The 40,501-nt window shown below is 37.6% G+C and carries 34 protein-coding genes; 18 read left to right on the top strand and 16 right to left on the bottom strand.

Annotated features, from left to right (window positions below):
* Positions 1–135: 135 nt before the first annotated feature.
* The 3 genes from FFR48_RS05020 to FFR48_RS05010 form a co-directional block, all read right to left on the bottom strand.
* Positions 136–441, bottom strand: coding sequence for a DUF7680 family protein (locus FFR48_RS05020; RefSeq protein WP_236103994.1), 306 nt, complete (start codon positions 439–441; stop codon positions 136–138).
* A gap of 726 nt (positions 442–1,167) precedes the next feature.
* Positions 1,168–2,430 (bottom strand): glycosyltransferase, encoded by a 1,263-nt coding sequence (locus FFR48_RS05015; protein ID WP_096572878.1) that lies wholly within the window; start codon positions 2,428–2,430, stop codon positions 1,168–1,170.
* Between the two features lie 150 nt (positions 2,431–2,580).
* The gene (locus FFR48_RS05010) at positions 2,581–3,840 is read right to left on the bottom strand and encodes a glycosyltransferase family 2 protein (protein WP_137666570.1); all 1,260 of its coding nucleotides are present in this window, start codon (positions 3,838–3,840) and stop codon (positions 2,581–2,583) included.
* A gap of 83 nt (positions 3,841–3,923) precedes the next feature.
* Between FFR48_RS05010 and FFR48_RS30000 the strand changes: the two genes are divergently transcribed.
* Positions 3,924–4,046: a hypothetical protein gene (locus FFR48_RS30000; RefSeq protein ID WP_268932407.1), complete on the top strand. Its 123-nt coding sequence runs from the start codon at positions 3,924–3,926 to the stop codon at positions 4,044–4,046.
* Here the strand turns inward: FFR48_RS30000 and FFR48_RS05005 are convergent.
* From FFR48_RS05005 to FFR48_RS04985, 5 genes are all read right to left on the bottom strand, one after another.
* Positions 4,018–4,485 carry a DUF2141 domain-containing protein gene (locus FFR48_RS05005; protein ID WP_137666569.1) on the bottom strand — a complete coding sequence of 156 codons (468 nt, stop codon included), beginning with the start codon at positions 4,483–4,485 and terminating at the stop codon, positions 4,018–4,020. The two genes, FFR48_RS30000 and FFR48_RS05005, sit on opposite strands and share 29 nt — an antisense overlap.
* Positions 4,486–4,509: 24 nt before the next feature.
* Complete coding sequence (locus tag FFR48_RS05000) at positions 4,510–5,505, bottom strand: glycosyltransferase family 2 protein (protein WP_137666568.1); 996 nt, start codon at positions 5,503–5,505, stop codon at positions 4,510–4,512.
* A 186-nt stretch (positions 5,506–5,691) separates the two neighbouring features.
* A complete protein-coding gene (locus FFR48_RS04995; RefSeq protein ID WP_096572235.1) occupies positions 5,692–6,696 on the bottom strand; it encodes an NAD-dependent epimerase/dehydratase family protein in 1,005 nt (334 codons plus the stop codon).
* A gap of 41 nt (positions 6,697–6,737) precedes the next feature.
* Entirely contained in the window at positions 6,738–7,916 is a 1,179-nt protein-coding gene (gene devC / locus FFR48_RS04990) for an ABC transporter permease DevC (protein WP_137666567.1), read from the bottom strand.
* Between the two features lie 106 nt (positions 7,917–8,022).
* A complete protein-coding gene (locus FFR48_RS04985; RefSeq protein WP_137666566.1) occupies positions 8,023–9,231 on the bottom strand; it encodes an ABC exporter membrane fusion protein in 1,209 nt (402 codons plus the stop codon).
* 1,790 nt (positions 9,232–11,021) lie between these two features.
* Here FFR48_RS04985 and FFR48_RS04980 point away from each other — a divergent pair.
* The 10 genes from FFR48_RS04980 (at position 11,022) to aroF (ending at position 30,052) form a co-directional block, all read left to right on the top strand.
* Positions 11,022–16,424 (top strand): type I polyketide synthase, encoded by a 5,403-nt coding sequence (locus FFR48_RS04980; RefSeq protein WP_137666573.1) that lies wholly within the window; start codon positions 11,022–11,024, stop codon positions 16,422–16,424.
* Positions 16,425–16,674: 250 nt separating this feature from the next.
* On the top strand, positions 16,675–18,405 hold the full coding sequence (locus FFR48_RS04975) for an SDR family NAD(P)-dependent oxidoreductase (RefSeq protein ID WP_137666565.1): 1,731 nt from the start codon (positions 16,675–16,677) through the stop codon (positions 18,403–18,405).
* Positions 18,406–18,656: 251 nt separating this feature from the next.
* Complete coding sequence (locus FFR48_RS04970) at positions 18,657–20,009, top strand: beta-ketoacyl [acyl carrier protein] synthase domain-containing protein (RefSeq protein ID WP_137666564.1); 1,353 nt, start codon at positions 18,657–18,659, stop codon at positions 20,007–20,009.
* A gap of 18 nt (positions 20,010–20,027) precedes the next feature.
* Positions 20,028–23,348: a PfaB family protein gene (locus tag FFR48_RS04965; RefSeq protein WP_236103993.1), complete on the top strand. Its 3,321-nt coding sequence runs from the start codon at positions 20,028–20,030 to the stop codon at positions 23,346–23,348.
* Positions 23,349–23,615: 267 nt separating this feature from the next.
* Positions 23,616–25,286 carry a PfaD family polyunsaturated fatty acid/polyketide biosynthesis protein gene (locus tag FFR48_RS04960; RefSeq protein ID WP_137666563.1) on the top strand — a complete coding sequence of 557 codons (1,671 nt, stop codon included), beginning with the start codon at positions 23,616–23,618 and terminating at the stop codon, positions 25,284–25,286.
* A 2-nt stretch (positions 25,287–25,288) separates the two neighbouring features.
* A complete protein-coding gene (locus FFR48_RS04955; RefSeq protein WP_137666562.1) occupies positions 25,289–26,806 on the top strand; it encodes a thioester reductase domain-containing protein in 1,518 nt (505 codons plus the stop codon).
* Between the two features lie 79 nt (positions 26,807–26,885).
* Positions 26,886–27,689 carry an SDR family NAD(P)-dependent oxidoreductase gene (locus FFR48_RS04950; RefSeq protein WP_137666561.1) on the top strand — a complete coding sequence of 268 codons (804 nt, stop codon included), beginning with the start codon at positions 26,886–26,888 and terminating at the stop codon, positions 27,687–27,689.
* A 202-nt stretch (positions 27,690–27,891) separates the two neighbouring features.
* Entirely contained in the window at positions 27,892–28,161 is a 270-nt protein-coding gene (gene rpsO / locus FFR48_RS04945; RefSeq protein ID WP_096572226.1) for a 30S ribosomal protein S15, read from the top strand.
* Positions 28,162–28,173: 12 nt separating this feature from the next.
* Positions 28,174–28,644 carry a PAM68 family protein gene (locus FFR48_RS04940; protein ID WP_137666560.1) on the top strand — a complete coding sequence of 157 codons (471 nt, stop codon included), beginning with the start codon at positions 28,174–28,176 and terminating at the stop codon, positions 28,642–28,644.
* A 349-nt stretch (positions 28,645–28,993) separates the two neighbouring features.
* Positions 28,994–30,052: a 3-deoxy-7-phosphoheptulonate synthase gene (gene aroF, locus FFR48_RS04935; protein WP_137666559.1), complete on the top strand. Its 1,059-nt coding sequence runs from the start codon at positions 28,994–28,996 to the stop codon at positions 30,050–30,052.
* A gap of 350 nt (positions 30,053–30,402) precedes the next feature.
* On the opposite strand, the gene FFR48_RS04930 is transcribed toward aroF, so the two are convergent.
* Both FFR48_RS04930 and FFR48_RS04925 read right to left on the bottom strand, forming a co-directional pair.
* A complete protein-coding gene (locus FFR48_RS04930) occupies positions 30,403–31,287 on the bottom strand; it encodes a hypothetical protein (RefSeq protein ID WP_137666558.1) in 885 nt (294 codons plus the stop codon).
* Between the two features lie 70 nt (positions 31,288–31,357).
* Positions 31,358–31,951 (bottom strand): DUF1517 domain-containing protein, encoded by a 594-nt coding sequence (locus FFR48_RS04925; RefSeq protein WP_137666557.1) that lies wholly within the window; start codon positions 31,949–31,951, stop codon positions 31,358–31,360.
* 84 nt (positions 31,952–32,035) lie between these two features.
* Between FFR48_RS04925 and FFR48_RS04920 the strand changes: the two genes are divergently transcribed.
* Complete coding sequence (locus FFR48_RS04920) at positions 32,036–32,875, top strand: prephenate/arogenate dehydrogenase (protein WP_137666556.1); 840 nt, start codon at positions 32,036–32,038, stop codon at positions 32,873–32,875.
* Between the two features lie 214 nt (positions 32,876–33,089).
* On the opposite strand, the gene FFR48_RS04915 is transcribed toward FFR48_RS04920, so the two are convergent.
* Both FFR48_RS04915 and FFR48_RS04910 read right to left on the bottom strand, forming a co-directional pair.
* Entirely contained in the window at positions 33,090–33,503 is a 414-nt protein-coding gene (locus tag FFR48_RS04915; protein WP_137666555.1) for a hypothetical protein, read from the bottom strand.
* A gap of 150 nt (positions 33,504–33,653) precedes the next feature.
* A complete protein-coding gene (locus FFR48_RS04910; protein WP_201277575.1) occupies positions 33,654–34,334 on the bottom strand; it encodes an NACHT domain-containing protein in 681 nt (226 codons plus the stop codon).
* Positions 34,335–34,614: 280 nt separating this feature from the next.
* Between FFR48_RS04910 and FFR48_RS29995 the strand changes: the two genes are divergently transcribed.
* The gene (locus FFR48_RS29995; RefSeq protein ID WP_268932406.1) at positions 34,615–34,737 is read left to right on the top strand and encodes a hypothetical protein; all 123 of its coding nucleotides are present in this window, start codon (positions 34,615–34,617) and stop codon (positions 34,735–34,737) included.
* A gap of 208 nt (positions 34,738–34,945) precedes the next feature.
* Here FFR48_RS29995 and FFR48_RS04905 read toward each other — a convergent pair whose 3' ends face one another.
* The 3 genes from FFR48_RS04905 to FFR48_RS04895 all read right to left on the bottom strand — a co-directional run bounded on the left by FFR48_RS04905 (position 34,946) and on the right by FFR48_RS04895 (position 36,786).
* Positions 34,946–35,251: a helix-turn-helix domain-containing protein gene (locus tag FFR48_RS04905; RefSeq protein ID WP_096572218.1), complete on the bottom strand. Its 306-nt coding sequence runs from the start codon at positions 35,249–35,251 to the stop codon at positions 34,946–34,948.
* Positions 35,238–35,627, bottom strand: coding sequence for a type II toxin-antitoxin system RelE/ParE family toxin (locus FFR48_RS04900; protein ID WP_137666553.1), 390 nt, complete (start codon positions 35,625–35,627; stop codon positions 35,238–35,240). Before FFR48_RS04900 ends, FFR48_RS04905 begins: the two co-directional genes overlap by 14 nt.
* A gap of 256 nt (positions 35,628–35,883) precedes the next feature.
* Positions 35,884–36,786 (bottom strand): metallophosphoesterase family protein, encoded by a 903-nt coding sequence (locus tag FFR48_RS04895; protein WP_199291035.1) that lies wholly within the window; start codon positions 36,784–36,786, stop codon positions 35,884–35,886.
* 39 nt (positions 36,787–36,825) lie between these two features.
* Here FFR48_RS04895 and FFR48_RS04890 point away from each other — a divergent pair, with 39 nt between their 5' ends.
* The 5 genes from FFR48_RS04890 (at position 36,826) to FFR48_RS04870 (ending at position 40,282) form a co-directional block, all read left to right on the top strand.
* Positions 36,826–37,707: a hypothetical protein gene (locus tag FFR48_RS04890; RefSeq protein ID WP_137666551.1), complete on the top strand. Its 882-nt coding sequence runs from the start codon at positions 36,826–36,828 to the stop codon at positions 37,705–37,707.
* A gap of 109 nt (positions 37,708–37,816) precedes the next feature.
* Entirely contained in the window at positions 37,817–38,134 is a 318-nt protein-coding gene (locus tag FFR48_RS04885) for a 2Fe-2S iron-sulfur cluster-binding protein (RefSeq protein WP_137666550.1), read from the top strand.
* A gap of 115 nt (positions 38,135–38,249) precedes the next feature.
* A complete protein-coding gene (locus FFR48_RS04880) occupies positions 38,250–38,432 on the top strand; it encodes a DUF8621 family protein (protein WP_137666549.1) in 183 nt (60 codons plus the stop codon).
* 139 nt (positions 38,433–38,571) lie between these two features.
* Positions 38,572–39,612, top strand: a complete 1,041-nt coding sequence (locus FFR48_RS04875; RefSeq protein WP_137666571.1) for a DUF3326 domain-containing protein — start codon at positions 38,572–38,574, stop codon at positions 39,610–39,612.
* Between the two features lie 88 nt (positions 39,613–39,700).
* Entirely contained in the window at positions 39,701–40,282 is a 582-nt protein-coding gene (locus tag FFR48_RS04870; protein WP_137666548.1) for a CPBP family intramembrane glutamic endopeptidase, read from the top strand.
* Here the strand turns inward: FFR48_RS04870 and FFR48_RS04865 are convergent.
* A partial coding sequence (locus FFR48_RS04865; protein ID WP_162501844.1) for a hypothetical protein occupies positions 40,251–40,501 on the bottom strand: 251 nt, incomplete at its 5' end. The two genes, FFR48_RS04870 and FFR48_RS04865, sit on opposite strands and share 32 nt — an antisense overlap.

Raw genomic sequence — 40,501 nt, 5'->3', positions numbered from 1 at the left:
ATTTAAAATTGCTATTTCTTGAGCTTTTTGTTGTTGTTCTAGTAAAAAATTTTTCATCTTTGTAAGCTGTATTCACCATAGTAGTATAATTATACCATTTATTCACAACTCAAATAGGATTGCTATATAAGTTTATTAATCTCCCAATAATACCTTAATCGCTTTTAACGCCTGACTATGCTTCCCGTTACTAATCTTAGCAAACCAATAATGGGATTCTTCATAACTTATAGCTTTTATTCCTTGGGCAATATTAGCAATTCTTTCTGGTTTAGAAAGTGGTTGAATCGTCTGAAATAAAAAAGCTAAATTTATGCCTGTTTCCTCAGTTAAAACATAAGGACTTTGGCGATTATGACTTAATGTTTTTGGATTATAATTATTTGCTTTTAAATAATCATAAGCTGTTGTGCATTTAATTTGTATAAGTGGAACAGGCATCTTGCCTGTTGCACAAGAGCTCATAATATTATGATTATACAATTTAGCTGTGTAACAGCTTATTTAAGTATAATTTTTATTACAACACAACTTTGCTGCAATTGGAGTATTGCAACAATTCTAAAAAAAAGTCCGCAGGTGCGGACTATGGACATTGGATAAGGTTAAGTTGTCACCAAGAGAGCCTACAAGATGTTAGACTTACTTTGTATTTTTGCTGCAAAAATATGAAAAATCAATACTCTAACTGTAAGTCTTGAGACATAATAGCAGTAATTATGTCTGAGAAATAACACATTTTCTAGTTTATGTAGTTGCTAAGAATTTAATCTTGACATAAGAGTGCATTTAAATATCAAAAACTTGAGACAAAATTCCTGTAATTTTGTCTGTAATTGTGTGGTCATTCAGGAGTGAAGATTGAGGAGTAAAGATGTTGAAAATATTGGTTTACTGAAAAAGCTGACTGCTGAGTAGTAAGATGATAAAAAACCCCATAAGTCATGACTTATGAGGTCTAAAGATTTTTAGGCACAGTTGAGGGCAATACCAGGATGATCATCAGTGAGAGTAGGTCATGTCTCTGCTGATAAAACCGTGGCAAAGTTTGCTCGTGTCTGCAACTTGTAACCTAAAAGCCCACAGGTCAATTACTGGAATACTCTACCAAACATAATCAAAGATATGTAGCCAAATTGGCTTTTTTTAACCTGTGGGTGCTAATAATTATGAGGAAGACTTAACTATTTGGGGTATACCAACTAACTGGTATAGCTTATCTTCAAATTTTTGGCTACATACTGACCAATCAAACTCTAAGATAGAAGGACGAGCTTGTGCAGATAATTGGGCTTTGAGTTCAGGATTTTGCAGTATTGCAATTATCTTCTCGGCGAAATCTTGGGCGTTGTTGGGTTGAGCTAGAAAACCATTATAACCAACTGTTACTTGTTCAGTGGTTGAGGGAGCCATAGCGGCGACTACAGGAGTTCCTGATGCTAAAGCTTCGTTATTTGTAGTGCAGAAGTTTTCCGTTACTGAAGGGTTAATAAAAACATCTGCTCTAGCAAACCATCCTAAAAGTTCAGTACCGTGGGACTCACCCCAAAGCGTTACACCGTGGAGGAATTTTTGAGCGCGACGACGAATTTCTTGATCTAATGGACCGCTACCAACGATGACTAAATGGACATCAGGAATTTGAGCAGCTATCAAGGGATAAGCATCTAAAAGTTGTGTGACATTTTTCTCGGCAGTGATGCGTCCTACAAATAAAATTGTAGGTCTTTTATCGTTAGGAATTGGATCATAACAGATGTTGCGGGGATGGAATTTTTCACAGTTAATTCCTTGATAGGGGACGTATTCACCGCGTAGACATTCTAGTTTTTGGTACTTGGAAAGTTGTTCCCTAGAAGAAAATATATTGAGGGTGTAAGCATTACTAAATTGCTTAACTAATAATGGAATTATGGGACGCATCAATCCGAATAGGAAATCACCTAAATAATATCGGATATAGGCAACGATATCGGTATGAAAAACGGAGATGATGGGTGTTTTAGTACGTTTCGCATAATCAACTCCTACAGGTCTGCCATAACCTTGCAGAAAAACTGAATATAGCCCTCTCATTTGGGCTGCTTCTTCAACTACAATGATATCAGGTTGAAACTTTTCTAGTAATTGAGTATCGCTCCAATGACGATAGTTTAGAGGTTGGGGCAGAGATTTATAGAATATTAGCGGTTCTGTGGGAAAAGCATAGGAGGAAAAGTTGGCAAAAGATTGTAGTTCTTCTAGTCCTGCCATTGGACGTTTCCCAACTTGTTTACTGAACTTATTATTGATTTGTGGGTGAATAAGAAAAACTTCGTGTCCTTGTTCAAGTAACCAATGGACGCGCTGATGTACAGCAACGGATACTCCTGTTAAGAAAGGAGAATATAAGCCAGTAAATAAGGCAATGCGGAGGGTTTGTTTTGTCATTTTTGTTTCAATGATTTTAGTGCTGGTTTCAGGATTTACGCAGCAACTATCATGAAACTTTTGGTTTTTGCGCTGATAATTAATAAAATTCCCAATTATAATTCCCAATCAAATTACAGACAAGCTTCTGAATTTCTATCAAGAGTATGACTAGAGAGAAATTTTCGGATCAATTGGTTGATCTAACCATTGATAAGGATGATATTCAACTAAGCGAATATGCCAGGGACTTTGAATTTTATAGGTAAGTCCTCGCCATGTCACTGTTGACATCCCCAGAGAAGATAACATTGCTAAACCATAAACCCATTGTGTTAAAGGAATAGCAATGAACATTTTGAGGATGTTGGTGAGTGAAATTTCTGGAATTGGTTGTCCTTGAGAGCGAATTATTTCTTGTACTCCTAGTTCCATGACTAGCATTAACAAGAGTAATCCAATTGTGTAGATGCTATAGGATTTAAATAAGGAAAATGCTGTATTCCATTCTGTGGCTAAAAACAATCCTAAAGCTAAGAACAGGGTGAGGGTAGGAAAGAGAATACTGGAAACTGCATCACTGACTAATGCTAACCAATTGGGGTGATAAAGTCGAGAACAAAGTATTAAGCGTTGGAGAGATGGAAATAAAGTAGATAAATTGCTTTCTTCTCGGTTTACCATTAACAAAGAAGGGACAAATTTAATTTTCCATCCGTGTTTTTTGATGACTTTGTGTAGGAGCATATCGTCACCAAATGCTTCTCCCCATTTTTCCAGTATTTCTGTTTGTTGGAGGAGTTGTTTTTTAATTGCTAAACTCCCACCCCACGGAACTTGAAAGAGGAACATTTGCACGACAGTAGAAACGTTACCAGCGTAGCGTATTAAAGAACCCCAATATTTTCCTGTGGGTACATACCAACGGTTTCCTGTTGTTATTCCCACTTTTTCATCGGTGAGGGGACTAACTAATTCTCTTAACCAATTTTTGTGGACGATGGTATCAGCATCTACTAAGGCAATTACTTGGTAAGAGTCATCTAAATCGGAAACTGCTTGTACTAAAGAACTGCATTTGAGACTACAATTATGACGTACTGTTCTGAGGGTGCTAATTTGGAAATTAGTGGCTTTAGTTTCAGCGATGACTTCTTTGGCAATTTTAAAAGCTGGATCTTCTGGACTATCAATGATCAGCTTTAAATCGTACTCTGGGTAGTTTTGATTTAAGAGCGATCGCACACAATTAGGTAAAAATGGATCAGCACCTCGTAAACAAAGAATTACTGCCGTTTTTGGTAGTTGGTTATCTGATAAGAATGGTTGTTTATAGGTTCGCAAATACCATAAAAATATTAGCATTAAACATACCTGAATTACCAGCCAACCTATCAAAGAATTAGACAGAAATGCGGTCAAATCTTTCATTAGTCATTAGTCATGGGGAATAGGGAATAGGGAATAAGGAATAGGTAATAGGTAATAGGTAATAGGTAATAGGTAATTGGTAATTGGTAATTGGTAATGGGGAGGTAAATAACCCAATCACCAGTCACCAGTCACCAGTCACCAGTCACCAGTCACCAGTCACAAATCACCAATTACTTATGGATCAAGGGAATATTTCATGTTGATGTTAATGGTGGTATTTTTAGTCATTTTAAAACTGGCTTGTTTAAATTTTGGTGTACCAGTTTGGATAGAGACAATGGGATTTCTGGAAATACCAAAACCTTCTGTGGGAATACCAAAAAAGTCTTTATTGAGTTTGCGATCGCCATTTTGATCATCAACTACTGCTACTGCATAAGTTCCTGGTTTTAAACCAGAAAATACTTTTTTTACAGAACTACCAGTAATTTTAGTGCAGCCACTTTGAACTTCACTAGAACTACTCATAGGAAAGCCTTTTTCAGAGTTATAAATTCGGAAACAAATTTCACCTGTTTTGTTACTTATTCCATTCACGACTACAGTTAATGCCGTGGTAGTTTGTGCATGGGCAGTGTTAGCACAACTGAAACTTAAAACAGTCGCCAGCAATAGATAAGAAAGGCGAGATATTTTCAACATAAGCTGTGAGATATAGCGTGTGGATTAATTGCTTAAATATTCATTGGACAAACTTAAATTACTGTTAGTTTTGGTTTTGTGGGAACGCAAAATTTTAGCAGCCATCCACAAATCTTTAAGCAATAAAGATTCTGTTCCAGATAGCTTTTTAACAATAATCAAATAACACAATATTTGCTCATATAAATTCAGTGAACTTTGACTGACTGAAAGTAAATATTCTTTGAGAATGCGCCAAGGGGGAAATAAAAGTTTGCCTTTGTTACCTGAATCAAACCAAATTGAATACTCATAGAAATCTGGTAACATATCTAATGAATATTGAGGATCTTTCTGAGTAAAAGACAGGTAACTTGGAAAAAACATACTCAAAGATTGTTGGGGATGAATCCTGGCAAAAAATAAGTATTCGGGAATTTCATAAAACTGGCCAACTGTACCAAGTCTTAATAATAAAATTCCATCTGCATTGCCATAACCACCCATAGGAGTGATTTTTTGTAAGGAACTTTTGCGAATGACTCCATACATTTGATAACAGAGATGTTTAGTGAGTAATTCTTCAAATCTGATCTGTGTTTTTTCTGAGTTAGTATTGAGTTTAATTTCATAGTTTTGGAAAAAATTACCCTGTTCATCAATCAGATATGTGTGGGAATGGCATAAGATATAATGTGGATTTTCCTCAAGTACCTGTATACATTTACTGAGAAAATCAGGAGCGTGTAAATCGTCGTAAGCTGCCCATTTAAAGTATTCACTATTCGATAATTCAAAAACGCGGTTAAAATTACAAGCGCAACCGATATTAGTAGGATTACGATAGTAACGAATGCGATGATCTTGTGCAGCGTAATTTCTACAAATTTCTTCAGTATTATCTGTGGAAGCGTTATCTGAAATAATTAACTCAAAATCACTAAATGTCTGATTTAGCAGAGAATCTAGAGACTGTTTTATAAATTTTTCGCCGTTGTATACAGGTAATCCAATACTTAATTTTGCTTGAGGTTTATACATACGCCATTCCCGACAAAAATATATTACTGAGTAAGCATTCAGCCGTCAGTTATCAGCTATGTAAATGAAAGATTGAAATAAAAAGAATCAAAAGAAATAGATGTAGATAACATTCCTGAACTAAAAACGCCTGAATCCTGGCTATGGGCTGATTACTGATAGCTGAATACTTACATTACTGATTACTTATTTCATCAATTTTTGGATGTCGGTTTTTTGTAACCATTGATGAGTACGTTTCATGCCTTCTTCTAAATCAACTTTGGGTTTATAGTTTAATAAACTTGTAGCTTTAGCAATAGAATAAGCATAAGGACGACTCATAAAGTCTACTGACTCTGGGAGGATATCAGCTTTTTTGCGAAATAGTTTTTGTCCTTGGTTACGCACTTTAAGAAACAATTTCATTTCTTCCTTAGGCAAGGACATGGGAGCAGGTAAACCTTCCATTGCTGCGAGGTGAATAAAATATTCTTTCCAAGAAGTTTTTTCACCATCTGTAATATTAAATATTTCGCCATAAGCTTCTTTTTCTATTGCTAAAAAGATGGCATCAATTAAGTTATCAACATAAAGATGATTCATCACACCTTTACCATCATTGGCATAGGCAAATAATTTTTGACGCATCATTAATACTGGGCGCACTATCCAAGGAATACTACCCGGACCATAAACATCTCCAGCGCGAATTATGATCACTCCAAAATCTGGGGATGAGTTAAGTTTTAAAACTTCTGTTTCTGCTTCAATTTTAGTTTGACAATAGGGGTTATTATCACTAGATAATGTTCCTATTTCGGCAATATTATCGCTATAGTTAAAGCCATAAACTAAGACAGTGGAAAGATGAACAAATGTTTTCACACCTGCTTGTTTAGCAGCTTTAGCTATGTTGACAGTACCTCCTACATTAATTTCTCGAAAACTTTTAATGTCTCCTGCTTCTTCTGCTAGTTGGGCAGTGTGTAAAATAATGTCTACTCCCTGACAAGCTTTTTGGGCTATTTTATCGTCAGTGATGCTACCAACAATAATTTCTACTCCTAAGTTTTGGAGGTTTTTATCCTGTACTTGAGAAGTTTGTAAACCTTTGACTTTCATGCCTTGAGATATTGCTAATTCTGCTGCACGAGAGCCAATAAATTCGTCAGTGCCGGTAATGAGAATGGTTTTGTTTTTGATGTCCATAGTATTGATTAGTGAATATTCTGAGTTAATTTATTGACGATTTAGAAAATATCTGCTGGATCTGCGGAGCGCAGTTTATTAATTGCTAATGCGCCGGAAGTGATGCAAATCAAAACTGTAGAGGTAAGAACAAGTATGGCATTATTAGAAGTCATCACGATGGGTAATTTAGTTGCTTCCATAGCAAAATCATATAAAGCAACTGAAATAATAAATCCTGGGAAATAAGCTAGTAAAGCTAGAATGAGTGCCTGTTGAAAAACTACATTTAATAAATAGCCATTGGCATAACCGATAGCTTTTAAGGTGGCGTAGGCAATAAATTGGGTAGCAATATTGCTATAAAGAATTTGATAAACAATGACTACGCCAACGACAGAAGCCATTGTCAACATTAAGTTTAAAATAAAGCCAATGGGTGTTCTAGAAGCCCAATATTCTTTTTCAAAATCAATGAATTGTTGACGGGTGAAAATCTGGACATCATTAGGTATATTGTCCCGCAAGTTTTTTAACACTTCTTTGGGATCAACACCTGGTTTCAGTTTAACAATACCTACATCTATTTTTTCTGATGGACGTACAAGGGGATTGATTTTTACAAAAGTTGAGTCACTGACAATTAAATTGCCATCGACACCAAAGGAGGGACCTAAACTAAATAAACCCCCTACTCTGACTCGATAACCTTGCAAGGCATCAAATGCGAAAATTTCTATTTTTTGTTCTGTATTTCCTCTCTCAAAATTTTTGGCTATGGGACCAAATTCAGGGCGTGAGGATCTGTCAAATAACATGACATCAGGAATTTTGAGTTTATCTAAATTCTCCTGCACTTCGGGAATATTCATCACTGGTCTACCGGGGTCAAAACCAATGACATAAATAGAATATTTCTCGCCTGTTTCTGGATTTTTTAGCTTTGCAAATTGCAAATACATCGGGCTAACTGATTCTACACCATTAAACCCTAATGTTTGATATAAACGATTGCGATTAAAACTTTGATTTGAGGTCAAAGATTTGTATTGAGAACTAACTAAAAATAAGTCTCCTTTGAGATTTTGATGTACTGCTGTAGCACTAGAATAAAGTGCATCTTGGAAACCAAGTTGAATAAACATCAGCAGCACAATAAAGGCTATTCCGGCTACAGCGACAACAAAACGGAGTTTTTGCTGGGCTAACTGTAGCCATGCTAAAGGTATTTTGATGGTCATATATTTTGTTTTTAGTTATTAGTCATTAGTCATTAGTCATTAGTCATTAGTTAATTCTACCCAATCACCAATCACCAGTCACCAGTCACCAATCACCTACTAATGACTAAATCTGAATAGCAACGTCTACCTGCAAGTTAGTTAAACGAGATACTTTTTGGCTGTCTGCTGGTTGATCAATGGCGATTTTTACTTCGACAATTCTGCGATCTGTATCTGAGTTGGGGTTAAGACTAAAGATGCTTTGTTTGTCAATTTGCCAGCCAATTTCTTTGACTGTTCCCTGTAGTTTTCCTGAAAATGCAGCACTGGTAAGATTAGCTTTTTGTCCAACTCTCACTTTTTGAATATCTGTTTGATAAACTTCAGCAATGACATTCATTTCTGAGGTTTTACCAAGTTCTGCAAAACCAGAAGTTGCTATTACTTCGCCATTTTTGGCATGAATTTTTAATACTCTGCCATCTATGGGGGATTTGATGTAAGTTAATTCGTGATCTGCTTTGGCTTGTTGAACGGCAGTTTCTGCACTTTTAACTTCACTTTCAGCTAATGCCACATCTACACTACGTACTTCTTTGATGCTGTTGAGTTTGGCAGTTGCTTCTTGAATTTGATCTTGTAAGGTGTTTTTGGTTCTTTGCAGTGTCGCTTTTGCTTCTGTTAATTGTTGTTGGGCTGTTTTTAGTTGTAAAGTTTTGGCATCAGCAATGGAAGCAGAAATTGCGCCATCTTTGTATAATTTCTGATAGCGATCGCTCTCTTTTTGAGCATTTTCTACTTCAGCTTGAATGCGGTTAATTGTCGCGTTTTGTACTGCAATTTCACCTTTTAATTGTGATTCTAACCGAGTAATTGTTGCTTTTTGAGCGTTAATATCTCCAGGTTTTGCTCCAGCTTTTACCTGTGCTAGTTTAGATTTAGCAACTAATAATTTATCAAAAGCTTGTTTGATTGCAGTTTTTGAACGTTCATAGTTTTCTAAATAAGCTAATGTTTGTCCTGCTGTTACTTCATCCCCTTCTGCTACTAATAGTTTTTCTACACGCACACCGTTGATGGAATTAGGAGCAGATAAATAAGTAATTTCCCCTTGGGGTTGTAGTCTTCCTAAAGCAGTGACAGCAAATTTTACAGGAGTGGGTTGAGGGGATGGGTTTTCAGTAGCGGGAAGTGGAGAATTAGATTTTCCCCTTAATTGAGAAAAACTGTAGAAAGATCCTAAACCAGCAGTTAACGCAGTTGCAACTACTAGAATAATTTTCCACTGCTTGGTAGCTTTTTTTAATAGTTGGCTTTCTTTATTTACTGCCATATTTTTATTCCCGTTATTTTTGCTCAGGTATAGTTTTAATAGCGAAAATTACCTAAAATAACTTATCCTTTATAATCTGACGTTTAGCTAATGGATAAGTCGCATTACTTGTGTGTATGAATTGTTGTGATAGTTTATAGCAATCTTTACAGGTAACAAGATAAACAGGAAAATCAACAGTGATTGAACTCGGTGATTTAGCTTGCAATTATCATCAGTTTTATCTTTAATTAGCCTTTGATAAAGTAGCGAGAAATACAAGATAGCTAACTAAAAATTTTGTGTTTCCGATAGAACGATTTTCCAGAGAAGTAAATCAAAAAATCTGTAAAAGTTCAATCTAATTCTGCCAAAAAAAATGAATTTTGTCAACAAAGTAAATGGACTTATTTGTTATTGTTACTGAAAATAACTCAAATAATATATTTTCTTGAAAACATGACATAAGAGGTTTATGAATCAACTGTGACATCTGTAGTTTTGTGATCAAATAACGATTGATGTTGTCAAAATATAAAGATTCCATCACAAGTTGCTCCTGTGGTCTTAATACGATTAATTACAGCTACTAAATTAAGATTTGCTTTATAAATAACCAATTTGAGTAACAAACTGAGTTATCTTATAAATTCATCAAATACCACAGCCTAATTATCATGTTTCTCTGAGAAAAAGATATTTATGTTCAAATCAATAATGTGTCTATTTAATGATTTGTTACTGACAAGACAGTTGCTCTAAAATTCATGATAATGCCAGCGTAAATGACAAGAACACACCTAAAACAAAACTTTTATTGTGCAAATTCAAGTAAGGTGCTATACTATGATACCGATAGAATATTGAAAAGTGAGTTCATGAGCCAAAAATATTTTTCAAAACTTACTTTCTGTGAACTATTCTATTTTTTCAAATTGTGTTATTCTTTGTATTAATTCAATAATGAAAAGCAGCAAGTCAATTATTCAATTAGTTGCAAGTAAAAAGGAAAAAATACCTTAACGAAGGCAGGAGGCAGTGGTTCGACACTTCGAGCGTGCTCAGTGCATCGCTTCGCTCTCCAACCGGAGGCAGGAGACCGTTTTTGTAACGGGGATTTATATCCCGCTCCAATAAATTTTCGCCTTAAAAAGCGAAGTTTTAGACCCGATTGTTTCGATAAACAAACTCTGTTCTTATCTCGATAAAACCGTTTAAGTATTTTTTCACATTGTATGGATTTAGAGTCAAGGTGATGTTATTTCTGTAACGAGTTTGGCAGCTTTTATTGGTTGAATGTCATAAAATATATTAACTTATTTTGCTAATCACTGGTAATTTAATGCTCACAAAGATGCTGACATCATATCTACTGTGATTAGACAATTAACCAATTTACTAACCAATTAGTAACCAAACAAGTTCAGAAAATTTTACCAGTTTCTACAATATCCTGAGTTCTTTGGATTGAGTTTTCTAAATCCTGCTGTCTTTTCTCACACACGCCAGTTTTTACTGATAATGTCTCTAAACAAACAAGAAAAGGAAAGACAATATTGTATAGTATCGTTTCAGGTTTATAGTGTTAGCCAATTACATCAAAACACCAAAGAATCCAATTATTAAAATGGGAAATCAAGGCAGTATTTACCGTGTGGTGTTAATGGATGAAAATGCCTGATTTCTTACACAGCTAAATTAACTAATACTGGTAAGAACAAATGGCTTAATTATTTATGTGTAAGCCACAGACGTTTCCGTAAATTCTGTTGCTCAACAATTAACAATCCTCAAAATTACTCTATGCCATGATGTCTGCTGATTCAATTAATACTGCCTTGGCAGAGTTAGAGAGCCTTATTAACAGTTGTGAAAAGGATTTGATTAGGTTTATAGAGGAAAGAAAAATGAAGTCAGAAAATCAAATGTCAACTCACAAAATTAACAGACAATTGCAACAAAATCCTATTGCTATTGTGGGGATGGCTTCTCTATTGCCACAAGCTAGAAACCTAAGACAATACTGGTCAAATATTGTTAATAAAGCTGACTGTATTACTGATGTTCCTGAAACCCATTGGAGCGTCAAAGATTACTACGATCCTAACCCCAGAACTCCAGAAGATAAAACCTATTGTAAACGTGGTGGTTTTCTTCCTGAAGTTGATTTTAACCCGATGGAATTTGGGATTCCTCCCAGCATTTTAGAAGTTACTGATGTCTCGCAACTATTAAGTTTAGTAGTTGCTAAAGAAGCAATGGAAGATGCTGGTTATGGTGAATCTCGTGATTTTAACCGGGAGAATGTGGGGGTTATTTTAGGTGTGGCAATGGCTAAACAATTGGGTATGCCATTATCAGCCAGATTAGAATATCCTGTGTGGGAAAAAGTTCTTAAAAGTAGCGGTTTATCTGACGAAGATACTCAGAAAATAGTCGAAAAAATTAAGAGTGCTTACGTTAAATGGGATGAAAACGCATTCCCTGGAATGTTAGCAAATGTTGTGGCTGGACGTATTGCCAACCGTCTCAATTTTGGCGGTATGAATTGTGTAGTTGATGCTGCTTGTGCTAGTTCCTTTGGTGCTTTAAAAATGTCCATTAGTGAACTGGTAGAACATCGCAGCGATATGATGTTAACCGGTGGTGTGGATACCGATAACACCATCATGGCTTACATTTCTTTTAGCAAAACTCCGGCGGTTTCTCCTAGCGAAAATGTCAAACCTTTTGATGCAAAATCAGATGGGATGATGTTAGGTGAAGGTATCGCTATGTTAGTTCTCAAACGCTTAGAAGATGCCCAAAGAGATGGCGATAAAATCTATGCTGTAATTAAAGGTATTGGTACTTCTAGCGATGGTCGCTACAAGAGTATTTATGCACCACGAAAAGAAGGACAAGTTAAAGCCTTAGAACGTGCTTATAATGATGCTGGTTTTTCGCCGGCAACTGTGGGTTTAATGGAAGCTCACGGTACGGGAACAATGGCGGGAGATCCTACAGAATTTGCCTCTTTACACAGTTTCTTTAGTCAATATGATAACAAGAAACAGCATATTGCTTTAGGTAGTGTAAAATCCCAAATTGGACATACAAAAGCCGCCGCAGGTGCAGCAAGTTTAGTGAAAACTGCCCTAGCTTTACACCACAAGATTTTACCACCAACTATCAATATTACTGAACCAAATCCGAAGCTTGATATTGAAAATTCTTCATTTTATTTAAACACTGAAACTAGACCTTGGATACGTGCAGCAGGTGAAGATCCAAGACGTGCGGGTGTCAGTTCCTTTGGTTTTGGTGGCACTAATTATCACGTAGTTTTGGAAGAATATCAAGGGGAGCAACAAGAGGCTTATCGTTTACATAATGTGGCAAGTGAAATGTTATTATTTGCTACCAATCCTAGTGAATTAATCAATAAGTTAGAAGCAACTTTTAATAACTTGCAATCTAGCGATGGTGATAGATATTATTCACAATTGGTTCTCGAATCTCAATCTCTAAGTATTCCTAAGACTGCGGCGAGAATTGGTTTTGTAGCTGAGAATAAAGCAGAGGCTTGTAAGTTACTCAAAGTTAGTATTGACTTACTGAAAAATAAACAATCTGCAACTTCTTGGGAACATCCACAGGGTATTTATTACCGTGCTTCTGGGATAGAATTAGCTGGAAAAGTTGTGGCTTTATTTTCTGGTCAAGGTTCTCAATACCTAGAAATGGGTAGAGAGGTGGTGATGAATTTCCCAACTTTAAGAAGGTTGTATGGGTTGATGGATGGGTTGTTAAATAAAGATAATTTGCAGCCTATTTCGGAAGTTGTTTTCCCTCATCCAACTTTTAATGAAGCGGAGAAAAACGAGCAAATTGCAGCTTTACAAAGAACAGAATATGCACAGCCGGCAATTGGTGTTTTTAGTGCTGGTTTGTATTCTATTTTCCAACAAGCTGGGTTTCAATCTGATTTTACCGCCGGTCATAGTTTTGGTGAATTAACCGCTTTGTGGGCTGCGGGAGTGTTGAGTGAAGAAGATTATTTGTACTTGGTTAAGTCTAGAGGTCAAGCGATGGCTGCACCGAAAGATCCTGATCATGATGCAGGTAGTATGTTAGCGGTGAAAGAAGATATCAGCAAAGTTGAAGCAGTGCTGAAGAACTTCCCGAAAATTGCGATCGCTAATTTCAATTCTCCCACTCAAATTGTTTTAGCTGGTCCTACTGCGGAAATTCAGAAAATTCACCAGAAGTTTCAAGAGTTAGGATATGGTGCTGTTCCTTTGCCAGTATCCGCCGCGTTCCACACACCTTTAATTGCCTTTGCTCAAAAATCCTTTGCCATTGCAACAAAATCTGTATCCTTCCAAAATCCCAAAGTTCCTGTTTTCAGTAACGTTACTGGTAAACAATATCCTCAAGAACCATCCGCCATTCAAAGAGTATTAGAAAGTCATCTTTCTAGCTCAGTTCACTTCAAACAAGAGATAGAAAATATCTATGCTGCCGGTGGTTATTGCTTCGTAGAATTTGGACCAAAACGCATTCTTACCAACTTGGTAAAAGATATTTTGCGTGAGCGTCCACATATTACTATATCTCTCAATCCTAGCACCCAGAAAAATAGCGATCGCTCTCTCAGAGAAGCAGCAGTACAACTGCGTGTAATTGGTATGACTTTAGGTAATCTTGACCCCTACCAACTACCAGAAACATTACCCACCAAAGAAACCAAAAAAGCCTTAAACGTTAAATTAAGAGGCATTAACTACGTTTCCGATAAAACCAAAAATGCCTTTACCGAAGCACTTAATGATGGTTTCAAAATTCAAGGAGTGCAAGAAATTAAAGAATCTCGGAATTTAGAAGAATCTAAGATTTTAGAAGTTAAAAATTCTGCAACTTCTATAACTCCTGTAACTTCTGTAACTTCTTTCAGCAACGGAAACGGAAATGGTAACGGTAACGGTAACGGCAACAAGAAAACACCAGTAATTACTTCTTTGCAAACAGTTTCTCAGATGAATCCTGCTACACCTGTAAATTTAAATCCAGCCACCAAAGAACAATTATCTAAAGTGCCTTATGCGCTGGCAGAGAGTCTAGGAGGGAATATGGAAACACCAGATAAAAACACCAACTTTCAACAGGTTTTGGAAAGTTTAGAAAACCTCCTCAACCAGTTTCAAAATAATCAAAGTGATAACTTAGAAATTCACGGCACATATTTAAATCATCAAATGGAATATGCGAAAACATTTTTCCAATTGATGCAGCAACAAAATGCCCTGTTAATGAACAGTCAAGCTGCTGAAACTGCCCAAATTAAACAATCAATCATGGAAAGTTTCGAGCGCAGCATGGTGCAATTTCACAACCAACAAGCCGAAACTCTCCGCATCCATGAACAATATTTGCGGGAACAAGTAGAATACACCAAAAACTTCTTCCAGCTTATTCAACAAGAATATTCATTACTAATTGACGGTACAGAAACCGCACCTGTCATTCCCCCACAATTTACCGAAACACACACCCAAAGTCTACGGGAATTTATCCCCCAAAACCCAGAACCAACTATTACAGAAACAGTTGTTACTCCTGTTAACAAAATAGTAGAAACTCCTGAACCAGTAATAGAACCTATAACTCAAACTGCACCTGTAATAGAACAAGTTCCCATTACAAAAATTGCTGAACCTGTAATAGAAAATAAACCCGAACCAGTTGCACCTGTAGCATTAATTTCTGAGCCAACAAAACCCGCAGTTAATATTGATGAACTAGGTAAAAATCTCCTAGCAATTACTAGCGAAAAAACAGGTTATCCCATCGAAATGTTAGAATTTGACATGGACATGGAAGCCGACCTGGGAATTGACTCCATCAAACGGGTAGAAATCTTAGGAGGATTGCAAGAATTATATCCTGATTTACCCAAACCAAACTTAGAAGAACTGGCAGAAAAACGCACCATCGGGCAAATAGTTGAATATCTAGGAAAACAGGTTACGGTTAACAGTTCAGAAGTAAAAAATGAGGTGAAAGGTGACAGTTTACAGGTGATAGAAGAGGTGACAGGTTACAGGTTACAGGTGACAGAAATAGAGGAAGTAAAACAAGATTTAGTCATTATTCCCCAGTCCCCAGTCCCCAGTACCAAACACCCGGATATAGCCGAAACCCTGTTAAGAATTACCAGTGAAAAAACAGGCTATCCAGTAGAAATGTTAGAACTAGACATGGACATGGAAGCTGACCTGGGAATTGACTCCATCAAACGGGTAGAAATATTAGGAGGAATGCAAGAAGCGTACCCCGATTTACCCAAACCAAACATCGAAGAATTAGGCGACCTGCGAACAATTGGACAGATAGTTAACTACCTCCAAAAACTGGTGGCAGGTGAAAAAAAAAAGCTTGATTCTTACCAGATAGAAACACAAACAGAAACAATAAAAAAAGTGGTGGACTTAACCCCACCACTACCAGCAGACCCAAATTTACCTCGTCGTCCAGCCAAACTCAAAACATTACCCAGACCTGATTTTTGGGAATATAAACTCCCAGAAGGACACATTGGATTAATCACAGATGACGGTTCTTTAACTACAACAAAATTAGCCCACGCGCTAATAGAAAAAGGTTGGAAAGTAGTAGTTTTGAGTTTCCCCCAATCAATAGTTCCAGAACAGTCACCATTACCAGTAGGAGTTACCCGCCTCACCTTAGCAAACATGAGTGAAGAACACCTACAACTACTACTGCAAAGTATAACTATTCAACATGGAAAGATTGGGGCATTTATTCACCTACATCCACAATTCACAACCGCAAATCTCGGCTATTCAGAAACAGAAAAAGCGATTGTCAAACACATCTTTTTAATGGCAAAACATCTCAAACAATCGCTGACCACAGCCGCCGAATTAGAAGGAAGAGTTAGCTTTTGTACAGTTGCCCATCTTGACGGTGCATTTGGATTAGACTACACAGAAAACTTCGGAATTATCGGCGCAGGATTATTTGGATTAACCAAGAGTTTGAGATGGGAATGGCCAAAAGTCTTCTTGAGAGCAATTGATTTACATCCCAACTTAGACCCACATCAATCAGCAGAATATATTGTGGGAGAATTGTACGATTCTAACCGATATATTGGTGAAGTTGGTTATAGCTCAAAGGGAAGAGTAACGCTTGTAGCTGAAGCCGAATAACCTGCAAGGTGGGCAATGCCCACCACACAAAGAAATTGTGTTTCGCGCAAAGATGCAAAGGAGCAAAGACGCAAAGGTAAATATTACTTATTTCCTAAGTACCTCTATTCTTCTTTCTCTTCTTCCTCTCTTCCTTCGTGTCCTTTGCGCCCTTCGTGGTTCAATAAATCTTCTCTTTGCGCCTTTGCGTCTTTGCGTGAGAAAAAAATAAATTTATTCATCAACACAGAATCAATTATAAAGTTGAATTATGACAGCAACACTTCAAGTTAGCCCATCATCTGTATTTGTTGTCAGTGGTGGAGCAAAGGGAATCACTGCACAATGCACAATTAAATTAGCCCAAAATCAACCTTGTAAATTCATTCTTTTAGGTCGTTCAGAAATTACAGAAGAACCAGATTATACCCGTGATTGTTTAGAAGAACCAGCTTTGAAAAAACGCATCATGGAAAATTTGATTTCTCAAGGTAAGAAACCAACACCCATGATGGTACAAAAGATATTTAATCAAATTACTTCCAGCAGAGAAATTAAAAAGACTTTAGCCGCAATTGAAGCAGCAGGGGGAAAGGCTGAATATATCAGCGTTGATGTGACTGATACAGTAGCATTACAAGAAAAACTTAATACTGTTGCTCAAAAGTTTGGGCAAATTACAGGTATTATTCACGGTGCTGGAAATTTAGCAGATAAGTTAATTGAAAAGAAAACATCTGAGGATTTTGAAAAAGTTTATACTGCCAAAGTTCAAGGTTTACAAAATTTACTCAATTGCATTCATCCTGAACAATTACAGCATTTAGTTTTGTTTTCTTCCGTGACTGGTTTTTATGGGAATATTGGTCAAAGTGATTATGCTATAGCTAACGAAATTCTCAACAAATCAGCCCACCAATTTAAAAAACATTATCCCCAAACTCATGTAGTCGCAATTAACTGGGGTGGTTGGGATAGTGGGATGGTGACACCACAATTGAAAAAAGCATTTGCTGAACGTGGAATTGATATTATTCCCGTAGAAATCGGTACACAAATGTTAGTTAATGAACTCCATCCCGCCTTTCAAAATCAATCCCAGGTGGTGATTGGTAGTCCCATGAATTTACCACCCACACCCCTAGAAAGCGAACTAAAAAGTTATCGTCTCCGCAGACGGATGACATTAGCAGAAAATCCCTTTTTATATGATCATACCATTGCCGGGGTGCAAGTATTACCAGCTACCTGTGCCATGTCTTGGATGATTCATGCTTGTGAAGAAATTTATCCAGGTTATCGCTACTTAAATTGCAAAGAATTTAAAGTCTTAAAGGGAATATCCTTTAATTCCACCCTCGCAGATGAATACATTTTAGAAATTCAAGAACTATCAAAAGCTGATGGTGAATTTATAGAATTTCAAACCAAAATATTGAGTAAAAATGCTCAAGGTAAAACCCATTTTCATTTCTCTGCTATCATCAGAGTAGTGGGTAAAATGCCAGAAGCGCCAATCTATGAAGCAATGAATCTCACAGAAGATAACATCATTACCACTATAGGTAAAGAATTTTATCAAAATGGCGATTCATCCTTATTTCATGGACCAGCTTTCCAGGAAATTACCAGGGTATTAAATGTTAACCCTAATAAAATTACCGTCGAGTGTTGCTGGCAAGAAATATCTGAACAAGCACAAGGACAATTTCCCGTTAAATGGCATAATCCCTATACCACAGATATCAGTACCCAATCACTTTGGATATGGTTAAACCACTTTCATCAAGAAGTATGTTTACCAGGACAATTAACGTATTCAGAACAATTTTTAGCAGTACCTTGTAATTTACCATTTTATGTTTCCTGCGAAGTAGAAAATAAAACAGATACAGGAGTAACAGCCAACTTTATCTTACACAGTCGAGAAGGAAAAATATACTCCCGCATTTTAGGAGCAAAAGCAGTCATTTGGCCGATGAAAATGTTAAGTAAGAAATAGATAGATAAAGAAATTGTAGGTTGGGTTAAGCGACAGCGCAACCCAACAACATCAACAAAATGTTGGTTTTTCTCATGTTGGGTTGACGTAAGGAAACCCAACCTACAATTAAAACTTTGAACCACGTTTGGGGGAATCGCGTAAATCCTTAGAAACTTGGGAAAAGAAGTAAAAATCTCTCTCTCTGCGCCTCTGCGCCTCTGCGTGAGAAACTTACTTCTTTCCCTCCTACCCCAACGAGGATTTCAACAGTGGAAAAAATAGCCATTATCGGATTATCCTGCCTCTTTCCAGACGCAAACAATCCTGAGCAATTTTGGCAGAATCTCAGCGCAGAAAAAGACTCAACTTCTGATATTAGCGTAACCGAATTAGGTTTAGATCCTAGCATATTCTACGATAAAACCAAAGGCAAACCGGAAAAATTCTACTTTTTAAAAGGTGGATTTATCCGTAACTTTGACTTTAACCCCAACGAATATAATTTACCTGGGGAATTTGTCCAAAGTCTGGACAATACTTTTAAATGGTCACTGTATGCAGCTAAACAAGCAATTATTAACAGTGGCTATTGGGGAAATCAATCTGCACTCTCTGAATGTGGCGTAATTTTAGGAACTCTCGCTTTACCAACTAAAGCATCAAATCAATTGTTTGCCCCTATTTATCAGCAAACAATAGAACCTGCAATTAGTGAACTTTTACAGGAAAAAGATTTCCGTTTAGGTGGTACATTAACCGCAGCTAAAGCATCACCCTATAATGCAATGGTTTCCGGTTTACCTGCTGCCATAATTTCCCGCGCTTTTAATCTTTCTGGAACTCATTTTTGTATAGATGCTGCCTGTTCATCATCATTTTATGCCATTAAATTAGCATCCCATTATCTGCAATCAAGTAAAGCAGATTTAATGTTAGCTGGTGCTATTAGTTGTTCAGATCCGTTGTTTTTAAGAATGTTATTTTCAGGTATTCAAGGATATCCAGAAAATGGCATTAGTCGCCCTCTTGATAAGTCATCACGGGGTTTAATTACCTCCGAAGGCATTGGGATGTTAATGTTAAAAAGATATGGTGATGCTGTCAGAGATGGGGACAAAATTTTAGCAACAATCTGCGGTAATGGTTTATCTAATGATGGCAAAGGTAAACATCTTTTAAGTCCTAATGCTCAAGGGCAAATGACAGCCTATCAAAGAGCTTATGACGAAGCAAAACTTAACCCCCAAGAAATAGATTATTTAGAGTGTCATGCAACCGGCACTCTCTTAGGAGATACCACCGAATCTAACTCTATTGAAGGATTTTTTGGCGCGAAAAATGCCAAACCCTTAGTAGGTTCAACTAAAAATAATATCGGTCATTTACTCGTTGCTGCCGGCATGGTGGGGATTACAAAAACGATTTTAGGAATGTCTAATAATGTCATCCCTGCAACTATTAATGTCAGTGAGCCGATGGGTTCTGAAAATAATGTGATATCGCCTCAAAACATTGTCAGAACCGCCACACCGTGTCCGAGTAAAGAAACTAAGCGTGTAGCTTTGAGTGCATTTGGATTTGGTGGAACAAACTCTCATTTAATTATTGAGCATAATTCTTGAGCAAGGGGAAGTCAGATAATGAATAATCAAGAAAGAATGAACGCGCAAATGGCTGCAAAAATGGCGATTGTGGGCATGGATGCCTTTTTTGGGGAATGTGATGGTTTAGATGCCTTTGAGGGCAGTATTTACGACGGAAAACAACATTTTATTCCCTTACCTGAAAAAAGATGGCATGGGATTAATGAACAAGAAAAATTATTGCAAGGTTACGGTTTAGAAGCAGGAACAGTACCCAACGGTGCATACATTAAAGATTTTGAAATTGACACATTAGCTTACAAAATTCCGCCCAACGAAGTTGAACAACTCAACCCGCAGCAAACTTTACTATTAAAAGTGTGCGATCGCGCCCTCAAAGATGGTAACATTCAACCTAATAGTAATGTCGCTGTCATTATCGCCGCTGATATAGAATTATCTGTACATCAATTACAACAACGGTGGAATTCTTCTTGGCAATTAAAAGATGGTTTGAATGCTGCGGAAATTGCCTTACCACCAGAAAAAATCACCCAACTAGAAAACATAGTAAAAGATAGCATTCACCATCAAGTTGATATTGGCGAATATCTCAGTTATGTCGGCAATATCATGGCCAGTCGAGTTTCTTCTTTGTGGAATTTCTCTGGTCCATCCTTCACTATTAACGCCGTAGAAACTGCCACTTTTAAAGCTTTAGAATTAGCAGAAATGCTATTAGCAACTCACGAAGTTGAAGCAGTAGTTGTAGGTGCTGTTGACTTAGCTGGGGGTGTAGAAAATGTCTTCCTGAGAAGTCAATTTGGTAAACTAAATACAGGCATAAATACCCTCAGTTTTGACCAAAATGCAGACGGTTGGAATGTGGGAGAAGGTGCAGGTGCGGTAGTTTTGCAGAGACATGATACCGCATTGCAAAACAATCAACGCATCTATGCAGTCATTGATGGTTTAAGTATTGGTCAATCTCCTGCAATGGCGATAAATGCAGATACCATCAATCAAGTCTGCAAACAAGCATTAAAACAAGCCTGCATCCAACCCCAAGAGGTCAATTACTTAGAAGTCTGCGGTAGTGGCATACCCCAAGAGGACGAAGCAGAAATTCAGGGTATGCTGCAAGCTTATCCTTCGGTGGGAGATGGTTTACACTGTGCCATTGGTAGCGTCAAAGCTAATATTGGTCATACTTTCGTGGCTTCTGGTATTGCCAGTTTAATCAAAACTGCCCTGAGTCTGTACTATAAATATATACCAGCAACCCCCAACTGGTCAGGTGTGAAAACACCGCAAGTATGGGAAGGAAGCCCCTTTTATGTTGCTACCGAGTCTCGACCTTGGTTTTTACAAAAAGAGGTCAAATGTCGAATTTCTGCTATTAACAGTATTGGTTGTGACGGTTCTTTTGCTCACGTTATTTTATCAGAAGAAACCCAACAGGAAGAACGCAATAGCAGATATTTAGAATCACGCCCCTATCATCTTTTTCCTATCAATGGAAATGATGAAACTAGCTTATTAACTGCGTTAAATAACCTAGAAAAAACCATTGAAACTGCTGAATGTTTGAAAACCACAGCCAGTCAAACATTTATCAATTTTCAACAACAACCTAACGCCAATTATACCTTATCTATCACCGGACGCAACCACAAAGAACTCCTCAAAGAAATCAATTCTGCCAAAAAAGGTGTAACCAATGCCTTTGTAAATGGCAAAGATTGGGTGACACCCATTGGTAGTTATTTTACACCCAAACCATTAGGAAAAAATGGCGAAATTGCCTTTGTTTATCCTGCGGCTGTTAACACTTATGTAGGAATTGGACGGACATTATTCCGACTATTTCCTAAAGCCTTTGATGACGTAATTGTTAAAAGTTTGTACAAACGGGCAGCCGATGTTGAAAAATTAGTATTTCCCAGAAGTCTGAAAAAACTAACTACCAGAGAACTAGAAACACTAGAAAAGAAATTGTTAGATGATTCTCTGGCTATGTTTGAAGCAGAAATGCTCTTTACGAGATTCATCACCACAATTATTAGCGATGACTTCCAAATTAAACCCAAATATATCTTTGGTTATAGCTTAGGTGAAACCAGTATGATGGTTGCCCAAGGAGTTTGGAGCAACTTCTATCAAGGAAGTAACACCTTCAACTCATCATCATTATTTGGTGATAGATTATCAGGACAAAAAAATGCAGTCAGAGAGTATTGGGGACTACCAAAAAATTCCGCAAATCATGATAATAATTTGTGGAGTAACTACGTTTTAATGTCTACACCTGACCAAGTTAGAGAAGTTTTAAAAGGTGAAAATCGTGTCTACCTCACCCAAATTAATACACGAGAAGAAGTATTAATTGCCGGTGAACCAGCAGCGTGTGAAAGAGTGATCAAAAAATTAGGATGTAACGCTTTTCCTGCACCTTTTGACCACGTTATTCACGCTCCAGCGATGCAGTCAGAATACCCAGAACTATTCCGACTCAACAACTTACCAGCACAAAAAATTTCCGGAGTTACCTGTTATTCTGCGGCAGAATATCAACCAATTACCTTAGAAAGTGAAGTAATTGCCCATAATATCGCCAAAGGATTATGTCAGGAATTAGACTTTCCTCGCTTAGTCAATCGAGTTTATCAAGACGGTGCAAAAGTATTTATTGAAGCTGGTGCTGGTGGTATTTGTTCACGGTGGATAGATAAAATTCTCAGCAACCAAGAACACATTAACGTATCCTTAAATCGTCGTGGCTTAGATGACCATACATCAATAGTCAAGGCATTAGCAAAACTGCTCAGTCATGGAGTTAAATTAGATATTTCTCCCCTGTATAACCTCTCCCTAGCAACCACCAAACAAAACAAAGCAACATTGAGAAAAGTAACACTAGGTGGCAACTCTATCACGGCCGAAATTTTAAAAGCAGAAAACCGCCAACTGTTCCAAAAAGATACACATCAAAAACCGGAATCAAACACCAATTATCGAGAGTATAAAATCATTAACTCTCTCAAACCATCTTACCAAATTCAACCCCAAGACATTTACCCAGAACCAGAAAAAACGGCCATAAAACCGCTCATGGATAACCGTTTTCAACCCCAAGAAGCATTAAACTTTTCAGAATTAACCTGCACTCAAAAACCCACACCTAAAAAATTACCTCGTAAAATTCACATGAACGATTTAAAAATAGCTCAGTATCAAAAACTGACCAATAACAACTCCAAATTAACAAAAGCACACACCAGCTTTTTAGAAGCTAGAAAAGACTTCAGCCAACAAATGAGCGAAATTATCAAACTGCAATTAGCTTGCGCTCAAAACTTACTGCAACAGGAAAAATAATAGTTAGCATTCAGCTATCAGTAAGATGGTAGAAATTAATCCTATCCTACTGTTAGAATACCTGAATTTTGAATAACTAACCGCAGAGGCGCAGAGAACGCAGAGAAAAAAATTAATGCTTTATTCTCTTCCTTTCTTCCTTTCTTCCTTTGCCTCTTTGCTCTTTAGCATCTTTGCGCGAAACAAAATCTTTGTAAGCAAAATGTTGGGTTTCCTTTCGTCAACCCAACCTACTAAAAACCTTGATAACTTGAGGAAATAACTACCGTGACAACATTTAATACGGTACTCAACAAACCCAACAACGGACTTACCTTCTCCCACATTTCCCAACATCAAACCCAAGCTTGGAGAGGTTCATTAGATTATATTGCCTTTGAACAAAACGCCATCAAACAAAAACTACTCACCCTAGAAAAACCCTGTCATATAGTCAAAATAGCAGGTAACATTGGCGTAACCAACGACGGATATTTAACACCTGCTAACAACGGTGCATCCGAACAAGCAGAACTATTAATATCATTACCAGCATTAGAACTGCAACAATTTGGCGATCGCTCTTTCCTCTCCACCTATAATGTAAAATATGCCTACATGACTGGTGCAATGGCTGGGGGAATAGCATCCGAAGAAATGGTCATTGCACTAGGAAAACAACAACTTTTAGGTTCATTTGGTGCAGGTGGTTTACCTCCAGAACGCCTAGAAACAGCCATTCAAAACATCCAAACTGCCCTACCCAATGGACCTTATGCTTTTAATTTAATTCACAGTCCCAACGAACCAGCAATAGAACGTCGCGCCGTAGAATTATACTTAAAATATGGCGTTACCACTGTCGAAGCATCAGCATTTTTAGACTTAACTCCTAACATTGTTTATTATCGCATTGCCGGATTAAGTTTAAATTCTAATCATCAAATTGAAATCAAAAATAAAGTCATTGCCAAAATTTCTCGGCGTGAAGTTGCTACCAAATTTATGCAGCCACCCCCAGAAAAAATGGTTAAAGAATTACTTGCCCAAGGATTAATTACCGAACTGCAAGCAAATTTAGCCAGCAAAGTTTCAATGGCTGATGATATTACCGTAGAAGCTGATTCTGGCGGTCATACAGATAATCGTCCCCTCGTATGTTTACTACCTTCAATTATTAGTTTGCGGGACGAAATTCAAGGTAAATATAATTACGAAAAACCGATTAGAGTGGGAGTAGCAGGAGGCATTGGTACACCAGAATCCGCCCTAGCTGCATTTATGATGGGTGCGGCTTATATAGTCACTGGTTCTATCAATCAATCTTGCATAGAATCGGGAGCTTGTGAATACACCAAAAAGTTATTAGCACAAGCAGAAATGGCAGATATGATGATGGCTCCTGCTGCTGATATGTTTGAAATGGGAGTCAAATTACAGGTCTTAAAACGGGGAACAATGTTTCCCATGCGGGCGCAAAAACTATATGAATTATACCGCAGTTATGACTCAATTGAAGATATTCCCCAAGCAGAAAGAGAGAAGTTAGAAAAACAAATCTTCCGTAAAACTATCGCCGAAGTTTGGGAAGGAACAGCCGCTTATTTATCACAGAAAAACCCGGAAAAATTAGGTAAAGCTGTTAATAACCCTAAATTAAAAATGGCTTTAATTTTTCGTTGGTATTTAGGTTTATCTTCTCGTTGGTCAAGTAGCGGTGAAAAAGGTCGAGAAGTAGATTATCAAATTTGGTGCGGTCCTGCAATGGGCAGTTTTAACGACTGGGTAAAAGGTTCTTATTTAGCAGCACCTCAAAACCGTCATGTTGTTGATGTCGCCAATCACATTATGTTAGGAACTGCCTTTTTATATCGTATTCAAAACCTAAAATTCCAAGGTTTGCAACTTCCCAGTTTTTACAGTCAATATCAACCTCTTAACTCTAAATTGGAGATGTAAACATGAGTTTAACAACTACTTATAGTGCTGCTCAAATTCAAGATTTTATGGTGTCTAACTTAGCAGAAGTGCTAGGGACAACACCAGAAGAAATTGACGTTCAAGAACATCTAGAAAATTATGGTTTGGATTCTGCCCAAGCTATGATTATTATTAGTAAATTAGAAAATTTACTAGGTTTTAAACCCTCTCCGGTTTTATTGTGGCATTATCCCACCATCGCTGCGCTTTCTCAACGTTTATCAGAAGAAAATCCCGAAAATGCCCAGTTAGAAAACTCCAGCAATGGTACTGTTAATAATGTCAATATTCCTGTACCATTTTTAGATTTAGGTGTGGAAGTGGTACTAGATCCCACTATTCAACCAGTGGGTAATAATGCGATTGCTGTTACCAATCCTAAAAACATCTTTTTAACAGGGGGGACTGGTTATTTAGGGGCGTTTATTATTAAGGAACTTCTAACAGAAACCCCAGCAACTATTTATTGTTTGGTACGTGCTGCTGATGTTGCCGAAGCTAAGAGCAAATTAATCAAAAATCTCCAACAGTATGCCATTTGGGATGATCAATATAGTGAGCGTTTAATACCTATTGTTGGTGATTTATCGTTACTACTTTTAGGCATTAGTGCAGAACAATTTGACAATTTAGCTGCCAATATTGACACCATTTATCATAGTGGTGCTTTGCTGAATTATGTTTATCCTTATTCGGCATTAAAAGCAGCAAACGTATTAGGAACTCAGGAAGTTTTAAGGTTAGCTTGCAAAACCAAAGTTAAACCTGTACATTACGTTTCTAGCGTTGCTGTTTTTGAATCTACCGCTTACGCTGGTAAGGTAGTTAAAGAACAAGATAGCTTTGATGATTGGCAAGGTATTTTCTTAGGTTATTCTCAAACAAAATGGGTAGCTGAGAAGTTAGTTAAAATTGCTGGTGACAGAGGATTACCGATTACAATCTACAGACCACCTTTAATTGCTGGAGATAGCCAAACTGGGATTTGTAACACCCATGATTTTATCAATTTAATGATTAAAGGTTGTCTACAAATGGGATGTTTTCCCGATGTAGATTATATGTTGGATATGTCCCCTGTAGACTATGTAAGTAAAGCAGTAGTTTACTTATCTAGACAGGAAAAATCCATTGGTCAAGCTTTCCATTTGCAACATCCCCAACCCGCTTCTTTAAAATCATTGGTGGAATGGATACGCACCTTTGGCTTTAAATTAGAAATGATTCCCTACGAACAATGGCAAAATGAATTAATCAATAATGTCACTGACCAAGAGAATCCATTATACACCCTGAAACCCTTTTTATTAGAGCGTTGGTCTGATGAACAAATCACCATTCCTGATTTGTATTTGCAAGCAAGAAGACCAATTATTAGCTGTGAAGAAACCCTGGAAGCATTGAAAGGAAGTTCTATTGTTTGTCCGCAAATTGACTCACAATTATTAATCACTTACACCTCCTATTTAATGCAAACAGGTTTCCTGACTCTCGCATAATTATAGTCTTAAAAAAGTAGGGTGGGCATTCCCCACCTTACAATCTAATAATTTTAGGTGAATAACACCAGTTTATAATATGAACATCAAAGGTCAATTACAGTGTAAAGAAACTGCTCTTATTACTGGAGCAGCAAGTGGAATTGGCTACCAATTAGCCTGTATATTTGCCTCTGAGAATTACAATCTAGTCCTAGTAGATAGAAACGAAATCAAACTTTTAGAAATCGCTATTGATTTCAAGGAGAAATTTAATATTCTTGTCAAAACTATTGTTAAAGATTTATCTATACATACTTCTCCCAACGAAATTTTTACAGAATTGCAACAAGATAATATTCAAGTTGATGTACTTGTGAATAATGCCGGATTTGGTACTTATGGTTTTTTTAATGAAACCAGCTTGAATCATGAATTAGAAATGTTGCAGGTTAACTTAGTTTGTTTGACTCATTTAACTAAGTTATTTCTCAAAAATATGGTTAAGCAAGGTAGGGGGAAAATATTAAATGTTGCTTCTGCTGCTGCTTTTCAACCTGGTCCTTTAATGGCGGTTTATTTTGCCACTAAAGCTTATGTTTTATCCTTTTCTGAAGCTATTGCTAATGAGTTAGAAGGTACAGGTGTAACAGTAACTGTTTTGTGTCCAGGTTCAACTGTATCTGCATTTCATGAACGCACAGGAATGGCAGATTCTAAATTGTTGAAAGGTCAAAAAATGATGGATGCTCAAACTGTGGCTTTAATGGGATATGATGCCTTAATGCGCGGTCAAACTATAGTTATTCCCGGACTTTTAAATCAAATTCTGGCGAAAAGTGTCAGATTTTTTCCTCGAAAGATGGTGACAAAAATTGTTAGAAGTATGCAAGAAAATAACTAATATTCAGTTCGATTAAATACTTCAGGACTTACGCAAAACAGAACGAAAGTCATGGATAGGGAACAGGGGGAAGATGGGGAGGTAAATAACCCTATCACCAATAACCAGTCACCAATCACCTAAAATTACCACAGACTTTGATTGCTGTGATATTATAAGAGACTGCTGCATACATTTAGCGAAAATCGAAGTTTAATCAATCATGGCTCTCACGCAACAGCGCAAACAAGAAATTCTCTCTGGCTTCCAAGTACACGAAACCGATACCGGATCTGCGGATGTCCAAATCGCTATGTTGACTGATCGTATTAACCGCCTCAGCCAACACCTGCAAGCTAACAAAAAAGATCACTCCTCCCGCCGAGGACTATTAAAGATGATCGGACAGCGCAAGCGTCTTTTAGCTTATGTTCTCAAAAACGACCGGGAAAAGTATCAGGCTTTGATTTCTCGCCTGGGCATTCGTGGTTAGGAATTATTGCTTATGTCTGCTGAAGGATCAGAACGCAGTAATTTACCTTTTGAGCCAAATAAAAAGCGTCAAAAACCTGTAAAAACTAAAACTCAACCGATAGTAAAAACACAGGAATCTAATCAAAAGTCGCCACAGCAACCACCTTACACGAAAGAGGAAATGGCGATTCCTGAAGTGGTCAGCCAGCGGATGATCCGCAGAGTCGCTGCATTTTGTGGGATACCTACGGCTTTAGGTATTACTACTCTGGTGGTCAGCTATTTGTTGGTCAGTTACGCTCATGTCCAATTACCTCCCATCGCAGTATTATTGGTGAATATGGGATTATTTGGGTTAGGGGTTTTAGGCATAACCTACGGTGTACTTTCCGCCTCTTGGGATGTAGAAAGACCTGGTACTTTACTAGGTTTTGGTGAATTTAGTACCAATTGGGGCAGAATGGTCGAAGGTTGGCGAGAAACACGCAAAAAGAACGTCTGATCAACGGCGCTCAGGTATCTTGAGATAACTGCCATATTGGGTAAATTAGGAAATGACTCTTATCTGATTTATACCCAATATGCAGACAAAGTACCTGGCGCTACATTTTTTGTTTATTTTTTTGTTTAATGATTAACATATTAGGTGACAGGATTCAGGAGTCGTAGGGGCGAAGCATTCGGAAAATAGCTTTTTCATAAAATTGATAATTGGTCGCCCGAATGCTGATGCTTCCAGCACGCTTCGCGAACGCCCGTACAGGAAGTCAGGAGTCAGGAGAAATATAAACAGCTAACAAATAACCAATGACTAATAACTGAAAATAGTTTAGAAATAAGGGGATTTAAAGATGATTGTTGTAATGAAAGTTGGCTCCCCAAAGGCAGAAATAGATCGTTTAACTCAAGAATTAGCTGACTGGGGTTTAACACCAGAAAAAATTATTGGCAAACATAAAGTAGTAATAGGTTTAGTAGGTGAAACGGCGGATTTAGATCCCCTGCAAATTCAAGAACTCAGTCAATGGATCGAACAAGTTTTACGGGTGGAAGTACCCTATAAACGCGCTAGTCGTCAGTTCCGCCACGGTGAAGCTTCTGAGGTGGTGGTAAATACTCCCGATGGTCCTGTAATTTTTGGTGAACATCATCCTTTAGTTGTGGTTGCTGGACCATGTTCGGTGGAAAATGAAACCATGATTGTGGAAACTGCACAGCGGGTTAAGGCGGCTGGTGCTAAGTTCCTGCGTGGTGGTGCATACAAACCCCGAACTTCACCCTATGCTTTCCAAGGTCACGGTGAAAGTGCTTTGGAGTTGTTAGCAAAGGCGCGGGAAGTCAGTGGACTGGGAATCATTACTGAGGTGATGGACGCTGGAGATTTGGAAAAAATCGCCGAAGTTGCTGATGTGATTCAGGTAGGGGCGAGAAATATGCAAAATTTCTCTCTCTTAAAACAAGTAGGGGCGCAATCTAAGCCAGTGCTTTTAAAACGGGGAATGGCAGCAACTATTGAAGATTGGTTAATGGCCGCTGAGTATATTTTGGCTGCTGGTAATCCGAATGTGATTTTGTGTGAACGGGGAATTAGAACTTTTGACCGTCAGTATACGCGCAATACTTTAGATTTGTCTGTTGTACCTGTATTAAGAAAACTGACTCACCTACCGATTATGATTGATCCTAGTCATGGTGTGGGTTGGGCTGAGTTTGTACCTGCAATGGCAATGGCAGCGATCGCAGCTGGTACAGATTCTTTAATGATTGAAGTTCACCCCAACCCAGCCAAGGCTTTATCCGATGGACCCCAATCTTTAACACCAGACAGCTTTGATCAACTCATGTCAGAATTAGCAGTTATTGGTAAAGCCGTCGGTCGTTGGCCACAACCTGCATTGGCAATTGTGTAATATAACAGGTGACAGGTGACAGGTGACAGTAGAGATGAGGAGATGGGGAGATGCTCACAGGGATAGGTTTTTAATATTATCTGTTGAGGCAGGACCTGGAAGACAAGGAGGTATTGTAGACAAGGAAGATTTTATACAAAAAATGTACTTCGGCTTTGCTCAGTACAAGGTCTGTTGAGCGTCAGTTTTTGTTACCAATTGTACATTCTTGTTACGTATTTCCTCCCTTGTCACCTTGTCTGCCTTGTCCTCCAAGTCTTGCCCTCACGACAATGTAAAATACCTACCCTTGTGAGGGGAGATGGGAAGAAATATTTACCTCCTGCCTCCTGCCTCCTGCCTCCTATAAATTATCTTCTTCTTCTGCTACCAAAACCGGCTGAACGGCTACCAGAAGAACGGCCACTGCCAAAACTACTACCAGAATTACGGCGAGTAGAACTGGAATTACCAGAAGGACGGAGATTACTGCTACCAAAACCTGAACCTGTTGCTCTATTACCTGTATTCGTGCGGGTTGTGGTAGAAGTAGAACCCCCTGTGTTTCTGATCGAACCTGTAGTGCGGAAAGCTGTACGATTTCTTACGGCTGCGGGTGGTTCATTATACCGAGAACGATAACTGGAAACGGCTGCATCATAGCTAGAACCATATCCACCATAACCGGTCATAATTCCACCGGGCTGATAAACGGGAGGTACATAATATTGAGGTCTAAATAACAGACTACCAATAGCTTGACCTGCTATGTTACCAGCTAAAGCTCCAGCAAAAGGTGTCCAGAAGTTAGATTCTTGACGTACAATTACGGTTTCTTGTTGTCCGGTTTGGGGATTGGTTTTGGTTTCGGTGACGTTGTGAACGTACTCAATTTTAAAGTCTTCTGTCAGATATAAGGCTGGCTGACTATTTTCTACTTTGAGATAGGTTTTTTTACCTGCTTTGAGTTCTTCATCTGTCAACCGAGCCATTTGTAACTTTTCTGTGCTAAAGGTAGGCGGCTGACTACCAAGTAAAAACAGCGTATACTCCCCATTAGCATCATTGTAAGTAGCCTGTTGTACGTCGTACCGTCCATCATTTAATTTGGTGGGGGTTGCACTTTGGCTACTACTTTGGCTACTACTTTGAGTAGAAGATGTAGTTTGGTTTCCTCCCCCACAGGCGACACTTGTCAAGCACAAACTTAGTGCTAAACAAAAAATTGTTAGTTTACGCATTATAGTCCTGATCATTAGATAATTGTCCTTATGTGTTAGTTATCATTGTCGATGTTAGGTGTGATAACTAAAGAGTAACAACAAGTTACAATGGGATCAATTCTGGAAAATACTGCAACAATTGATCGTTTGTGAGTTCGTCTCCTAGCTGGGCTGGTGAGAAATGCACTTGGATAGCTCGGAGTTTATGGTTGTAGTGTAAGTTGATGAAAGCTTTCAATCCTTCTTTTAAGGCTTGGATGTTGGAAAGGTCTGTTTCTAATTCTGGTACTTCTCCTTCATAAGCCACTGTCACCATGATGACTACGTTGCGCGTTACAGGAATAGATAAAGGTTGATCGAAACCAGAGGAAGAACTAATATCAAATTCAGCGCCGTATCTTTGGGCGCAGTCGGTAAATAATTCATTGACATAATCTCCCGCTTCTCCTTCATTCCAAAAAACATCTCCTTCATTAGCTGCTGAAAGCCAGTATTGATCGTATCTGAGCAAAGTTTCACAAATTTCTACTAATCCTTCGCCCAAAACTTCTAAATCACCGTCAGCTTCAATCGCTTCTCTTGCGGCGCGGTTTAAAACTCCTAAAATTGGTGCTACTTCACTGCCGGCTAAATGCACAAATAGACGACAAACTACATAGCGAGTTCTACCCATCATTTTATTAAAAAAATTGCTCATTTTTCTTCTCCATATAATTTTCTTAGTTATAGCAGGAGTCAGAAATACAGATAATATTTCAAAGTTTAGTTGTTAAAGGCAAAAATGAAAATTGGTATTTTAGGACTGGGACTGATAGGCGGTTCATTAGGTTTTGATTTACGTTCCCAAGGACATTATGTTTTAGGAGTTAGCCGTCGTGAATCAACCTGTCAAAAAGCTGTTGATATTGGCAGTGTCGATCAAGCATCAATTGATTTGAGTTTGTTAGCTAGTGCTGAAGTTGTGTTTATTTGTACTCCTATAGGACTGATTGTGCCTCAAGTTGAACAGTTGGTTGCTCATTTGCCTGAGACTACTATTGTAACTGATGTAGGTTCAGTAAAAGCACCTATAGTCAATGCAATTTCTCCTCTATGGAAGAATTTTATTGGCGGTCATCCTATGGCGGGAAATACAGATGTGGGTATAGAGGCCGCACAGCGCAATTTATTTGTGAATCGACCTTATGTACTCACACCAATAGAAACAACCCCAACTACTGCCATTACTGTTTTAGAGGAAATTGTGCGATCGCTTGGTTCTATTATCTATCATTGTCAGCCAGAAAAACACGACCGGGCTGTGAGTTGGATTTCCCATTTACCTGTGATGGTTAGCGCCTCTTTGATGGCTGCTTGTTTGGGTGAAACCGATCCAGAAATTTTTCAATTAGCCCAAAACCTTGCTAGTTCAGGATTTCGAGATACCAGCCGCGTTGGTGCTGGTAATCCAGAATTAGGGGTGATGATGGCGCAATATAATCGTCAAGCATTAATCAATTCACTACATCAATATCGTCAAAACCTCGACATATTTATTAACGTGATTGAACAGGAAAACTGGGAAGTTTTAGAGCAAAAGCTCAAGTTAAATCAACAAAATCGTCCTAAATTTGTGGAATAGATAATATCCTGAATTATGTACGGGTTTAGCATTACTAAACCCCTACTAACTCCTGACTACTATACGGGTTTTATAAACATCAAATTTATGTAATTTTGTTGCTTGTTGAGATAATTTGAATTTTGTCTGAATCAGAATGTCCAGGATTTGAGGGTTTTCAGGATACGAACGCAGATAAACGCAGATAATAAAATCTTTTCAATCAACCATAATATTAATTATTGAGATATATCCTGAATAAAGAATTTACCTTAAATTTCACCTTCTCTTCTATTAGCACCTTTTCCACCAAACACCGACGATTTAAAGACTGTAAAACTTTGATAAATCTAGCATTTGATAATTCCAAATCAGTAGGTTTTTGAGAAATATCTATCGCTTCATTTTGTCTTGCTAACCAATTAATTATATGATATTCAAATTCTGACAAATGTTCTAAATGATTTTCTAATAGTGATTCTATATCTCCTAAAAATACCTCATCTTCATCTATTAAACATTGGTAAACTTGACCATTAAATAATTCCTTAATAGCTAATGTGATAATATTTAACCAACCAGGATGACCTTGATAAAGTTTGATTAATTCTTCCCATTTTTCATCATCTTTTAAACCTTTTTCTTTCAAGATGTCTTTAGAGGATGTTTGAAAAGTCCCTCATGATGTATCAAAAATTTTAGATCCCCCTAAATCCCCCTTGAAAAGGGGGACTTTAATTCTATTTCCCCCCTTATTAAGGGGGGTTAGGGGGGATCTGCAAGTGTATAAAGTCACCATCTAAAACTTTTCAAACAACCTCTTAGCATCTTCTCCTAAACCTTGCAGATGTAATGTTTTTGTATGTTGGTTTTCATTTTCTAAGGTTTCGATATCTGCGGGTTTTTCCCAACTGATTAAAATTACACAACTTTGATGATATGAATTTGCAATTTGTTGGAAAAATTTACTATAATCTTTGTATTCTGTTAAATATTGACCTGCGAAGTTACCAAATTGAAAAATATTCTCTAGGTCATCCATGATCACTAAACAACGAGATGATTTAAAATAATCTAGGATTTCAGGTAATGGTTTTGATAGGGATTGACAAAGGAATTGTTTAAGTTCGTTTTTAACAGTTATCAGTTTAGGAAGATTATCAAGACTGCGATAAATAATATAATCAAATTGTGTGGTAATTTCTGAGATTAATTTCAGTGTTAAGGCGGTTTTACCAATTCCACTTAATCCGTAAATTGTGATTAGTCTAGTGTGATTTTCTAATATCCATTGTTTGAGAGTGGCAATTTCTGAAGTGCGTCCATATTTATAGTTTAATTCTGGTGCTTTTGTAAGGTCAATTATTGGGGTTTGGTTTTGCGAAGAAGATGATTGATTTTGTATATCTTCTAAAGATTGGGAGTTTTCTCTACAGATATTGATACGGCTTTTATTTATATTAGGCTTACTAATAATCAATGAAGAATTACCATAATTGTAGATAGTAGATGCAGCTTGATTTTCTAAAATAGAATGAACATTACTTTGTTTAATATCTTCTTTAAAAACCTCAGATAGAAGTTTCCATAATTTTGATGGACAAATACCAGAATCAGGTTATCATTCTTCTAATATTCAACTACCACAACAACAGTTTCCCCAAGGACAAATCAAACCTGCACCTTCAGCCAAAAATGATGTTGTCACACTTTTAAAGTTAGCTCAAAGTAAAGGTGGTAGTATATCACTCACTGATGCAGTGATTGAACTTGCTCAACCTACTTCAGAAGTGCGCTCAATTTTAGAAACTATTTGTACTGATGGACTCATGGAAATTACCAACGATAAATCCACAGGAGCAATAATTTACAAATTACTATAAGTATAGTAGGGTGGGTTAATGAGGGCGTAACCCACAACAGTAAATTCTTAAATCCTGGATATCCTGATTCAGACAAAATACTAGATCCCGGACTTCTTAAAGAAGTCCGGGATATGAAGTATGTGGGTATTAATAAATTCAACATCCTGAAAATCCTGAAATCCTGGATATCCTGATTCAGACAAATTGATAAAATGAATAATCAGATTTACAAACCTAGAGGAATACGATCATCACCTTTCTCTAAAACCAGACGAAACCCACAAGATTGAACTATTTGCAAAAACTTACTAAAGTTAATATCATTTTTCTTTCCAGAACAAATATCTTGAATAACAGCAGGAGAAAGATTAACTTCTTTAGCTAATTGTTCAATAGAAATATGATCATTTTCCATGATAGAAACTAAAAATTCAGATAGTAAAAACTCCTGATATCCTGATGCAAACTTAGCTTGAAAATCATCATCTTGCATCATTCTATCAAAAGTTGATAACTGTTCATTCTTCTTCATAATATTTTCCTTCCTCATGACGTTGAATAAAAGCATTCATATATTGAATAGCTTTCTCTTTTTGATTGTTGGGTAGTTTTTGTGTTTTTTTCTGAAAAGCATTAGTGACAATAATTTTTTTACCAGTAAAAAAGAAACATAAAAATCTATCTGGTTGTGGTTTAAAAGCGTAAATTTTATCTCCTTCATTACGAAATTGCTCTTTATTACTTATTTTGCCAAAATCACCAATTCTTTTCACTAAAAATAAAAATTTTAATTGTTGTTGTTCGGATAGTTGATTAAAATACTCCAGAGCTTCACTTTTACCATGTTCATCAAAATACCACTCCAACTGAAAAACTGAACCAACATAAATTATATATTCTTTATTCATATAGCTGTAGCCAGAATTATTATGAAATTATTAATCCTTAACAACTGATAATAGCAAGGGTTTCACTCTAGCCTTCTGCTATAGCTCATGATTATAGCATATCTGTTTACAAATTAATCAAAGCAACTCAAATAGCATTTTATCAAAAAACACATCCTAAAAATCCTTAAATCCTGGACATTATCTCGACTTCGCTCGATAACCACCTGATTCTGACAAAATCACATCCTGAAAATCCTAATTCAAACAATTATTATCAAACACCCTTCACCCTAATCAAACCCCGATCAAAAACACGATTATTAGTACCAATACCACTCACCTCAATTCTATCTGCATACACATCATAAGCAGCAAAACTCAAATTACTTGTAGAATATTCAGTCCACTCAGAACGACCCACAGAACGATTTCCCGCACCCGCACCACAAGTTAAATAAGTTGTACCATTAATAGAACGAGTGCGTTCATAATGATGTTCATGACCATTAATATAAAGTTGCACACCGTACTTTTGAAATAAAGGAGTAAACGTCTTAATAAAATTCGCATTACTCCCATAAACACCAGAAGCATAAATCTGATGATGACCAAATACAATCTTCCAAGCAGCTTTACTTAAACTCAATTCTTTATCTAACCAAATTAGCTGATTTTTCCAGTCAGCATTCCCATTAGTATCTAAACCAAAAAACTGTACATTATCCCTAATAAATGTATAGTACCTTCCCTGCATATTGAACCCAGGATAATTTACCTGTGGAACACCATTATCAGTTCTAATATCGTGATTACCTAAACAAGCATGAAATTTCACACCTTTTTTCAACAAAGGTTGATAAGGACGTTCAAAAACTGCCCCTATTTTCTCAATTTCCCCATTGTTATAAATATTATCACCAGCTAAAATAACTAAATTATAGGGATTTTTTTGATGATAAAAATTCATCGCCCTAGCAACAGCATACTGTCCTTTAGCACCTGTTCCCGTATCCGCAACCGACACAAACCGCAATAACAAATCTTTTTGGTTGGAATTTGCAGCTATAGCAGTTTCTAAAAAAGGATTTTTAAGATTTTTATTCACAAACTTACCAGCAAACAAACCCGAAAACAACCCACTCAGACCACCTAAAACTAAAAATTCCCGACGTTTCATATTTATAAATCAATAAATCAACAAATCAACATCAATTATATGTCACAAGATAGAAAACGCAAACCCAGAAAAGAACAAAAAACTCCACCTGCTCCACAACCTTACCAAAAAAATCAACCAATTTGGAAAACAGCAATAATTCAATTTCTCCGAGGAACAATAGGAATTTTAGAAAATACAGTAGTCAAACTAGAAACAGAACCACCTCCAACTACTGAAAAAAAACCTAATCTTTTAGCAAGGGTTTTATTAGCATGGGATAAATTTTTACAAACATTCCGCTTGTTTTTACCATCCAAAGTTGCTAATAATGTATCAGATTTTACCTTAAACGCAATTTTTGCTATTTTTGCAGTGGTGATAGTCGGGGTTACAGCAGCTTTCTTGACTCCCAAACCTACTCAAGTAGCAACCATTCCCCCAGATATTCCTTTAGTTGCAGAAGTTCCCACACCCAAACCTATCCCAGAACCTACACCAGAACCCACATCCGAACCAGAACCCACACCAGAACCTACACTAGAACCTACCCCCGAACCTACACCAGAACCCACACCAGAACCTACACCAGAACCAGAAGCAGTACAATTAACACCAGAACAAGCTTTAATAGCAGCAATAGAACAGCAACTTGCGGAAATTACCGTTATCTCCGTACAAACCAAAGAAGATGAAAATATTGCTATTAATCTGATAAAATCAATCCAAGCTAATTTTCGCACCAGCGACTTAACCATAAGAATTAGTGATGATTGGTACACCTTAGAACCATCACAACAGCAACAATTAGCAGCGGATATATTAAAACGCTCTCAAGAACTAGATTTTACACATTTACAACTTGTTGATGCTGAAAATAAATTAATTGCACGTAGTCCCGTTGTGGGTAATGAAATGATCATGTTTAGTAAACATTCATGAATCAGGATTCATGACTAGCAAAATTTGTAGTTAAAAGTAACCATTGTGAAATTTGCATCTTATGAGATAAAATAGGTAATTTATCAGTTGAAAGACTCCTCTTTTAAATATGACCAAAACTTACACCGTCGAAATTAACCACCAAGGCACAATTTATAATTTGCAAGTTCCTGACAATGAAACCATCTTAGCTGTTGCAGAAACAAAACTTTTAGAGTTACCAGCTTCCTGTCATGCTGGAGTTTGTACAACTTGTGCTGCTTTGATCACTGAAGGAAGCGTAGATCAATCTGAGGGAATGGGTGTAAGTCCAGAATTGCAAAAACAAGGTTATGCTTTACTTTGTGTAGCTAAACCTCTTTCTGATTTAAAAATCGAAACAGACAAAGAAGAAGTAGTTTATCAGAAGCAATTTGGTAAAAGTTAGTCAACCGTTTAATGGGTAATTAAGTAATCAATGTTTACCAATTACCAATTACCCATCACCAATCACCCAAAATAGCTGTATTCTAGAAATAATCAAAACCCTATATTTTACCATCATGACCACTCATTTTATTACTGCCGAAATCGATCTCCAAGAAACACCCACAGAATTACAAAAAGCTATTGAAGCGGAATTAAAAAAACAAGGTGAACCCCTGCGCTGGGCGGTTACTTCCGTAGATACAGAACAGGAAAAAGCCACAGTAGAAGCAGTTGTCACCACAGCAAACGCTGAATAATTAAGATTAAGGCGTTGCTGAATGAGCATGAAAAAACTGAGAAATTTACAACCAGCAACTTTGCGCCTTTGCTCCTGTGTGCCTACCCTGCGGTATCTTCTGACGGAGATTGCGCGGAAACATAATTCATAATGCCATGATGCAACGCCCATATACAGCAATTTTAATTATACCTACCGGCATAGGCGCGTCCATAGGTGGTTATGCAGGTGACGCATTACCAGTAGCTAGAGTTATATCACAGGTGTGCGATCGCCTGATTACTCATCCCAATGTCCTCAACGGTGCAAGTTTATACTGGAACATTCCCAACTCTTTCTATGTAGAAGGATATGGTTTAGATAAATTTGCCGCTGGAGAATGGGGTTTAAGACCCGTGCATAGTAACCGAGTAGGTTTACTTTTAGACCAAGGACTAGAACCAGAATTAATGCTGCGACACCTGCAAACAGCAGACGCAGCCAGAGCCACACTAGGACTAAATCTTACAAATCATGTAATTACAGATGCCCCATTAAACGTAGAATTACGTATATCCTCATCTGGATCCAGTTGGGGAACAATCGGCAACCCAGACAGTTTATTGCGGGCAGCAGAAAAATTGATTAAAAAAGAGAAAGCAGAGGCGATCGCAGTAGTAGCCCGGTTTCCCGATAATATAGATGAACAAGCAACGCAAAATTACCGTCATGGAAAAGGCGTTGATCCCCTAGCAGGTGCAGAAGCCGTAATTAGTCATTTATTAGTGCGAACTTTTAAAATACCTTGCGCCCATGCACCCGCCCTAGCACCAGCACCCCCAGATCCCCACTTATCCCCCCGTTCCGCCGCCGAAGAAATAGGTTATACTTTTTTATCATGCGTCCTTGTCGGTTTAAGTCGCGCCCCTCAGTTTATCGTCAACAGAGAATTTATCAATTCTTTACAAGCAGACATTTGGGCAGATCAAGTAGATGCCGTTATAGTACCAGCAAACGCCTGTGGGAGTAGTACCTTACTAAGTTTAAGCCAGAAACAATGCCAAATAATAACTGTTACAGAAAATAAAACTTTAATACAAGTTCCTGCCCCAGCGTTAGGAATAAAATCTATAAAGGTAAACTCATATTTAGAAGCAGTCGGTGTCTTAGTCGCCCACAAAGCAGGTATTAATCCCTGGTCATTAGTCATTAGTCATTAGTCATTAGTCATTAGTCATTAGTTATTCTCCCCCTGCTCCCAGTCCCCAGTCCCCAGTCCCCAGTCCAGTCCTCATTATTTAAACGCCTGTGGTAGAACAACAAAAGCAAGAACCAGAAATTCCTGAACTCTCACGCACCCAAGTCCTGGTAGCTATGGGCGCAACAGCGATTATTTTATGGATAGCCGCCAAATTGTGGCTGCGCTTTGGTAACGTTGCCCTATTTAAGTTGTACTGGGAACCCCAGGATTTATTTTTGGGTTTGGGTTTGGGTTTAGTCATCACTGTTTTTAGTGGTTTAGCTTATCGCTTCTCTCCTCCCTATCGCAAAAGCGCAGATTATTACCTAGAAATGGTAATTAAACCGTTAGCTTTACCAGACTTGCTCTGGCTGGGGCTGTTACCGGGTTTAAGTGAAGAATTATTATTTCGCGGTGTCATGTTACCCGCTTTGGGCGCTGATCATGTAGCCGTCATGGTCTCCAGTCTTTGTTTTGGAGTATTACATCTCAGTGGTGCTGAACAATGGCCTTATGTAATTTGGGCAACTATTATCGGTATCATCTTGGCATATAGCGCCTTATTGAGTAGCAACTTGTTAGTACCAATAATGGCTCATATCCTGACAAATTGGCTATCTAGCTATCTGTGGAAAATTCGGCAATTATAGCAGGGGAATGGTGACTGGTGACTGGTGACTGGTGACTGGTGACTGGTGACTGGTGACTGGTGACTGGTGACTGGTGACTGGTGACTGGTGACTGGTGACTGGTGACTGGTGAAGGGGGAATTGGGAACGGTGTCGCAGTTAGGGATTGAGGAGCAGGTAGTGTGTCGTAAGCCGTCGATGGAGCACACCATCCTCTGTCACGATTGACAACGGTCGGTT

The organism is Sphaerospermopsis reniformis, from assembly GCF_005402885.1.
Classification (GTDB): Bacteria; Cyanobacteriota; Cyanobacteriia; order Cyanobacteriales; family Nostocaceae; genus Sphaerospermopsis; species Sphaerospermopsis kisseleviana.
The sequence above is the reverse complement of the archived record's forward strand: the minus strand, read 5'-3'. Positions and strand labels throughout refer to the sequence as shown.

Bases quoted from the DNA above. Each gene is read 5' to 3' on its own strand.
- FFR48_RS04985 (WP_137666566.1), bottom strand. From the start codon at position 9,231: ATGGCAGTAAATAAAGAAAGCCAACTATTAAAAAAAGCTACCAAGCAG.
- FFR48_RS04905 (WP_096572218.1), bottom strand. From the start codon at position 35,251: ATGAAGAAGAATGAACAGTTATCAACTTTTGATAGAATGATGCAAGAT.
- FFR48_RS04900 (WP_137666553.1), bottom strand. From the start codon at position 35,627: ATGAATAAAGAATATATAATTTATGTTGGTTCAGTTTTTCAGTTGGAG.
- devC (WP_137666567.1), bottom strand. From the start codon at position 7,916: ATGACCATCAAAATACCTTTAGCATGGCTACAGTTAGCCCAGCAAAAA.
- FFR48_RS04980 (WP_137666573.1), top strand. From the start codon at position 11,022: ATGTCTGCTGATTCAATTAATACTGCCTTGGCAGAGTTAGAGAGCCTT.
- FFR48_RS04995 (WP_096572235.1), bottom strand. From the start codon at position 6,696: ATGGACATCAAAAACAAAACCATTCTCATTACCGGCACTGACGAATTT.
- FFR48_RS05000 (WP_137666568.1), bottom strand. From the start codon at position 5,505: ATGTATAAACCTCAAGCAAAATTAAGTATTGGATTACCTGTATACAAC.
- FFR48_RS04920 (WP_137666556.1), top strand. From the start codon at position 32,036: ATGAAAATTGGTATTTTAGGACTGGGACTGATAGGCGGTTCATTAGGT.
- FFR48_RS05020 (WP_236103994.1), bottom strand. From the start codon at position 441: ATGCCTGTTCCACTTATACAAATTAAATGCACAACAGCTTATGATTAT.
- rpsO (WP_096572226.1), top strand. From the start codon at position 27,892: ATGGCTCTCACGCAACAGCGCAAACAAGAAATTCTCTCTGGCTTCCAA.
- FFR48_RS04880 (WP_137666549.1), top strand. From the start codon at position 38,250: ATGACCACTCATTTTATTACTGCCGAAATCGATCTCCAAGAAACACCC.
- FFR48_RS05005 (WP_137666569.1), bottom strand. From the start codon at position 4,485: ATGTTGAAAATATCTCGCCTTTCTTATCTATTGCTGGCGACTGTTTTA.
- FFR48_RS04940 (WP_137666560.1), top strand. From the start codon at position 28,174: ATGTCTGCTGAAGGATCAGAACGCAGTAATTTACCTTTTGAGCCAAAT.
- aroF (WP_137666559.1), top strand. From the start codon at position 28,994: ATGATTGTTGTAATGAAAGTTGGCTCCCCAAAGGCAGAAATAGATCGT.
- FFR48_RS04885 (WP_137666550.1), top strand. From the start codon at position 37,817: ATGACCAAAACTTACACCGTCGAAATTAACCACCAAGGCACAATTTAT.
- FFR48_RS04890 (WP_137666551.1), top strand. From the start codon at position 36,826: ATGTCACAAGATAGAAAACGCAAACCCAGAAAAGAACAAAAAACTCCA.
- FFR48_RS04930 (WP_137666558.1), bottom strand. From the start codon at position 31,287: ATGATCAGGACTATAATGCGTAAACTAACAATTTTTTGTTTAGCACTA.
- FFR48_RS04925 (WP_137666557.1), bottom strand. From the start codon at position 31,951: ATGAGCAATTTTTTTAATAAAATGATGGGTAGAACTCGCTATGTAGTT.
- FFR48_RS04950 (WP_137666561.1), top strand. From the start codon at position 26,886: ATGAACATCAAAGGTCAATTACAGTGTAAAGAAACTGCTCTTATTACT.
- FFR48_RS04895 (WP_199291035.1), bottom strand. From the start codon at position 36,786: ATGAAACGTCGGGAATTTTTAGTTTTAGGTGGTCTGAGTGGGTTGTTT.
- FFR48_RS04975 (WP_137666565.1), top strand. From the start codon at position 16,675: ATGACAGCAACACTTCAAGTTAGCCCATCATCTGTATTTGTTGTCAGT.
- FFR48_RS04875 (WP_137666571.1), top strand. From the start codon at position 38,572: ATGCAACGCCCATATACAGCAATTTTAATTATACCTACCGGCATAGGC.
- FFR48_RS05015 (WP_096572878.1), bottom strand. From the start codon at position 2,430: ATGACAAAACAAACCCTCCGCATTGCCTTATTTACTGGCTTATATTCT.
- FFR48_RS05010 (WP_137666570.1), bottom strand. From the start codon at position 3,840: ATGAAAGATTTGACCGCATTTCTGTCTAATTCTTTGATAGGTTGGCTG.
- FFR48_RS04965 (WP_236103993.1), top strand. From the start codon at position 20,028: ATGAATAATCAAGAAAGAATGAACGCGCAAATGGCTGCAAAAATGGCG.
- FFR48_RS04955 (WP_137666562.1), top strand. From the start codon at position 25,289: ATGAGTTTAACAACTACTTATAGTGCTGCTCAAATTCAAGATTTTATG.